At 44.1% G+C, this 57,671-nt stretch carries 49 protein-coding genes and 1 pseudogene (1 of these 50 running past the window's edge); 37 read left to right on the forward strand and 13 right to left on the reverse strand.

Going from position 1 to position 57,671, the window contains the following annotated elements; genetic code table 11:
* Positions 1 to 328 precede the first annotated feature (328 nt).
* From FC15_RS01200 to FC15_RS01315, 24 genes are all read left to right on the forward strand, one after another.
* Positions 329 to 1,201, forward strand: a complete 873-nt coding sequence (locus tag FC15_RS01200; protein ID WP_057823117.1) for an abortive infection family protein — start codon at positions 329 to 331, stop codon at positions 1,199 to 1,201.
* A 599-nt stretch (positions 1,202 to 1,800) separates the two neighbouring features.
* On the forward strand, positions 1,801 to 2,901 hold the full coding sequence (locus tag FC15_RS01205; RefSeq protein ID WP_057823119.1) for a baeRF6 domain-containing protein: 1,101 nt from the start codon (positions 1,801 to 1,803) through the stop codon (positions 2,899 to 2,901).
* A 483-nt stretch (positions 2,902 to 3,384) separates the two neighbouring features.
* Positions 3,385 to 4,311, forward strand: coding sequence for a hypothetical protein (locus tag FC15_RS01210; protein ID WP_057823121.1), 927 nt, complete (start codon positions 3,385 to 3,387; stop codon positions 4,309 to 4,311).
* 69 nt (positions 4,312 to 4,380) lie between these two features.
* The gene (locus FC15_RS01215; protein ID WP_057823123.1) at positions 4,381 to 5,253 is read left to right on the forward strand and encodes a MucBP domain-containing protein; all 873 of its coding nucleotides are present in this window, start codon (positions 4,381 to 4,383) and stop codon (positions 5,251 to 5,253) included.
* A gap of 32 nt (positions 5,254 to 5,285) precedes the next feature.
* Positions 5,286 to 5,765 (forward strand): hypothetical protein, encoded by a 480-nt coding sequence (locus FC15_RS01220; RefSeq protein ID WP_057823125.1) that lies wholly within the window; start codon positions 5,286 to 5,288, stop codon positions 5,763 to 5,765.
* A gap of 286 nt (positions 5,766 to 6,051) precedes the next feature.
* Entirely contained in the window at positions 6,052 to 7,722 is a 1,671-nt protein-coding gene (locus FC15_RS01225) for a malolactic enzyme (RefSeq protein WP_083479027.1), read from the forward strand.
* Between the two features lie 214 nt (positions 7,723 to 7,936).
* The gene (locus tag FC15_RS01230) at positions 7,937 to 8,737 is read left to right on the forward strand and encodes a TIGR00282 family metallophosphoesterase (RefSeq protein WP_057823127.1); all 801 of its coding nucleotides are present in this window, start codon (positions 7,937 to 7,939) and stop codon (positions 8,735 to 8,737) included.
* A gap of 14 nt (positions 8,738 to 8,751) precedes the next feature.
* Positions 8,752 to 11,343: a DNA mismatch repair protein MutS gene (gene mutS, locus FC15_RS01235; protein WP_057823129.1), complete on the forward strand. Its 2,592-nt coding sequence runs from the start codon at positions 8,752 to 8,754 to the stop codon at positions 11,341 to 11,343.
* A gap of 21 nt (positions 11,344 to 11,364) precedes the next feature.
* Entirely contained in the window at positions 11,365 to 13,428 is a 2,064-nt protein-coding gene (gene mutL / locus FC15_RS01240) for a DNA mismatch repair endonuclease MutL (RefSeq protein WP_057823131.1), read from the forward strand.
* Between the two features lie 108 nt (positions 13,429 to 13,536).
* Entirely contained in the window at positions 13,537 to 14,127 is a 591-nt protein-coding gene (ruvA, locus tag FC15_RS01245) for a Holliday junction branch migration protein RuvA (protein WP_057823133.1), read from the forward strand.
* A gap of 71 nt (positions 14,128 to 14,198) precedes the next feature.
* Positions 14,199 to 15,212 carry a Holliday junction branch migration DNA helicase RuvB gene (ruvB, locus tag FC15_RS01250; protein WP_057823135.1) on the forward strand — a complete coding sequence of 338 codons (1,014 nt, stop codon included), beginning with the start codon at positions 14,199 to 14,201 and terminating at the stop codon, positions 15,210 to 15,212.
* A 22-nt stretch (positions 15,213 to 15,234) separates the two neighbouring features.
* Positions 15,235 to 16,266 (forward strand): tRNA preQ1(34) S-adenosylmethionine ribosyltransferase-isomerase QueA, encoded by a 1,032-nt coding sequence (gene queA, locus FC15_RS01255; protein ID WP_057823137.1) that lies wholly within the window; start codon positions 15,235 to 15,237, stop codon positions 16,264 to 16,266.
* Positions 16,267 to 16,535: 269 nt separating this feature from the next.
* On the forward strand, positions 16,536 to 17,678 hold the full coding sequence (gene tgt, locus FC15_RS01260) for a tRNA guanosine(34) transglycosylase Tgt (RefSeq protein WP_057823139.1): 1,143 nt from the start codon (positions 16,536 to 16,538) through the stop codon (positions 17,676 to 17,678).
* A 76-nt stretch (positions 17,679 to 17,754) separates the two neighbouring features.
* Positions 17,755 to 18,168, forward strand: a complete 414-nt coding sequence (gene yajC / locus FC15_RS01265) for a preprotein translocase subunit YajC (RefSeq protein ID WP_083479028.1) — start codon at positions 17,755 to 17,757, stop codon at positions 18,166 to 18,168.
* A 257-nt stretch (positions 18,169 to 18,425) separates the two neighbouring features.
* Positions 18,426 to 21,032, forward strand: coding sequence for a bifunctional acetaldehyde-CoA/alcohol dehydrogenase (gene adhE / locus FC15_RS01270; protein ID WP_057823141.1), 2,607 nt, complete (start codon positions 18,426 to 18,428; stop codon positions 21,030 to 21,032).
* A 258-nt stretch (positions 21,033 to 21,290) separates the two neighbouring features.
* Positions 21,291 to 22,748, forward strand: a complete 1,458-nt coding sequence (gene zwf / locus FC15_RS01275; protein ID WP_057823143.1) for a glucose-6-phosphate dehydrogenase — start codon at positions 21,291 to 21,293, stop codon at positions 22,746 to 22,748.
* A 129-nt stretch (positions 22,749 to 22,877) separates the two neighbouring features.
* Positions 22,878 to 23,996 (forward strand): DNA polymerase IV, encoded by a 1,119-nt coding sequence (gene dinB, locus FC15_RS01280; protein ID WP_057823145.1) that lies wholly within the window; start codon positions 22,878 to 22,880, stop codon positions 23,994 to 23,996.
* Positions 23,997 to 24,304: 308 nt separating this feature from the next.
* Positions 24,305 to 25,996 (forward strand): arginine--tRNA ligase, encoded by a 1,692-nt coding sequence (gene argS, locus FC15_RS01285; protein WP_057823147.1) that lies wholly within the window; start codon positions 24,305 to 24,307, stop codon positions 25,994 to 25,996.
* 10 nt (positions 25,997 to 26,006) lie between these two features.
* Entirely contained in the window at positions 26,007 to 26,477 is a 471-nt protein-coding gene (locus tag FC15_RS01290; protein WP_057823149.1) for an arginine repressor, read from the forward strand.
* 17 nt (positions 26,478 to 26,494) lie between these two features.
* Complete coding sequence (locus FC15_RS01295) at positions 26,495 to 26,989, forward strand: PTS sugar transporter subunit IIA (RefSeq protein ID WP_057823151.1); 495 nt, start codon at positions 26,495 to 26,497, stop codon at positions 26,987 to 26,989.
* Between the two features lie 86 nt (positions 26,990 to 27,075).
* Entirely contained in the window at positions 27,076 to 28,461 is a 1,386-nt protein-coding gene (locus FC15_RS01300) for a class II fumarate hydratase (protein ID WP_057823154.1), read from the forward strand.
* 214 nt (positions 28,462 to 28,675) lie between these two features.
* The gene (locus FC15_RS01305) at positions 28,676 to 29,143 is read left to right on the forward strand and encodes an Rrf2 family transcriptional regulator (protein WP_057823156.1); all 468 of its coding nucleotides are present in this window, start codon (positions 28,676 to 28,678) and stop codon (positions 29,141 to 29,143) included.
* The gene (locus FC15_RS01310; RefSeq protein WP_057823158.1) at positions 29,140 to 30,111 is read left to right on the forward strand and encodes an ABC transporter ATP-binding protein; all 972 of its coding nucleotides are present in this window, start codon (positions 29,140 to 29,142) and stop codon (positions 30,109 to 30,111) included. The genes FC15_RS01305 and FC15_RS01310 overlap by 4 nt, the downstream gene beginning before the upstream one ends.
* A complete protein-coding gene (locus FC15_RS01315) occupies positions 30,111 to 31,643 on the forward strand; it encodes an ABC transporter permease/substrate-binding protein (protein WP_057823160.1) in 1,533 nt (510 codons plus the stop codon). The genes FC15_RS01310 and FC15_RS01315 overlap by 1 nt, the downstream gene beginning before the upstream one ends.
* 110 nt (positions 31,644 to 31,753) lie before the next feature.
* Here the strand turns inward: FC15_RS01315 and FC15_RS01320 are convergent, their stop codons facing one another.
* Positions 31,754 to 32,953, reverse strand: coding sequence for an NADPH-dependent oxidoreductase (locus tag FC15_RS01320; protein ID WP_057823162.1), 1,200 nt, complete (start codon positions 32,951 to 32,953; stop codon positions 31,754 to 31,756).
* Between the two features lie 30 nt (positions 32,954 to 32,983).
* Entirely contained in the window at positions 32,984 to 33,610 is a 627-nt protein-coding gene (locus FC15_RS01325; RefSeq protein WP_057823163.1) for an NADPH-dependent FMN reductase, read from the reverse strand.
* Between the two features lie 420 nt (positions 33,611 to 34,030).
* Between FC15_RS01325 and FC15_RS01330 the strand changes: the two genes are divergently transcribed.
* From FC15_RS01330 to FC15_RS01340, 3 genes are read left to right on the forward strand one after another with little or no spacing between them, the layout of a single operon-like run.
* Complete coding sequence (locus tag FC15_RS01330) at positions 34,031 to 34,480, forward strand: MarR family winged helix-turn-helix transcriptional regulator (RefSeq protein ID WP_057823165.1); 450 nt, start codon at positions 34,031 to 34,033, stop codon at positions 34,478 to 34,480.
* Positions 34,481 to 34,498: 18 nt separating this feature from the next.
* Entirely contained in the window at positions 34,499 to 36,214 is a 1,716-nt protein-coding gene (locus FC15_RS01335; RefSeq protein ID WP_057823167.1) for an ABC transporter ATP-binding protein, read from the forward strand.
* 1 nt (position 36,215) lies between these two features.
* The gene (locus FC15_RS01340; RefSeq protein WP_057823169.1) at positions 36,216 to 37,997 is read left to right on the forward strand and encodes an ABC transporter ATP-binding protein; all 1,782 of its coding nucleotides are present in this window, start codon (positions 36,216 to 36,218) and stop codon (positions 37,995 to 37,997) included.
* 349 nt (positions 37,998 to 38,346) lie between these two features.
* Here the strand turns inward: FC15_RS01340 and FC15_RS09435 are convergent, their stop codons facing one another.
* Entirely contained in the window at positions 38,347 to 38,574 is a 228-nt protein-coding gene (locus FC15_RS09435; protein ID WP_083479031.1) for an Rgg family transcriptional regulator, read from the reverse strand.
* Between the two features lie 49 nt (positions 38,575 to 38,623).
* The gene (locus FC15_RS01345) at positions 38,624 to 38,920 is read right to left on the reverse strand and encodes a helix-turn-helix domain-containing protein (protein ID WP_057823171.1); all 297 of its coding nucleotides are present in this window, start codon (positions 38,918 to 38,920) and stop codon (positions 38,624 to 38,626) included.
* A gap of 399 nt (positions 38,921 to 39,319) precedes the next feature.
* Between FC15_RS01345 and FC15_RS09290 the strand changes: the two are divergent.
* The 6 genes and pseudogenes from FC15_RS09290 to FC15_RS01380 all read left to right on the forward strand — a co-directional run bounded on the left by FC15_RS09290 (position 39,320) and on the right by FC15_RS01380 (position 44,945).
* Positions 39,320 to 40,241: pseudogene (locus FC15_RS09290) on the forward strand (AMP-binding protein).
* Positions 40,232 to 41,752, forward strand: coding sequence for a non-ribosomal peptide synthetase (locus tag FC15_RS09390; RefSeq protein WP_057823177.1), 1,521 nt, complete (start codon positions 40,232 to 40,234; stop codon positions 41,750 to 41,752). Before FC15_RS09290 ends, FC15_RS09390 begins: the two are co-directional and overlap by 10 nt.
* Before the next feature lie 109 nt (positions 41,753 to 41,861).
* Positions 41,862 to 42,128 (forward strand): hypothetical protein, encoded by a 267-nt coding sequence (locus FC15_RS01365; protein ID WP_057823179.1) that lies wholly within the window; start codon positions 41,862 to 41,864, stop codon positions 42,126 to 42,128.
* A gap of 350 nt (positions 42,129 to 42,478) precedes the next feature.
* Positions 42,479 to 43,201 carry an MFS transporter gene (locus tag FC15_RS01370; RefSeq protein WP_057823182.1) on the forward strand — a complete coding sequence of 241 codons (723 nt, stop codon included), beginning with the start codon at positions 42,479 to 42,481 and terminating at the stop codon, positions 43,199 to 43,201.
* Between the two features lie 150 nt (positions 43,202 to 43,351).
* Complete coding sequence (locus FC15_RS09085) at positions 43,352 to 43,492, forward strand: hypothetical protein (protein WP_157051234.1); 141 nt, start codon at positions 43,352 to 43,354, stop codon at positions 43,490 to 43,492.
* A gap of 193 nt (positions 43,493 to 43,685) precedes the next feature.
* Entirely contained in the window at positions 43,686 to 44,945 is a 1,260-nt protein-coding gene (locus FC15_RS01380; protein WP_057823186.1) for a methionine gamma-lyase family protein, read from the forward strand.
* Positions 44,946 to 45,052: 107 nt separating this feature from the next.
* Here FC15_RS01380 and FC15_RS01385 read toward each other — a convergent pair whose 3' ends face one another.
* Entirely contained in the window at positions 45,053 to 47,137 is a 2,085-nt protein-coding gene (locus FC15_RS01385) for an Orn/Lys/Arg family decarboxylase (RefSeq protein ID WP_371861344.1), read from the reverse strand.
* Positions 47,138 to 47,553: 416 nt separating this feature from the next.
* On the opposite strand from FC15_RS01385, the gene FC15_RS01390 reads away from it, so the two are divergent.
* Positions 47,554 to 48,999, forward strand: a complete 1,446-nt coding sequence (locus FC15_RS01390; RefSeq protein ID WP_057823188.1) for an APC family permease — start codon at positions 47,554 to 47,556, stop codon at positions 48,997 to 48,999.
* Positions 49,000 to 49,264: 265 nt separating this feature from the next.
* On the opposite strand, the gene FC15_RS01395 is transcribed toward FC15_RS01390, so the two are convergent.
* Genes FC15_RS01395 through FC15_RS01410 form a run of 4 tightly spaced genes read right to left on the reverse strand, consistent with a single transcriptional unit; the run spans position 49,265 to position 53,350 of the window.
* A complete protein-coding gene (locus FC15_RS01395; protein ID WP_057823190.1) occupies positions 49,265 to 50,560 on the reverse strand; it encodes an ABC transporter substrate-binding protein in 1,296 nt (431 codons plus the stop codon).
* Between the two features lie 8 nt (positions 50,561 to 50,568).
* Positions 50,569 to 51,390 carry a carbohydrate ABC transporter permease gene (locus tag FC15_RS01400; protein WP_057823192.1) on the reverse strand — a complete coding sequence of 274 codons (822 nt, stop codon included), beginning with the start codon at positions 51,388 to 51,390 and terminating at the stop codon, positions 50,569 to 50,571.
* A gap of 15 nt (positions 51,391 to 51,405) precedes the next feature.
* Positions 51,406 to 52,299: a carbohydrate ABC transporter permease gene (locus tag FC15_RS01405; protein WP_057823194.1), complete on the reverse strand. Its 894-nt coding sequence runs from the start codon at positions 52,297 to 52,299 to the stop codon at positions 51,406 to 51,408.
* Positions 52,289 to 53,350, reverse strand: a complete 1,062-nt coding sequence (locus FC15_RS01410; protein WP_057823196.1) for an ABC transporter ATP-binding protein — start codon at positions 53,348 to 53,350, stop codon at positions 52,289 to 52,291. Before FC15_RS01410 ends, FC15_RS01405 begins: the two co-directional genes overlap by 11 nt.
* A gap of 253 nt (positions 53,351 to 53,603) precedes the next feature.
* Between FC15_RS01410 and FC15_RS01415 the strand changes: the two genes are divergently transcribed.
* Both FC15_RS01415 and FC15_RS01420 read left to right on the forward strand, forming a co-directional pair.
* Entirely contained in the window at positions 53,604 to 54,110 is a 507-nt protein-coding gene (locus tag FC15_RS01415; RefSeq protein ID WP_057823199.1) for a hypothetical protein, read from the forward strand.
* A gap of 205 nt (positions 54,111 to 54,315) precedes the next feature.
* Positions 54,316 to 54,882 (forward strand): GNAT family N-acetyltransferase, encoded by a 567-nt coding sequence (locus FC15_RS01420; RefSeq protein WP_057823201.1) that lies wholly within the window; start codon positions 54,316 to 54,318, stop codon positions 54,880 to 54,882.
* A 300-nt stretch (positions 54,883 to 55,182) separates the two neighbouring features.
* Here the strand turns inward: FC15_RS01420 and FC15_RS01425 are convergent, their stop codons facing one another.
* Entirely contained in the window at positions 55,183 to 55,659 is a 477-nt protein-coding gene (locus tag FC15_RS01425) for an Rgg family transcriptional regulator (RefSeq protein WP_057823203.1), read from the reverse strand.
* A complete protein-coding gene (locus FC15_RS09220; RefSeq protein ID WP_057823205.1) occupies positions 55,646 to 55,885 on the reverse strand; it encodes a helix-turn-helix domain-containing protein in 240 nt (79 codons plus the stop codon). The genes FC15_RS01425 and FC15_RS09220 overlap by 14 nt, the downstream gene beginning before the upstream one ends.
* A 272-nt stretch (positions 55,886 to 56,157) precedes the next feature.
* Between FC15_RS09220 and FC15_RS01435 the strand changes: the two genes are divergently transcribed.
* On the forward strand, positions 56,158 to 56,811 hold the full coding sequence (locus FC15_RS01435; RefSeq protein WP_057823206.1) for a hypothetical protein: 654 nt from the start codon (positions 56,158 to 56,160) through the stop codon (positions 56,809 to 56,811).
* A gap of 157 nt (positions 56,812 to 56,968) precedes the next feature.
* On the opposite strand, the gene FC15_RS01440 is transcribed toward FC15_RS01435, so the two are convergent.
* The gene (locus FC15_RS01440; protein ID WP_057823209.1) at positions 56,969 to 57,493 is read right to left on the reverse strand and encodes a hypothetical protein; all 525 of its coding nucleotides are present in this window, start codon (positions 57,491 to 57,493) and stop codon (positions 56,969 to 56,971) included.
* 24 nt (positions 57,494 to 57,517) lie between these two features.
* A protein-coding gene (locus FC15_RS01445; protein ID WP_057823212.1) for a Cof-type HAD-IIB family hydrolase crosses the window boundary here: on the reverse strand, positions 57,518 to 57,671 show its final stretch. 713 nt of this gene lie beyond the right edge of the window; only the last 154 of its 867 coding nucleotides appear in the window; its start codon lies beyond the right edge, outside the window; it ends in the stop codon at positions 57,518 to 57,520.

Genomic DNA, 57,671 nt, shown 5'->3' on the forward strand with positions numbered 1-57,671 from the left:
TTAATTATGGCACAACTGTTCAGAAATTTATGTACCAAATACTAGGATAGGAGCACATTCTTGTTCGACAAATCTTATCTTTATTTGAGAGTCCATAAATATCAAGGTTAAACAAGGTAGACCAATTTTTGATCTATCTAGTAGTTAACACATCAATAATCAGAAATTTCTTGATACTTGGTGTACATCTCGCTCACACTGTATATGGATTTTTACTTTCCATATATAGATTCATATTGCTTAATACTTAACGATAGGCCCTAATACTGTGATTGTTCGAAGCTGAATGGGTATATCATTGATTGGCATAACACCATGGGGGAAAATAATGAGAAGTAGAAATGACTATACTGATTTTAGATATCGAGCCGATGCGTTTTTATCCGGTTCAATTCAAGAAAAATCTCACGATATGTTAATAGCATATAATCAAGAACGTTATGGTGATGCAATTTCAATGGCAAAGACAATGCTTGAATCAACTTGTGCATATGTTTTTCATGCAGCAACGGGTAAAGAGTTAGCAGTTGAATTTGGTAGGAAAGGCCATTCGGACTTCACAATTAACATGTATGATGGGGCTATCCATACCCTTGAACTTTTTGAAAATCAACTACCTAATTTTGAAAAGTCACGTCAAATAATTCGTGATGCGGCTAGCCTAATTGCATCTATCTCGGATTTAAGAAATGATTCATCTTCAAATCACGGAGGCCGAATTCGTAGTAACCCTCCCTCAGAGGTAGAAGCGTTGTTAGTTATGGAAATTAGTGAAGATCTTACCACAACGATGTTGGAACTTTTACATCGGTATAAATATCCGGACAAAGAAAATGTTGTGGGTAGTTTTATCACACCTGAGCCTAGTATGAAGCCGTATAGTTCGAATGCAAAATCTCGTCCAAATAGATACGTAATTGATGATGATGTTTGGAATATATCTTTTGAGTTGATTGACGGGATAATTGAATCTATTACGATAAATTTTAAAAAGTTCGAGTTGCAAACTGCTATTGATAGCGAATTCATTTGGAATCATGTGTCAGATTATCTACCGAATGATACCGAGTATGAACGACAAATTAGCGAAAATGAGTTTCAATACTATTCAAATGTGCACGATAAGTTTTATAGTATTTTAGTGCAGAAACTTAATATTGGAATGATCATTACAATATCTGCGTTTGAGGGTTCCTTGTAGTTGGCTTTAAACTATTGAAACTTTCAATTCCAATTAAAAAAGACAAACAATTAATCATCATTTGCCTTTATAGTTCAGTTGAACGAAAAGATTTAAGCCTCACGTGCGAATAATTGGTACCAATTTTGGTACCAATTTATCAAATTAATTCAATTTCATTCAAATTTTTTAAATTTATCTTTGTATAAACGTTGATTCTATAACTTTTTAATATACAGTAAAACCTAGGACCTTAAAGACAGGTCTTAAGAAAGCTCGTAAAACTTCACAATTCTCAAAACGTTAATATTCAGATATATCAACGTTTCAGGCACTTTCCGATTTTTGGAAAGCGTCTTTTTTTTGTACGCTTACGCACGAAAAAATGTACGAGATTTTGAATTGGCTGTTTTTAAAGTTCTTCGTCAATCGAAGTTGATAGAAATCTTGAAGCATTTATACCTTCATTGGAATAGATGCTCTTTTTTACTGCCTCTCGCTGTATGTCATAAACAATCATCTAATCATTTGATTATCGAACCGCAAAGTGGAAACCTTGTTCGGTACCATGATACGCTTGATATATATAAAGTGATAGGAATTTACTAAGGAGGTAGCATATGCAAACAACTCTGACTGATTTGAAGACGTTACTCGAAGAACTCGATAAGGGACCATTTATTTCGCTCTATTTTCCAGTTGATAAGAATCCGATGAATGACAAAAATCGTTTGGTCTTAAAACAATTGCAAAAAACGGCGGCTGAGCAGTTTGGTGCGAATTATTCGCAATTAGACTGGGAAAAGTTCAGTCAACGAATGTCTCAGCAACTCGAGATACTATTTGATGACAACAAAGAATTGCCAATGAGTTTTGGCGTGATTTTGAGTGAGACGCAACAAATTGTGCTACCGCTTAATATCGAAGTTGAGCCACAAGTTAGTGTCTGTGACTGGCCGAATTTACTACCACAAATTGTGGCACAACAGCGCATCGTTAATTTTGACCTGCTGGCACTCAACCAAGACTCGTTCAAGCTTTTTGAAGTCAATGCTGGCAGTGTTAAGGCGCTTGAATTGGCTGAAGATGCGCCAAGTGACCTACAGAAGGCCCTAGGAACTGAGAAAAGCGGTGGTGAGACCAATTTCCGCTCCTTTACAAATGGTCAAGGCGGTGGGGCCGGCTATCACGGCCATAACACCTTAGATGCCGAAAAGGAGATTGACCATCGCAACTATTACCAAGCAGTCGCTGATTATCTGAATCGTGTGATTGCTGAGCGTAAACGTGCCGTTGTGCTGTTTGCATTACCAGAAAATCAGAGCCTTTTCCGTGAAATCTGTAAAACTCCATACCTATCAGAAAATCTCAGTGTGCAAAAATCGCCGTTAAATCTTAGTTTGCAGGAATTGGCAACAGAGATTGACCCGCTCATTAAGGTGCAGTGGCAATCAGGATTGCTGAATATTCTAAAAGAACGCTATGATACGGCACGCAGTCAGCAATTAGCGCTAAGTGATCATTCAGAAATATTAGAGGCAGCTCGGTTTGGTAAAATCGATACGTTGATCATTAACCAGAATCAGATCGATCATGATTTATCGACGTGGTTGCTTGAATTGAGTGATCAAGTTCTGCGTTACCGGGGGAAAGTCAGAATTTTCCCAGAGGATGATTATCCAGGTGAAGAGCCTGTAGTGGCGATTCTTCGCTATTCCTAGTAAAGATCAAGAGATCATGCCGTCTCAGCTAGATAGTCTAGCGGACGGCATTTTTTGTTGGTCTTTGTCAAATCGTATTCGTGAAGAATTTTGTTTGCACATTTGTTTCGGCAACTGTGCTTTTTTAATTGTCAATTAATGAAATGCGCGTGAAGAATTTATTAGAGTTTCAAAAGTCATTGCTGTCCCGTTTTAGAACTTTTATTTTTCGTTTAATGGTTTCAGTTGGCCATTTGAATAACGATAAAGGCAGCCATTTATCGCATCTTGCGGTTTCATTTAAGCTTACTAACAAGGTTAGCTATCTCGATAACCTCAGCTCAAGCTAACGGTTTTGATCCGAATTCCGTGAGGATGCGTATTTGATTCAAACGTGTTGTTGCGGTCGATTCAGAGGATGACGGGTCGTTGTACTTTCAAATCACTTATGATAAGATTTGCGCAATGTTAATTGAGATTGTTCAATGATCCGGGGGGATTCTGTTGAAATCGACGAAGTTGGGTGAATTTATTAGTGTCGGGGTACTATTCTTGGGTCTGGTGTTTTCTGATCAGACCCTTTTGGCGTCGCCGCAACTTCCGCAAGTCGTGCAGGCGGCGAATGATGATTCTGTTCAGGTTCTGCCAGGCAATGGAGGGAACTTGCCACTGACAAATCAATTGCTGCTGATGACTAACAATCATGCGTTGATAAGTCTTACAAGTAATGCTGGGGCGCGTCTTCATCTCAGTAATAATGCGACCTTGCAGGATGTTATTGTCAAAAACGTGCAATCCACTGATACGATTACGGCAACTTATGGACAGGTGGGTTATTATCTAGGCAAACCAATTTCGGCCAAGATGGTCATTAGTGCCATCAAATTACACGGAGATGCCCACCGATTTCATGATGATCCTAGAGATGTTTCGTTTCGAATCTGGCACAGTATGAGTGATGGTGTTTCGCTAATTACTGCCGAACAATTAACCGTCAGTTATCAGTTTTTCGACTTGAAGACGCAACAGCCAATCGATATTCAAGATTCATTCTTAACGCTCTCTAGTCTGGACGGTCCCGTAACTCATTCGACAAAGGGGTTTGAATATGTTGCGTATCAAGGAAGTGGTCCGATTTACCGTGTCGAAAACTCAATTGTGCGTCAGATTAAAAATCCTTTAGATCATTCACAGCTAGTCATGGCTGGGCAACTTTCACAACCCAATGGCTGGCCTTATAATTCTTCTACAGCCGCGACTTTTGGCGTACACGGGCAGACAATCAGCTTTACCTATGGCAATGGTCGTTACATGGTCAATGATTACTGGTATACGCCAATGTTCATGCCGAGCACGATGACTTTTGGGTCGGCCACGCTTCATCAGCCGACATTGACCGTAAAGCGTCACGAGCAGGATATCGGCGGGTAATCGGTGCAAGGCGCGGATGTGATCACCTAAGATCTTGCGCAACCAGTTAATCAGCTTAACTTAGATCTGATGACGCCGTATCAAAAGTGGCAATCAACACTGACTTTGCCAGCAGGGGTCAATTATCAAACGGCCAAAATCATCAATGACACCGGCGTGGCGCTACCGAGTCGTGATTACCAGATCAATTTTGATAAAAAAACGCGAAAAATTAGTTATCAGTTGAAGGCACCAGTGGCGAAACCAACGGGGTACACGTACAATCCAAAAGCTGATGTTCAAACGAGTGGTGTGCTCAAGCATGAAACGGGGACGGCGACTTTTTACTTCGATCCGGATCCTTTTATCGTCCATACAAAGTATCTATTGGAAGACGGCCAGGTTCTAGATCAGTTATATGTTGAGGGGTTCTATGGTGATACATATACCACGGAAGCGAGTGATTACGATGATCTCTATACTGTTGATACCAGTCGTCTGCCTGAAAACGCGAACGGTGTGGTGACTGAAAAGCCGATTGAAGTCGTCTATTATTTCAAACGGACGACGGGTCAGTGGTTAGATATCGGTAATCAGGCCAGCTTGCTGGTTCGTAAGGATGATCCGCAGCGCGTCCGGTCGGTCTCACAGCAATATGCCAATGAGTCGGGTTTTACCATTCAGTATGACCTGGAGGCACCGCAAATTGCCATGACAGTGGGGACGGGTCACTCACAGGCACCAGATAAGAATATTGTGTTGGGTTACGGACAAGATTATGGATTAACTTTTTCGAATAGCGAAACTTATCGGATCCAGACAAGCTCAACCGGTGCCGTTCAAGTTGATCGTGAGCTTGGTCATCAGTTTAGTCAGACCAATTTTGATGCGAGTGGGTTGGTGACGGCTAAGATGGTGCAGACGAATTACCGACGAGCACTTTTTTACAACAGACTCAGATAGATTCACGCCCCACAAAGCACGATCAGAGTCGGTTGGAAACAGCAAAAACGACAACGAGTCAGGCTAGACCGCCATTGGTTCATAATCAGGTGGCTACGCTGGATCAGACGGTTGATCAACAGACCATTTATATTGGTGTCAGGACTCAGCTCAATCCTTCTTTCAACGAAGGGGTGCCGTTAGTTGCACCAACGACATTCGGTAGCGGGGTCGATCAGTCACCAGATAATCATTTGAGTGCAACCAATAATAATGTGATTCGCAGTATGAAAACCAAATTTAAACTAACCAAGCAGAGACGGCTCATCAAAGAAGCAACATGGAAAAATGGTGGAGAACACATCATGTTTGCCACAAAGAATGTTAATAAAGAAATTGAAGCGGTGCGAATGACAAGGGTTTTTACGTCGATACCTTTCAAGGTAACCATCGCTTTTCGTATACGATGGGTTCGGGCTATCAGTGGGACGCCGTCAAGAATAATCGAGAGTGAGATCGATTGTCGCCTCTAGATAAATTCGGATCGGCAAGTTGTGCGACCAGTTCAAAAGTCGCAGTGTGAGTTAAACGATTGATCATCTTGATTAGCTAGAAAACATGCCTTGACTTGGCAGTTTCACTTTAGTGTTGTTGACATCGGTTGACTGGCGGGCTTTACTGTTAGTCTAACCGCTTTACCACAACTAAGTCGTTTGACTATTCTGTTGATTAGCGTGTAGACTAATTTTATTCGCTATTTGCCTAAATTTTCGGCTATCTAATCAGCAACGCCAATCTCCTCAACGGTGACTCGAAGATATGCCAATTGAAAAGAGACAGAAGGAGCAAGTCAAGATGATAACACCACAAAATATTTTAAATGATCCGTTTTTGAACAAGGGGACTGCCTTCACCAGAGCGGAGCGCAAGGCACTCGGGTTGACTGGGTTAGTGCCCCCCGTTGTGCAAACGCTGGACCAACAAGTCGCCCAAAGCTATGACCAATTCCAATCGAAGTCAACCGATTTAGAGAAGCACTTATTCTTAATGGAAATTTTCAACACGAATCGCGTGCTTTTCTACAAATTGTTTAGCCAGCACACGGTGGAGTTCATGCCAATCGTTTATGATCCAACAATTGCTGAGACCATTGAGAATTACAGCGAGCTCTACATACAATCGCAAGGTGCGGCTTTCTTGTCGATCGATGAAGATGACGCCACCATTGCCGAGACCTTGCGTAACGCTGCTGGTGGTCGTCAGATTAAATTGATTGTCGTGACCGATGCAGAAGGTATTCTTGGAATCGGTGATTGGGGCACAAATGGTGTTGATATTGCCGTTGGTAAGTTGATGGTCTACACCGTCGCTGCTGGTATCGATCCAAGTTCTGTCTTGCCCGTGGTTTTAGACGCAGGCACTAATAATCAGACCCTTTTGGATGATCCACTTTATCTAGGCAATCGTCATCCCCGCGTCCGTGGTCATCGTTATGATGAATTTGTGGATCATTTTGTCGAATCCGCAGAAGCTTTATTCCCTGAATTGTATTTACATTGGGAAGATTTCGGCCGTAGCAATGCCGCAAATATCTTGAATCGTTATCAAGAGAAAATCACGACTTTTAATGATGACATTCAAGGCACTGGGATCATTGTGCTTGCTGGGATTCTTGGCGCGTTACAAATCTCTAAGCAAAAAATCACCGATCAAATCTACCTGTCATTTGGTGCCGGAACTGCAGGCGCCGGCATTGTTCAACGTATTTTTGCAGAAATGGTTGCGCAGGGATTGGCACCTGACGAAGCGCGTCAACATTTTTATCTTGTCGATAAACAGGGGCTCTTGTTTGCGGATGATCCTACTTTGACCCCGGAACAGCAGCTATTTGCGCGCGATCGTTCTGAATTCAGTCATGCCACTGAATTAACGAATTTAAAAGCCGTTGCTCAGGCGGTTCATCCGACGATTTTAGTAGGAACTTCGACGCAACCAGGGACGTTCACCGAAGAAATTGTCAAGGAAATGGCTGCTCATACTGCGCGCCCAATTATTTTCCCATTGTCTAATCCCACTAAACTCGCCGAGGCGAAAGCCGCAGATCTGATTGCTTGGACGGACGGTCGGGCATTGGTTGCCACGGGAATCCCTGCAGCAGATGTTGTTTATCGTGGCATTACTTTTCAAATTGGCCAAGCAAACAACGCACTGGTCTATCCCGGATTAGGGTTAGGGACGTTAGCCGCAACGGCGACACGCTTGAATAATGCGATGATCTCCGCGGCAGCTCATTCATTAGGAGGCATCGTTGACGCCAGCCAGCCAGGTGCTGCAGTCTTACCTCCCGTTTCGAAGCTGGCCGAGTTTTCACAGACCGTTGCTGAAGCCGTGGCTCAAAGCGCGGTGGCACAACAATTGAATCGAGAACCTATCGAGGATGTGTCGGCAGCAGTCACAAATCTGAAGTGGGTACCAGCGTACCAATCGTGAGGGGGATGACAATTCCGACCTTTGCGCGTCAATCGCAATCGTAACCGAAATATTTTTAATCCACGTGTTGTTTAGAAGATAAGTTCTGTAAAACCGTCATCGCCTGTTTGGAGGAGATGGCGGTTTTGACGTTGGGCCAAAAATGACTGTGATCTGACCCCTGAAATCTAGGTCTACTTATGATAAAATGAGGGTTAATGAAAAGGGGTAGGTCATGCGAATTGTTTTTATTGGTGATGTGATGGGGCCAATTGGTCAAGAGATGTTGACGGATTATTTACCGAAAATCAAGGCAAAGTTCCGGCCACAATTAACGATTGTGAACGGTGAAAATATTGCAAACGGAAAAGGAATCACGCGTGCGCTCTATAAGTTGATTCTGACTTCGGGTGCTGATGTTGTCACGATGGGCAACCATACGTTTGATAAGGATGAGCTCTACGACTTCATTGATGACGCGAATAAGTTGATACGACCCGCTAATTATCCTGCAAACTACACGCCAGGTAAGGGATTCGTCTTGATCAAAGTGAACCAGATCACCGTGGGCGTGATCAATCTGCAAGGGCGTGTTTTCTTAGACGCGATTGATGATCCGTTCGCAAAATTTGAAGAAATCTACGCTGAGATCAAGGATCAATGTCAATATATCTTTGTCGACTTTCATGCCGAAACCACCAGTGAGAAACTGGGCTTTGCTTGGTCCGTCGATGGTCGTGTTTCCGCTGTGGTCGGCACGCATACGCATGTGCAAACGAATGATGCCAGAATCTTGCCGGCAGGAACGGCTTATTTGACGGATGCCGGAATGACTGGCCCATACAACGAAATACTCGGGATGACTAAAGGAAAAGTCATCGAGCGTTTTCATACGCATCGTCCCGTTCGCTTCGAGACCCCAGCTCAAGGCCCGGGACAAATTAACGGCTGTGTCATTGATTTTAGTGAGCAGACGAATCAGGCCAAACACATTGAGCTGATCCATATTTCCCCAGATCATCCTTTCATAGATTAGGAGTCGGTCATTTTATGCCACAAACAACTAAAGATACACCAATGATGCAGCAATACTTGGCAATCAAGAAAGATTATCAAGATGCTTTTTTGTTTTATCGTATTGGTGATTTTTATGAACTTTTCAATGATGATGCCATTAAGGGCTCGCAATTACTCGAACTGACGCTGACTGCCCGCAATAAGAGCGCACAGGATCCAATCCCCATGTGTGGGGTGCCACATCATGCAGCGCAGAATTATATCGATATTTTAATTGAAAAAGGCTACAAGGTCGCAATCTGCGAACAAGTTGAGGATCCGAAGTTGGCCAAGGGCATGGTTAAGCGTGAGGTGATTCAGCTGATCACGCCTGGAACCATGATGGATCAGAACGCGAGCACGGCTAAACAGAATAATTATTTGACGGCGGTGACGAAATACCAGACGATTTTTGCCTTGGCTTATTCAGACCTAACGACGGGTGAAGTGCGCACGACGACTTTGAAGACGTTTGAAGAAGTCGTCAATGAGTTGCTCAACTTGAACACCAAGGAAGTTGTGGTGGATGACCAACTATCGTCAGAGGCGCATCAACGCATCGAAGCACTAGGCATCATGCTGTCTCAAAATAAGAAATTGAGTGATTCTAGTGAGTTCCATTTTGTTGCCCAGAAAACGACGCATCCGGGTGAATTAGCGGCTTTAAAGATTTTGATCAGCTATTTGTTGAGTACGCAGAAACGCTCGCTGAGTCATCTGCAACAGGCGGAGTCTTATGAGATCAACCAATATTTAAGAATGAATCATAGTGCAAAGGCGAATCTTGAGCTGTTCGAATCGTTGCGAACGGCTAAGCGCGAGGGGACACTGCTTTGGTTGCTGGATCGTACTAAGACGGCGATGGGTGGTCGCTTGCTCAAGCAATGGCTCAATCGACCATTGTTGAATGAACAACAGTTGAACCAGCGTCAAGAAGTCGTGGCAATCTTGATCGATCATTATTTTGAACGGGCAACGCTGCAACAAGCCCTCCAAAAGGTTTACGATCTTGAACGATTGGCTGGCCGAATTGCTTTTGGGAGCGCGAATGGACGCGACTTGATCCAGCTACTGAATTCGATCAGCCAGATTCCAACCATCAAGTCCGTGCTTGAAGAGTTGCCAGAACCAACGTTACAAAAAATGGGACAGGATCTCGATGAACTCGCGGATGTTCGTGAGTTGATTGGTGCAGCAATCGACGAAGAAACGCCGGTTTCGATTACCGATGGCAATGTGATCAAACCCGGATTCAATCAACAACTCGATCAGTATCGTTCCGCTATGACGGACGGTCAGAGTTGGCTGGCCGAAATGGCGGCTGAAGAGCGGAAGAAGACTGGAATCTCCACGTTGAAAGTCGGGTACAATCGCGTTTTTGGCTATTATATTGAAGTGACCAATGCCAATAAAAAGTTAGTGCCAACCGATCGTTATCAACGTAAACAGACGTTGACAAATGCAGAACGCTACATCACGCCTGAATTGAAAGATCGTGAAGCCTTGATTCTGCAGGCACGTGAGAAGTCAACCGAGCTTGAATACCAACTGTTTGTTGAAGTGCGGGATCAGGTTAAGGCGCAGACTGGCCGAATTCAAGATTTAGCAAAACAAATTGCAACGCTCGATGTTTTACAGGGATTTGCGGTGGTTAGTGAGGCTGGTCATTACGTTCGGCCACAATTGTCCACCCAATCACAGGACATTGAGGTCATCAATGGTCGCCATCCAGTCGTTGAGAAAGTTTTGCCCGCCAACGCCTATATTCCTAATTCGGTGATTATGAAGGCAGACACGAATATCCTTTTGATTACCGGTCCCAATATGTCGGGTAAAAGCACCTACATGCGTCAATTGGGATTGATCGTCGTGATGGCTCAGATTGGCTGTTTTGTTCCTGCTGAAAAAGCAACGTTGCCAATTTTTGACCAGATTTTCACACGGATCGGTGCTGCAGATGACTTGATCTCTGGCGAGAGTACTTTCATGGTTGAAATGAAAGAGGCTAATGACGCCCTGCTACACGGGACGCGTCATAGTCTACTCTTGTTCGACGAATTAGGTCGGGGAACGGCGACTTACGACGGGATTGCTTTGGCTGATGCGATTATTGAATACATTCATGACCATCTCGGTGCCAAGACGCTGTTTTCGACTCATTATCATGAATTAACGCAATTAGCTGATCGTTTGAAGCAATTGAAAAACGTCCATGTTGGTGCCACCGAAGAGAACGGCAAGTTGATTTTTCTCCATCAATTATTGCCTGGCCCTGCAGATAAATCTTATGGGATCCACGTTGCAAAATTGGCGGGTCTACCCAATCAAGTGACCCAGCACGCTGCACAAGTTCTGAATGTGTTGGAGGCGGATAGTAACGGGTTGGTGAACGAAACATTACCGTTAACAGAGCAATTACCTTTGTTTCAAATTGCGGAATCCCCCGAACCAGAAGCAGCAACACCCAACCAGTTGCCTGAACAAGTTCAAAGTTTAATCGACCAAGTGAAGGGCACGAATTTAATGAAGTTAACGCCACTGGAAGCGATGAATCTAATTAATCAGTGGCAAGAATCTCTAGACTAAGCGAGGAGGCGAGTTCAACGCATGGGAAAAATACATCAGTTATCAGAATTGCTGAGTAATCAGATTGCCGCTGGGGAAGTTATCGAACGGCCTGCTTCGGTCGTCAAAGAACTCGTTGAAAATGCGGTGGATGCTGGGGCGACTCAAATTCAGATTTTTCTGAAAGATGCCGGCTTAACTGAGATTCAAGTGATTGACAATGGCTCGGGATTTGCACCAGATGATCTCGAGATTGCTTTTTTAAGACACACGACCAGCAAGATTTCCTCACGTGAAGACTTGTTCCGCGTACATTCTTTAGGATTCCGCGGTGAAGCCTTAGCTAGTATTGCCGCCGTGGCCCATGTTGATCTGAAAACAAGTACCGGTGATCCTGAGAGCGGTCGTGAACTGAAGATTTCTGAGAATCAGTCGGAAATGGCAACAGCCGCTCATCCTAAAGGAAGCACGATGACGGTCAAAGATCTCTTCTACAACACGCCGGCTCGATTAAAGTATCTGAAGTCGATTTCGACGGAACTCTCACACGTTGCCGACATCGTGAACCGGATCGCACTGAGCTATCCAGCAATCGCGCTCACTTTAGTCAATGATGGACACCAGCTTCTGCAGACCGTTGGCAACGGCAAGTTGTTACAGACGATTGCCGGAATTTATGATTTAAAATTAGCAAAGGAACTCTTACCGATTCAGGGCGAGGATCTCGATTTTAAGGTTGCGGGTTATATTTCTCGTCCAGCGGTCACACGTGCGAGCAAGAATTACCTGTCACTACTGATCAACGGTCGTTATATCCGTAATTTCCAATTGAATAAGGCACTGATCGAAGGCTATGGGTCAAAACTAATGGTTGGCCGCTATCCAGTCGCGATTATCGATATAACGATGGATCCGTTGCTTGTGGATGTCAACGTCCACCCAACAAAACGCGAAGTACGCTTGAGTAAAGAACCAGAATTAATGGCATTATTGACGAAAATCGTCCGTGACACCTTGGCAGAGCAGAATCTGATCCCAGATGCGATGGAAAATTTAAAGAGTCATCAAACGACACAGCCAGTTCAGGTAGATCACGGTTATTCAGAAAATCAGAGCAATCAATTGCAATCGAAAGGTCAAAATCAACCGTTCAGATCGCCGTCTTCTCTCGATTTGGATGCCTTGAATCGTGATCTAGAGCAGGCGAGTGCGATGCAGCGACAATCTTATCGTTCAATGCCATCACGACAGGTCTCTGAACGTCCGTCGACTTATATGACCCCATCAGCTCACTCGTTTCAGGCGGAGCCAATCCCCGATGTGACAACTTCGGCGTCGGTTTTTTCGGATGAAAGCAAGTTGCAGCAATGGGATGCTTGGTTGGCATCGGATGATCATCCGCGTGCCTTTGATTCAGTGGACTCAAGGCAAGCTTTAGTCTCTGCCGGACAGACTGAATTAGAGACAGGCACGGATTCTGAGACAGCTGCAGGTCCACGCTTTCCAGAATTGCGTTACATTGGTCAGGTCCACGGTACTTTTCTAATTGCTGAGAGTCAAGATGGTTTCTACATCCTTGATCAACATGCGGCACAAGAACGCGTTAAGTATGAATATTATCGTGAAGAAATTGGTCGTGTCAGCGAAGATCAACAGAACTTGTTGGTGCCGATTGTATTGACGTATTCGGCTGCTGATTTTATTCAGATCAAGGCGCATTTGAATCTACTCGAAGAGGTTGGCATTCAGCTTGAACCCTTCGGTGATAATAGTTTTATCGTTCAGACACATCCGACTTGGTTCGAAGCCGGTCAGGAGCAAGCGACGATTGAAGAAATGATCGATTATTTCCTTGCCGATGGCCGAATCTCAGTCGCTAAATTCCGTGAAAAAACGGCGATCATGATGAGTTGCAAACGGTCGATCAAGGCCAATCATCACTTAGAGGACGAGCAAGCACGCCAATTATTGGTCGAGCTTTCCAAAGCGGAGAATCCATTCAACTGCCCACACGGTCGTCCGGTTCTGGTTCACTTTAGCGATCAAGAATTAGGCAAAATGTTCAAACGGATTCAGGATCCTCATCAACATTGGGATGGTGAATAGGCACTACTTTTGCGTGAATAGCGGCGCGTTTGAGTATCAGGTTGGGTCTATGATACAATAGCTGATTAGATAGTTTGACTAATTAAGGCTTGTCGAAAGAGGAACAACATGTATGAATATATGAACGGTATGGTGACGGTGGTCAAACCTACTTTCATCGTACTCGAAGTCAACGGAATTGGTTATAAGTTATTGGTGGGTAATCCTTACCAATATACTGTGGATCAGCCGGCGCTTATTTACGTCGAGCAGGTGATTCGTGACACCGAGCAAGTGCTCTACGGTTTCACAGACGAGGCTGAAAAAGCCCTATTCGATCAATTGACGAGTGTAGCAGGTATTGGTCCTAAGAGTGCTTTGGCAATTCTGGCGGCGAACGATCAAGATGGCTTGACAGTGGCGATTGCCAATGGCGATGTTAAATTCTTAACGAAGTTTCCCGGCGTCGGAAAGAAAACTGCCCAACAGATCATTCTTGATCTCAAAGACAAGATGGTTGTAACCGATGGCTTGAGTCATACGAACGCAATTGAACCGGCAGCCGTAACAGATCCTAATTTTGCAGATGGCTTGGCGGCTCTAGCTGCACTAGGCTATTCGACAAAGGAACTGGATCGAATTACGCCAAAATTGGAAAAACTGGACTTAGAAGGGCCAGACGGCTATGTTCGCGCTGGTTTGAATTTACTGCGTCATTAAGCTGATGTGCCAATCGGATTTAATTGATTTAGCGGCGTCAATCGAAAGACGAGAGATGGGAGGGGTGTACCATGACAGACGACGAACGAATTTTAAGCGACCAAACTATCGACGACGATGAAAAAGCCATCGAGAAATCGATGCGACCACATTTTCTGAAGGAATATATTGGTCAAGATAAGCTTAAGCGGGAATTGGAGATCTATATCAAAGCGGCGAAGCAACGCGAAGAAGCCATGGATCACGTGCTGTTGTTCGGACCACCTGGCTTAGGTAAAACGACGATGGCTTTCGTGATTGCAAATGAATTAGGTGTTCACATGCGAACCACTTCCGGACCCGCTATCGAAAAAGCTGGGGATCTATTGTCGGTTTTGAGCGAATTGCAGGTAGGTGATGTCTTGTTCATTGATGAGATCCACCGTTTACCACGAGCCGTTGAAGAAACGCTCTACTCTGCAATGGAAGATTTCTACGTCGATATTATCGTGGGACAAGGGCCGACCGCGCATCCGGTTCATTATCCATTACCACCATTCACGTTGATCGGTGCAACCACACGTGCAGGCCTATTGTCGGCGCCATTGCGTGATCGATTCGGAATCTTAGCGGCATTGAACTACTATGAGCAGCAGGATTTACAAGAGATCGTCTTGCGTTCGGCTGGGGTACTCAATACCAAAATCACGCCAGAAGCAGCCTTAGAAGTTGCCTTGCGGGCACGCGGAACACCTCGAGTGGCGAATCGCTTGTTGAAACGTGTTCGTGATTTTGCGGAAGTTTCTGACCAAGATGAGATCACGCAAGAACTCGCTAGCGAAGCCCTGACTCAACTCCGAGTTGACCGTTCTGGACTCGATCAAGTCGATCGACGCTTATTGACAATGATGATCAAGCTATACGATGGCGGTCCAGTTGGCCTAAAAACGATTGCAGTTAATATCGGTGAAGACGTTGAGACGGTTGAAACGATGTACGAACCGTTTTTGTTGCAAAAAGGATTCTTGAAACGCACGAGTCGCGGCCGAATGGTGACCAAACAAGCGTATGACCATCTCGGCTTACCCATGCCAGAACAAAAATAAAACATTAAAAGAGGCATACAGAATGTTAACCACAGAAGATTTTGATTATGATCTACCCCAAGAATTAATCGCCCAGACACCCATCGAGAAACGTGATAGCTCACGTTTATTAGTGTTAGATCACCAAACTGGCGAAATGCAGGATAAGCATTTCTACGATATAATTGATGAATTACATGCTGGTGACGCGGTTGTGATGAACAACAGTCGCGTCATGCCTGCACGTCTGTATGGCGTAAAAGCTGATACGGGTGGTCACGAAGAAGTCTTATTGTTACGCAACACAGTTGGCGACGAATGGGAAACTTTGATGAAACCTGCACGCCATGCCCATGTTGGAACCAAGGTTGTTTTTGGTGATGGCGAATTGACTGCGACCGTGACGAGAATCTTGGAGCACGGCGGCCGTATGATTAAATTCGATTATGATGGTATTTTTCTTGAGATCCTCGAACGCTTAGGTGAGACCCCATTGCCTCCATACATCAAGGAAAAATTGGATGACCCTGAACGTTATCAAACCGTTTATTCGAAAGAATTGGGTTCTGCTGCTGCGCCAACTGCTGGTTTGCACTGGACGAAGGAATTACTCGAGAAAGTCGAAGCGAAGGGGGTTAAATTAGTTTATTTGACGCTACATGTTGGCTTGGGAACCTTCCGCCCCGTTTCTGAAGATAATATTGAAGATCACAAGATGCACAGTGAGTTCTATCAATTCAGTCAAGAAGCCGCTGACACATTGAATGGGGTTCATCGTAATGGAGGCCGCATCGTCGCGACTGGGACCACATCAATCCGGACGATGGAAACCGTTGCAACGAAGTTTGACGGTGAACTGCAAGCCGATAGCGGTTGGACGGATATCTTCATCAAACCAGGTTATCAATGGAAAGCGGTCGATGCCTTCATTACCAACTTCCATTTACCAAAATCGACCTTAGTGATGCTGGTTGCTTCGTTTACGGGTCGCGAGACGATTCTCAATGCCTACGAACATGCCATCAAAGAACGTTATCGCTTCTTCAGTTTTGGTGACGCAATGTTTATCAAATAATTTAACTGGGAGCATGTTGGCAGTGAGCCGGCGTGCTTTTTGTCTGCAGTCGTCATTGATTTGAAACAGTGCTCAATCGGAAAGGCTAGGACAGATCAACACGACTTGGAAATCAATTCTCATAAGAACGCCTTAAGATATGATATAATATGATGGATTATGCGATTCATCTCAATTTCAATCGACACTGACACTTTGCGTTGTCGCGACACCTATTTATCCGGCGAGCGCACGGAACGACCAAATAACCTAAAGAAAGAAGATCATGCATGACTAGTCCAATTCAATACCGTTTGATCAAGAAAGAAAAACATACTGGCGCGCGTTTAGGTGAGCTGATTACCCCACACGGTACTTTTCCAACGCCAATGTTTATGCCTGTGGGCACACAAGCTTCTGTTAAATCGCTCGCACCAGAAGAACTCGACGAGATGGGCGCAGGCGTGATTCTAGCCAACACTTATCATCTTTGGCTACGTCCTGGTCAAGAGATCGTTAAGGAAGCTGGTGGCCTGCACAAATTCATGAACTGGCCTAAAGGCATTTTAACGGATTCTGGTGGCTTTCAAGTTTTCTCACTTGCTAAGATTCGTGATATCACTGAGGAGGGGGTGCATTTCCGCAGTCACTTGAGTGGTGAGAAGTTATTCCTGTCGCCTGAGAAAGCAATCGGTATCGAGAATGATCTTGGCCCTGATATCATGATGAGTTTCGACGAATGTCCACCTTATTATGAAAGTCATGACTATGTAAAGAAGTCAATCGAACGTACGACGCGTTGGGCTGAACGTGGCCTAAAAGCGCATCGTAATCCAGATACACAAGGCTTATTTGGTATTGTTCAAGGTGCTGGATTCAAAGATTTGCGGAAGCAGAGCGCCGCTGATTTGGTTTCGATGGATTTCCCTGGGTATTCAATCGGGGGGTTATCCGTTGGCGAATCTAAGCCCGAAATGAATGAAATGCTCGAATTTACGACGCCACTATTACCCGAAAACAAACCACGCTATTTGATGGGAGTTGGTTCCGCCGATTCCTTGATTGACGGAGTAATTCGCGGTGTGGACATGTTTGATTGCGTCTTGCCAACTCGAATTGCTCGTAATGGCACCTGCATGACTTCACATGGCCGTCTCGTCGTCAAGAACGCCATCTATGCGCATGATTTTCGTCCAATCGATGATCAATGCAATTGCTACACTTGCCGTAATTTCTCACGTGCTTATGTTCGTCATTTGATCAAGGCCGACGAAACGTTCGGTTTACGTTTAACATCATATCACAACTTATATTTCTTGTTGAACGTGATGAAACAAGTTCGCCAAGCCATCATGGACGACAATTTATTAGACTTCCGGGAAGCTTTTTTCGAGAGCTATGGCTTCAACAAGGAAAATGCCAAGAATTTCTAAAACCGACTGGAAGTTTTGTCCGGCTTTTGGTAAGGTATAGTTAGTTAAATCTACTTAAAAATGATGAGGTGTAAATTTGAGTAATCTATTATTAGCAGCAGCAGCCGGTGCAGGTGCCGGCGGAAGTTTTTCATTCTTGATCATTATTGTGATCATGTTTGGGGTCATGTACTTCACAATGATCCGCCCAGGTAAGAAACAACAGAACCAACGTCAACAAATGCTGAATGGCATGAAAAAAGGTGATGCTATCGTCACAATCGGTGGATTGCATGGTGTGATCGATACCATCAACGTTGAAGACGGCACAGTTGTCATCGACGCTGACGGCATCCTGTTAACTTTTAACCGCACGGCAATCCGCGACGTGAAACCCGGTGCTTCAGTGACAACCGCAGTACCAGAGGAGACAACAACGACTGTTGAAGAAACAACCGTTGGTGAAGAGCCATCAGTCGATGCTGATGACGATCAGGATTCTGATAAATAATTCAATTGAATCTTTGAAGTTGCACGAGACGAGCTGATTAATTGGCTCGTCTTTTTTTATGGGCATGAGTTGAATTGAAATTACAGTCGTGACGAAAAAAGTTTGCCGTAGGCACCTTGATATGACAACGTTTTCGCAGTACTGATAAATTTCCGTGAATTATTTCACGGAAAAGGGTTTACAAATGAATCAAAATAAGGTAATATAATTATTGTGAAATGGATAACGAAAATGTGAAATTTTGAGGAGGATCCACCATGTTAAAAACGGAACCTAAAACAAACGAAGTTGAAGTTATGATCAATGATTTAGTTGTCAAGGCAAATAAAGCGCTTAATGTTTTAGAGGGATTTAATCAAGAAAAGATTGATCACATTGTGCACCAAATGGCAATTGCGGGTTTAAATGACCATATGAAGCTAGCTAAAATGGCAGTTGAAGAGACTGGCCGTGGGGTTTATGAAGATAAAGCAGTCAAGAATATGTTTGCAACTGAAGAAATCTGGCATGCCATCAAAGACGACAAAACAGTCGGAATTATTGAACGCGATGAAGATCATAAATTAGTTAAAATTGCTGAGCCTCTGGGTGTTTTGGCGGGGGTAACGCCTGTAACTAATCCGACATCGACAACAATGTTCAAGGCATTGATCGCGATTAAGACACGTAATCCAATCATCTTTGCTTTCCACCCAGGTGCACAGAAAAGTTCTGCGGCGGCACTGGACTCATTGAGAGTGGCTGCTGAAGAGGCGGGGTTGCCTGCAGGTGCGTTAAGCTATGTACCAACACCAAGTATTGAAGCCACACAAAAACTGATGAACCATCCGGGTGTTGCATCTGTCTTAGCAACAGGTGGCCCTGGCATGGTGAAGTCGGCTTATTCAACTGGTAAGCCAGCCTTGGGTGTTGGTCCCGGAAACGTCCCTTCATACATCGAGGCATCTGCTAACATCAAGCAAGCCGTCAACGACGTGCTGTTATCGAAGTCATTCGATAACGGAATGGTTTGTGCATCCGAACAAGCAATTATTGTTGATCAGGAGATCTATAAGGAAGTTACCGACGAATTAAAGGCACAACACGCCTACATCGCGACGAAAGAAGAAGTTAAACGCCTTTCAGACGTCGTGATCGATAAGGAGAAACATGCCGTTAATGGCAAAATTGTTGGGCATTCAGCCGTTGAAATTGCTGGTTTAGCAGGCATCAAGGTACCAGAAGACACGGTAGTTTTGATTGCGCCAATTGACGGTGTCGGTGATGAATACCCATTGTCCCGTGAAAAATTATCACCAGTTTTGGCGATGTTAAAAGCAAAGAACCACGAAGATGGCTTTGCACTTTGCCAAGCGATGCTCGAATTAGGCGGTAAGGGTCATTCCGCAGCGATTCATACCACTGACGATGACTTGAGCATTGACTTCGGAATTGCTATGCATGCTTCACGTATCTTGGTGAACCAGCCATCAACCGTTGGTGGTATCGGCGACCTTTACAATAACATGTTGCCATCATTGACCTTGGGTTGCGGCTCTTACGGCCATAACTCGATTTCACATAACGTCGGTACTTTTGATTTATTAAATATCAAGACAGTCGCAATGCGCCGCAACAATATGCAGTGGGTAAAGTTGCCTTCAAAAATATATTTTGAAAAAAACTCAGTCAATTATCTTGAGAAGATGTCGGGACTAGAGCGGGTTTTTATCGTAGGTGATCAAGGCATGTCGAAACTAGGCTACGTCAAAAAAGTCGAAGAAACTTTGAATCGCCGTGAGACGCCAGTTGTCTACCAAACCTTCGTCGATGTTGAGTCTGATCCTTCGTCCAACACTGTTTATAAAGGCGCAGAAATGATGCGCTCGTTCAAGCCTGATACGATCATCGCAGTCGGTGGTGGTTCTGTCATGGATGCCGCAAAAGGAATGTGGTTATTCTACACCGCACCAGATGCATCATTCTGGGGTGCTAAGCAAAAATTCTTAGATATTCGTAAACGGACATACAAGTTCCCTAACTTAGACAAAGTGAAGTTGGTCTGCATTCCAACAACATCTGGGACTGGTTCCGAAGTAACCCCATTCGCAGTTATTACCGACAGTGATACCGGCATCAAGTATCCTTTGGCAGACTATGCGTTGACACCAAGTGTGGCTATTGTCGACAGCCAATTCATCGAAACCGTGCCAAAGACGGTTGTTGCTGACTCCGGACTCGATGTGTTATGTCACGCAATTGAGAGCTTCGTTTCAACGATGGCGTCACATTATACACGTGGTCTCAGCTTGCAAGCCGCCAAACTTGTTTTTGAAAACTTGAAGAAGAGCTGGGATGGTGATAAAGAGGCACGTGCAAACATGCATGATGCTTCGACGATGGCTGGTATGGCGTTTGCCAATGCTCTGTTGGGAATCAACCATTCAATTGCGCACAAACTCGGAGGTGAATATCATCTTCCTCACGGACGTATGATCACAATTACAATGCCACATGTTATCAAGTACAACTCACTCGTGCCAACGAAACGCCAAGTTTGGGCGAAGTATAACTACTTCCGTGCGGATGAAGATTATGCAGAAATTGCACGCTACATCGGCCTTAAGGGGAACACAACGGCAGAACTCGTCGACGCCTTGATCCAAGCAATTGTCGATTTAGCTGAGAGTGTAGGAATCAAGATGTCCTTGCGTGAACAAGGCATTACTAAGGCTCAAGTCACCGCTGCAGCAGGACGATTGGCTGAGTTAGCTTACGAGGATAACTGTACGATCACGAATCCAAAGGAACCATTGATTGCTGATATGAAACAGATTATTCTTGATGAATATGAAGGGCCAGTTTCAAGTTTCTCAACTAAATAATTGATGCAACATGAAAAGCCAGGTTGATTCCTGGTTTTTTTGTGTCATGTTTTGCGACGACACATGATAGCCATCTCTGAGTCAGGCAACGACTTTCCACGCAGTGGACTGACGGGTTCAGTGAACTGAAACATCAAGGTCGTAAACACGATTCACACGATAAATTTCACTCAATCAAGAGAAAACATTTAAGATTTAGACTAGAGTAGTGTAAACTAAATATGATGGATATTTATGAAGAAAAGGTTCGGTTAACTAATGGCTAAAGAAAATAATGTTTTATTCGTGATATTTGGCGGTTCTGGCGATTTAGCGCACCGCAAGCTTTATCCAGGACTCTTTCAACTATATTTAAAAGGTTCCCTTGATCAGCATTTTGCGGTGATTGGGACAGCGCGGCGCCCTTGGACGCACGATTATTTCCGTCAGGGGATCGTGAGTCAATTATCCAAGGGGACTGACGAACAAAAAGCAGCTTTTGTGAGCCACTTTTATTATCAATCCCACGATGTGAAGGATTCTGAACATTATGTGGCACTCAAAAAAATCATCGATCAACTGGATGAGAAATATCAGCTGAATGGTAATCGTATTTTCTATATGGCGATGGCACCGGATTTATTCGGAACGATTGCTCAACATTTGAAGTCCGAGAACCTATTAAGTGATCGAGGTTACGATCGGTTGATCATTGAGAAACCATTTGGGCATGATTATCCGTCTGCGCATGCGTTAAATCAGGCGATTATTGAGACATTTGATCCTGATCAGGTGTTCCGAATTGACCATTATTTGGGTAAGGAAATGATTCAAAATATTCCTTATCTCCGTTTTGGTAATCCGTTCTTGTCCGCAATCTGGAATAATAAGTTTATTGATAATATTCAAATCACATTAGCCGAATCATTGGGGGTCGAGGAACGTGCAGGCTATTACGAGACTGCCGGTGCCTTACGTGATATGGTTCAGAATCATATCATGCAGATAATTGCGATGCTGACGTTTCCTAAACCGGAACATTACACGGATCGTGAGATCAACCAGTCTAAAGCACAAGTCTTTGCAAGTCTGCCAGTTTATTCGGAGGCTGAGGTCGCTGAAAAGTTTGTTCGTGGGCAATATGGTGCTGGTTCAGATCAGCAACAGTTGGCTTATCGCGATGAGGATAAAACCGATCCGCAATCAAACGTGGAGACATTTGTTGCTGGTGAGATCGATTTAGACTTACCAGATTGGCAAGGTGTGCCATTCTATGTGCGTACCGGGAAACGTTTAGCAACGAAGAATACTCGCATTGATGTGGTCTTCAAGGCAGAAGAACATCCTTTGTTCACCGAACAAACGCCAACTTCACCGGTTTTGACCATTGAAGTTGAGCCTGAATCGGGCGTCTTGTTGCAGATCAATGGTAAGAAAATCGGAACGAGTAATTTCATCGAATCGCATCAATTGAGCGACTTACTCGACGATGACCAACAAGAGCTGGTGCCAGATGCTTATGAACGTCTATTACTCGAGGCAGTTTTGGGTAAGCAGGGCAACTTCGCGCAATGGGAAGGTATGGCTGGTTCATGGCACTTCGTCGATGCAATCCGTGCAGCTTGGGCAAAGGAATTTCAACCTGAGTTTCCAAACTACGAATCCGGTTCGATGGGACCAAAAGCAGCCACTGATTTGTTGGCTAAAACTGGGCGTCATTGGCTTTATCAAGGATAAGAAATTGATGAGACACTGGTAGGCAACATCCAGTGTATTGAATTGGTGCATTGAATAGATTAAGCTATGAATTTCAATCGACAGCTGTCGTTGTGGAATTCATAGCTTTTTTGGAGGAGGGAGGCTGTCGTGGCTGAATGGTTGGAAATTCCGTTACAATATCATACGGATCGCAAAATTGTGCATGTGGACATGGATGCCTTCTATGCCTCAGTCGAAATTCGTGAACATCCCGAACTCAAGTCGCGTGCGGTAGTGATTGCCAATGATCCCCGCGATAATCATGGTCATGGCGTCGTGACCACGGCAAATTACGTCGCGCGCCAGTATGGCGTTCATTCGGCGATGCCTGCAGCTCAAGCGCTCAAATTGATTCCTAAAGAGTTACTTATTTTCGTGCCGCCACATTTTGAGTTGTATCGTGTGGTCTCGGCGCAGATCCACGAGATTTTTCACCAAGTGACTGACGAGATCGAACCAATTTCACTCGATGAGGCGTTTCTCGATGTGACCCACAACAAGCTTCATGAGAAGAACACCATCAAGTTGGCCATGTGGATCCAACATCAAATTTTGAAAAAAACACGGCTCACTTGTTCGATTGGAATCTCTTATAATAAGTTTCTAGCAAAAGTGGCTTCTGATCACAATAAACCAGTGGGACGCACGATTATTCGGCCTGAGCAGGCGCACGATTTTCTGGCCGATTTGCCCATTAGTCAGTTCTTTGGTGTTGGCACGAAGACGCAAGAAAGTTTACACGAGCTCAATGTTTATACCGGCGGCGATCTCTTACGACTTTCACAGATGACGCTGATCAGACATTATAAGAAAATGGGTGTCGTGCTGTATAAACACGCGCGTGGCATCGATGATAGTCCAGTTCAAGGACAACGTGAACGGCGATCAATCGGTAAGGAGCGAACTTACAACCCGTCAATTGAAGCCGACGAACGCGTACAACGCGAACTGAAGCTCATCAGTCAACAGGTTGCTCAAGCACTGGCCAAGAAGCAGCTACATGGTCGAGTGGTGGTGCTAAAGATGCGTAATCAGTTGTTTCAGACAACCACGAAACGTCAATCCTTTGATCAATATTTGTCTGACGAAGCAACAATTTTTCAGGTTGCCTGGCAGCTTTGGCAAACTTATGGTGATCTCAGTCAAGGTATTCGACTACTTGGGATCACAGTGACCGACCTGGTACCGCGATCCTTTGAGAACGTCGACTTACCGCTCTTTGAATGAATGAGTTGACTCGAATCAGCGAGAGAATAACGCTTCCTAAGCAGTTGACGCCAGGATGATTAGAAAATATTTTAATGATAGCGATTTTTTAAACAGTTTGTGATGGTATTTCAGGATCAAAGACTGTATACTTAATGTATAAAATAAATAGCGATTAGATCATTCTTCGGTGATCAGGGAAATAAGACTTGTTACGCGATGCGAGGTTGATTTTGATGATCAACTTAATCGATTAGGACAAGCAAACTGCGGAATCTCCGTCTCTTCGATAGTAGGGACGGATTTTCTTTCGTAAAATGGAGGATAACATGGATATCAAAACAACCATCGTGAACACCCTGCATGCGGCTCTAGCAGATGAATTGGATCACGATCAGATCAATGAATTACTCGAAGTACCAAAATCATCAAAACTAGGCGACTATGCTTTTCCAACTTTCGTGCTAGCTAAGACTCGTCATCAGGCACCACAACAGATTGCACAAGCTCTAGTGGCAGAACTCGATCATGCGCCTTATGAAAAAATCGAGGCAAACGGCGCATACGTCAACTTTTTCTTAGACAAGGGTGAATTTGCCGAGGCGACTTTGGCAGATATCTTTAATGAAGGTGACCACTACGGCGACGCAACTCTTGGTGAGAACGGTAATGTGCCAATTGATATGTCCTCGCCTAACATTGCTAAGCCAATGTCGATGGGTCACTTGCGCTCGACTGTCATTGGGAATGCGTTGGCGAACATCTATGCCAAGATTGGTTATCATCCAATCAAAATCAATTATCTGGGTGACTGGGGCACTCAATTCGGCAAGTTGATCGTTGCTTATCATAAGTGGGGTAGCGAAGCAGAAATCAAAGCCGATCCAATCAGCAACTTGCTGAAGTATTATGTGCGTTTCCATGCAGAAGCCGAGAAGGATCCTGAGTTGGATGATGAAGGACGTGCTTGGTTCAAGAAGCTGGAAGATGGCGATCCAGAAGCGACACATTTATGGGAATGGTTCCGGAGATTATCGCTTGCTGAATTCCAGAAGATCTATGATCGTTTGGGAATTCAATTCGATTCGTTCAATGGAGAAGCTTATTATAACGACAAGATGGATCCAATCGTCGATGATTTGAAAGCCAAGAATTTGCTACAACCAAGTCGCGGGGCACAAATTGTTGATTTGACCGATGAGAATTTGACACCTGCTTTGATCAAACGTTCAGATGGCGCGACCCTTTACATCACCCGTGATTTGGCGGCAGCAACAGATCGTTACCATCAATTCCATTTTGCCAAGTCACTCTACGTCGTTGGTAACGAGCAAACGGAGCACTTCAAACAATTGAAAGCTGTCCTGAAGAAGATGGGCGATGATTGGGCAGATGATATTATTCACGTGCCATTCGGTTTGATCACGAAGGATGGCAAGAAGTTGTCGACACGTAAGGGTAATGTTGTCCTCTTGGAGAAAGTCTTAGATGAAGCCGTCGATCTGGCGAAACAACAGATTGCCGCTAAGAATCCAGACTTGCCGAATGCCGATCAAGTGGCACATCAAGTTGGGGTTGGCGCCGTTATTTTCCACGATCTCAAGAATGATCGTTTGGATAGCTTCGACTTTAGCTTGGCTGAGGTTGTGCGCTTCGAGGGTGAAACTGGGCCATACGTTCAATATTCCAATGCACGTGCACAAAGTATTCTACGTAAAGCTGGGCATCATGCCGATCGTCAGGGTAATTTGACCATTGATGATCCAGCGGCGTGGGATACCATTAAGTTTTTAGCCGAATTTCCTGCGACAGTTTTGCGTGCCGCACGCGAATATGAGCCTTCAGTTATTGCAAAATATGCGTTGCGTCTCTCGAAGACATTCAACAAGTACTATGCAAATTCAAAAATTCTTGTTGCAGACGATCAACTCAATGCCAGATTAGCATTAGTTGAAGCAACGAGCCAAGTCTTACAACAAGCGCTAGCATTATTAGGTGTGCAAGCACCAGAAGAGATGTAGGTGTATCATGATGAATAAAAAAGAACGTCATAGTATCCTAGAAAAGATTGTTCAAGAACATTTGGTGCATACCCAGGAAGAATTGCAAGGGTATCTACATGAATATGGCCTCAAGACGACTCAAGCCACGTTATCCCGCGATCTTCGTGAGTTGAAGATCACCAAGATGCGCGACGAATATGGCAAGTCGCGTTATCTTAAGTTATCGACTGAAACAACGGGGGATGCGCAAGCACGGTTGTTCTCCGCGCTAAAAACAGTCACAAAATCTGTTGATACCGTTGAATTTTTGGTGATCATCCACACGAGCCCAAGTTATGGAAATTTCTTGGCTGCAGCTTTGGATGATTTACGGCATACGCCGCCAACCGATATTCTTGGCACGATTGCCGGGCATGATACGGTGGTTGCAGTCTGCGAGAGTTCGGATCAAGCAACCACTGTCGCCAATTTTTTGAACGAACATTTACGTTTACTTTAGGCTGAGAGGTAATGAAGGTGCGTTGGTTTGGTTTAGGTGCTAAAAAGAATCTCAACGAAATGCCGATCTATGCGCCAGTTGATGGTGATGTGGTTGATTTGATCAAAGTGCCGGACCCAATTTTTTCACAGCGAACATTGGGTGATGGGTTTGCGATGGAACCGACAGATGGCATCATCTACTCACCAGTTTCTGGCGTGGTCACGATGATTGCCAGCACTCAGCACGCAATGGGTATTCGCATGGACAATGGCTTAGACGTGATGATTCATTTCGGCATCAATACGTATACGCTAAATGGTGAGCCATTTCATATTCGAGTCCAGCATGGTCAGACGATTAAAGCTGGTCGGCGGATCGCGACGGTGAGTATGAGTCGTATTCGCGCTGCAGATTTAAACGAAATGATCGTGGTCACTTTTTCAAATTCGGCAGAACGCGCTGCACATTTCGATATCCAGTATGGTCCCTTTTTGGGCGGACACCGAATTGGCCGCGTACACGCAGAATAAGATAATTGGTGAGAATGAAGTGCCGTCACTATCAGGGCACTTCTTTTTTTTGAAAATAAAATCGACTGAGTTGAAAGGAGTTTAACATGCGAATTGAACAGGATTCATTGGGTGAGGTTCAGATTCCGGATGAGGTTTGGTGGGGGCCACAAACCGAACGATCACGACACAACTTCACGACGGGCCCGTTAATGCCACTCTCCTTGATTCGTGCACTAATCCAAATCAAATGGGCCGCAGCGGCAGTCAATGCGCAAGAAGGGGTGATTAAGGCCGATATTGGCGAAGCAATCGTACGAGTCTGTCAGCAATTGACTTCGTTAACTGATGCGGAGCTACGTCAACACTTTCCCCTGCGTGTTTATCAGACCGGGTCCGGCACGCAGACCAATATGAATGTGAACGAAGTGATCGCACATTTGGCTAATGTCGATCGTCAGTCGTCCCAGCACCATCAACCCCCTGTTTTGCCAAATGATCACGTGAATGCCGGCCAGAGTTCTAACGATACGTTTCCAACGGCGATGCAGATAGTTGCCTATTCTGCACTGATGCGGACGATTGCGGCTGTTCAGAGTTTGAACGCAAGTCTAGCGACGTTAGAAAGACGTCATCAACGAACGGTTAAATTGGGACGAACACATTTACAGGACGCCACGCCGATCACGTTTGGCCAGGAGGTTTCCGGCTGGCGCGCAACCTTGAATGCTGACTTAACCGCGATCACGGCTACTCAACAGACCTTACTTGAGTTACCATTGGGGGGGACGGCAGTGGGGACAGGATTAAACACGACCCCACAGATCACCAACCAAGTGATTGCTCAGCTGGCTCAGCGACTTGAGACGCCGTTTAAGAATATGACCAATAAGTTTCATGGATTATCGGCACACACAGAACTCACGAATGCTCACGCCACATTGAAGACATTGGCGACCGACCTCTTAAAAATCGCCAACGACATTCGTTTTTTGGCGAGTGGTCCTCGTGGTGGATACGGCGAATTATCGATTCCTGCCAACGAACCTGGCAGTTCAATTATGCCTGGTAAAATCAACCCCACACAAGCCGAAGCGTTGACAATGATTGCCACACGCGTGATTGGCAACGACGTGACAATTGGCGTGGCCAATAGCCAAGGTAATTTTGAGATGAATGTCTACAAACCAGTGATCATTGCGACATTTCTTGAATCAGCGGATTTACTTGCAGGTGGCATCGCGCAATTCGATCTCCTGTTAGTACGAGGATTGACCGCCAATGAACAGGCGATGCGCGCAACCGTTGAGAATTCACTCATGATGGTGACCGCGCTCTCACCACATATTGGCTATGAAGCCAGCGCCGCGATTGCCCAAGCAGCTCTGCGTGAGCAGACCACGCTGAAAGCCGCAGCACTCGCTTCTGGCCGAGTGACCGAGGCACAATTCGAAGATTGGGTCGATCTGTTGAAGATGACGACGATTGAATAAATTGAATATTTTTTCTAAGACACGCCATCAATGATGGATGTGTTTTTTTAGCTGGAATTTAGAGCAGTGTCTTAGAAATCACGCCTTTCCTTCAAGCCGCATTAATTGCGTGACCTTCTTGAAAGTGATATCCTTTTGACACAAGTTACTTTATAAATAACAGTATGATTTTTTTAAGTGATGTGATCAAAATGGTCTAGAGAGGAGTCTTGTCTTGAAATATTCACATCGGTTGAGCGATGCCATTCATATTCTAGCGTTCGTCGTCATCTATGCAGACGATAATCTTTCTAGTCGTGCGATTGCGGCGAGTATTCAGTCTAATCCCAGTTTGATTCGGCGTTTGATGGCACGTTTGGTGAAGGCAGATTTATTGGTGAGTCGACCGGGGATGGTGGCGCCACATTTGAGTCGGCCGGCCGACCAGATCAGCTTGCTGGATATTTATCGCGCAGTTGACGATGAGCAGACGCTGTTGCATTTAGATTTGGATACCGATCCGCTGTGTGTGGTTGGTGGTAATATTCAGGGTGCGTTGGGCCCCGTCTACCAGGTGATTCAAACGGCCGCAGAACAGAAGATGTCGACGATCACATTGCAACAGATCATCGACGAAATCCAAAGGTTGGCGCATGAAAAAGGACAAGGGTCAGTGACAGAAGCGGGGGGAGACAAACGATGATCGAATTTGAACAGGTGACAAAAACCTATGGTCAGGAAAATGCCTTACAGAACTTAAACCTGACGATTAATGATGGCGAATTATTCGTCTTGGTGGGACCCTCGGGGAGTGGTAAAACGACGTTGCTCAAAATGATCAATCGACTGGTGGTTCCAACAGCAGGTCAAGTTAGGATTGATGATCAAAATGTGGCGGAAATGGATTTGGAAAATTTACGTCGTCATACGGGTTACGTCTTACAAGCCGGCGCACTATTTCCCAATATGACGGTTGAGCAAAACGCAGGCGTTCAGTTAGAGGCGCTTGGTTGGCAAGCGCCCAAACGACATCAGCGTATCGTTGAATTACTGAAGAAGGTTGACTTGGATCCAGAAACGTTCTTGACGCGTTATCCTAATGAGCTTTCTGGAGGTGAGGCACAACGCATCGGGATTGTCCGTGCGCTGGCCGCCAATCCCAAGTTGATTCTAATGGACGAGCCCTTTAGCGCATTGGATCCGATCTCGAAGCGACAGTTGCAAGAACTGATTCTACAATTACATCAAGAGTTGACGACAACCTTCGTCTTTGTGACGCATGATATGCGCGAGGCCATTCACTTGGCGGATCGATTGGCGGTCGTCCACGATGGTGAATTATTGCAGGTCGGTACAGCCACTCAAATTTTAGCCGAACCCGCGAATGAATTTGTCCACGATTTTTTCGACGACGATTCGATTCGACGTCAGTTCATGCAAGCTGTCTTAGACGCGGGACTTGGTCAAAGAGTGACGTCAAAATCTGCCAGCGCGTTAGCTTCAGGCGTGATTTTTTCCGGGCAAGTCGAGCAACTCGCTAAGAGCGACACAATTTTTGATTGGGCCAATCTGGTTCAGCAACAGCCACAACAGATCGTTCAAGTGGCTGGTCGTTTATTGAAGCCCGCTGATTTAATTGCTTACTTGGCACGAATTGGGGAGGCGAAATAATGCTAGCGTCATTGATCAACTACTTAGAAAACAATCGCCAGGAAATTTGGCTCTCGCTAGGTCAACATATCGAAATCTCAGCTATTGCAGCCGTGATCACGATTTTGATTGCGATTCCATTAGCGGTCGTGCTGCTGGATCATCGACGCGGTGGGGAATTCGTGCTGCAAGTTGCCAGCGTGATTCAGACGATTCCCAGCCTGGCAATCCTGGGCTTGCTGATCCCGTTTGTTGGTATTGGCACGGTTCCGGCAATCATTGCCTTGGTTTTATATGCAATCATGCCGGTGTTCTCAAATACTTATTCGGGGCTAACTAACATCGATCCCTTATTGTTAGAGGCCGCAGATGCGATGGGTGTTTCCAAGCGGTATAAGCTTTTCCGAATTCAAATTCCACTGGCAATGCCAATGATTCTGTCCGGTATTCGGATCGGAGTCGTGATGATCATTGGGACAGCCACACTAGCTGCGTTGATTGGCGGCGGTGGATTAGGGACCTATATTCTCTTAGGCATACAAAGCAACAATAACGATGCATTACTGATTGGGGCCGTCCTAGCCGCTATTTTAGCGCTGGTGGCGAGCTGGTTGATTCGGCGCTTGTCACACGTTTCTTTCAAGAAATTAGGTATCGGTGTCGCTGTCTTAGCTGTTATAGGTGCGGGCTTCTATGGCGTCCGTGCGTTAATTCATCCCCAGACAGAAACAATCACAATTGCTGGGAAAATGGGCGGTGAACCAGAGATCCTAATCAATATGTACAAGGATTTAATTGAGGCAGATCATCCAGAGCTCAAAGTCAACGTCAAGCGAAATTTCGGTGGGACGAGTTTTCTGTTCAAGGCACTCAAGAGTGATCAGATCCAGATCTATCCGGAATTCACGGGAACGGTGTTGCAATCCTTAGTTAAAACAGATCGAGGCGTCGATCATGATCCACAAACGGCTTATCAGACAGCCAAGAAGGCACTCGCCAATCAGTTCAGGATGACTTACTTGAAACCCATGGCTTATCAGAATGGTTATGCGATGGCGGTCACTGAAGCCACTGCGAAGAAGTATCAGTTAAAAGCTGTGGCAGACTTAGCGGCTCATCCAGAATTACTGGCGGGTTTCGATCCCGATTTTTACCAACAACCTGATGGCTATCCTGGGCTGAAAAAAGCCTATGGGTTGAATTTCAAGACAGTGCGCACAATGGAGCCTTCGTTGCGTTATGAGGCTTTGGCCGATGGTAAATTAGGCGTAACGGATGCGTATACGACTGATCCACAGGTGAAGAAGTATCGACTGGTCTTGTTGGAGGATACGAAGAAGTTTTTCCCTCCTTATCAGGGCGCGCCGGTAATGATGACCAGCTTCGCAGAGAAGCATCCAGGCGTCATCAAGAGTCTTAATAAGCTTGCCGGCAAAATTACCACGACTCAAATGCAAGAAATGAATTATCAAGTGACTGTTGAGCATCGTAAGGCTGCCAAGGTTGCGCGGGAATTCTTGATCAAAAGCAAGATTCTAGACCCATCAAAATAGTGTCGTGATTTCACACAAAATTAAAAGAGGACCAAGATAGGTTTTTCCTATCTTGATCCTCTTTCTTTTGAAATAATAAGTCATCTTATCTTGCTTGAGTTGACGACTAACTAATCCTTTTTTGAGGCACTAGAAATGGCATCAACTTGTGGTGCAATAGGCGGGGTCACTTTTTGTGAAGCACTTGAGACCGCATCGACTGAACCACCGGTAAGCTGCTGACCAGTTTTCTTGAGGTAGAAGTCAATAATTGGTTTGATGTCGAGAATATACTCATTAACGCCGGCATAGTGGCCTTCATCATCATGCATGGCCGCATAGTTGTGAACGACATATTTATCCAGGCCATGCGTTGGCACAGGCATCTGAACACGTTCAGTCTGACCAGAACGCAATGCTGCAATGACAGCTTGAACATGTTTGTAAGTGCGCGCAGGGTGGCAGTCGCCGATTGGATTGCCGACCTGACCTGGTTTTCTGTGGGCGAACATTTGCGCCGAGTCAGCATTGTGATTGTAGTATAAAAATTGATTATTCGCATCTACAAAAGTGATCTCAAGTGGGATTGATTTCAAGAGTGCATTGATTTGATCGACGGTCAGAATGCCACGATCAAGTTCAACGTAGGTCGCGCCTTTGACGGGCTTGACTTTTTCGATAGCCTGTTCGACCCAATCCTCGGCATGCATGTCAACATCTGGAATCGTTGTCGCAATTTGACCAGTGGCGTGGAGATCTTCTTCTGGTAAAGGTTCTGGCTCTTTAAGCTGTGAGGCGACGCCAATGAAGCGGACGAATTTATGCAAGGTTTCACCGAGGAACTGACGCGTTTTTTCATCGTTGAGGTTACCTAGTTCGTCAAATGCTTCTTTGGCGCGTCCAAGCAGAAATTCGTTGCCTGGCATCGTGATTGCTCCCACTCCCGGTGCGTCTAAAATTTGACGTAGATGGAGTTGAGCGCGCGAAGTGCCCTGGTCATAATAAGAGCAGCCAACGATCATCACCGGCTTATCTTGCAGGGGATGAATCTTGAACGAAAGCCATTCTAGGACACTTTTCAGTCCTGCTGGGACGGTGTGATTGTGTTCTGGAGTGGCAATGATGACGCCATCCGATTGAAAAATTTTTCGTTTCAAGTTTTGAATCAGAACGCTCTCAGTCAAATCTTGACTTTGATTAAACATGGGAATGTCTTTGATTTCAAAGATTTCCAAATCAAATAGATCTACATATTCTTTTTGAATATATTGTAAGAGATCACGATTGTATGAAAGATCGGCATTTGATCCGACAAGACCTAATAATTTCATTGTTAAAACTCCTTCGCAAGTAATTTTAGATTAATCTTGATGACTGTTATGAAGATCTTCCCACGAGAAATCGGCGGCTTGTTTCTGATTCTGGGCATGTGCGTGCTGTAATTGAGCAGTAATCGCGATGAAAATTAAGAAATTCGTGAAAAGACCCTCTAGCATTTCGACACTGTCAGGATCAATCAGTTGGTTCTTGTCATCGAAGGCGGTCAACGAGTTGGCTAATAAGAATTCCGAACTTGGCATGATTCGCGCACGCAACTCGGGAGCATCTAACATCTGCCGCAGTTGAGCCTGGGCTCGCGATGAACCGAGCACACCATAAGAAGCACCAGTAATCATCACGGGTTTGTCAACGAAGGGATAAATACCGTATGAAAGCCAATTTAACGCGTTGATCAATACCGCCGGTACCGCGTGATCATACTCTGGCGTGCTGATGATGACACCATCAGCAGCGTCGATCTTGGCTGCCAACTGTTGGACACATTCGGGGACTTTTTTATCTGCTGGCTTGTTAAACATTGGGAAGTCCTTGATCTCAACTAATTCGATTCGAGCCACTTGCTGGAAGTGATCTCGCATGAACTGTAATAACTGGCGATTGGTGGACTGATCTGAATTTGTGCCGACAATAGCAATTAAATTTTTCATTACTCGAGTCCTTTCAATTATCATGTTGATTTGGATAAATTAGTGCATTGCTTCAGGATAAGTGTTAGCGCTCACATGGATACATCTACAGCATACACTAGCCTAGATGAGGCGTCAATATGGTTCATTATTGTTGACTCTGCTCAACCTGAAAAGAGTGATTTCTTGCTGTGATTTAGGGAAAAACTGGGTGCAATTTGCTGAGTAGTGGCGTCAACGCATCAGTGACATGCGCACGTTGCACATTAAAAATGAGTGGTTGGTGTCTTCTAATTGATCGATCGTAAAAGTAACAAGAAAAGTCTGAAACTTTTGATGATTTTGAAGGACAATTCCTTGAAAACAAACAAGGCAGTTGATATACTTTCTTAGTCCCATTTCGGACGATACGAGAATAGACTAATTGAATGAGGGGTCCAATTGAAAAATGAAACGATTAAATCAGATTTAAAATTATTCTATGATCAGTGGCATGCCTATCAGCATGTTCAAGACGATTATGCACGTCGCAAGGGCGTTTCCAGCTCAACAATTGATGTATTAGCCATTCTGCAGACGATTCCTGAACACTGTACACAACGTTTCTTGGTGGCGCATACCTTGCTGCCCAAGCAGACAATTAATGCAGTGATCACGAGTTTGCTGAAGCAAGGTTATGTTGATTTGACACAGTCTCAGTCAGATCGACGCGTGAAAGAAATTCGGCTCACTGAGGCGGGCAGACACCATGTCTCAGAAATGATTGATCCGCTATTTGCAGCAGATTATCAAACGATGTCGGAGATGCCGGAAGACGAGCGGACGCTGATGTTAAAGAGTCTAGCCGCGTATACGCAGGCTTTTGCGGATCGGGTGGATCAATTGAATTAAAGTTTAGGGGAGGCACGAATGAAGTCATTAATGAATTTGATGAAAAAGTATCGCGGTGATGCCATGATTGCCATTATTGCGACACTCGTGATTGCTTTTGCCACACTTTGGCAACCACGTATCTTGCAAGAAATGATCACCGCCATCTTGGCCCGTGATCAACAGACAGTTTTAAATTTAGGGCTCCAATTAATCGGGTTAGCTGTTCTAGGCATCGTCGCCGGAATCATCAACACGATTTTCTCAGCGAAAGCCGCACAAGAAGTTTCCGCGGATATGCGGGAAAAAGGTTATCGCAAAATTCAAACGTTCTCATTTGGGAATATTGAGAAATTCTCCGCATCCAACTTGGTGATTCGTTTGACCAATGATATTAACCAGGTGCAGATGGTGATCATGAGCGTCTTACAACAGATCATTCGGATCCCCGTGTTGTTCTTAGGGGCTTTCATCCTCGCAATTCTGACGATGCCGAAATTCTGGTGGGTCATTGTAATCATGTTGGTCTTGATCGTCGCCGTCAGCATGTTCTCATTCACACGAATGGGCAAATACTTCGAGAAGTTGCAGACGACGCTTGAGAAAAACAATACCTTGGCTCGTGAAAACTTGATGGGGATGCGCGTCGTTAAATCATTTGTTCAAGAGCAGAATCAGATCAATAAATTTTCGAAATCATCAGATGAGATGACGGAAACAACGATTCGCATTGGTAATCTCTTCTCAATTCTGATGCCGGCCTTTTTCTTGATTGGTGACTTAGCAGTTGCCGGCTCGATTCTGCTTGTCGGCACGATGGTGACCGATGATCCTAGCATGATTGCGGCGATTCAAGCGTTCATCAGCTACTTGATGCAAATTTTATTCGCGGTGGTCATGGGTGGCTTCATGATGACAGGTGCCTCGCGTGCTTTCGTCTCATTGGGGCGTTTGCAAGAAATTTATGACACTGAACCTGACTTGACTTTCCCACATGTGGCAGAAACCCCATTGAGTGGGGACGTTGCGTTTAACCATGTCACGTTCACCTATCCAGGGGATGACCAACCTGTCCTGCGTGATATTTCGTTCACGGTGCAAGCCGGTGAAATGATTGGTATCGTCGGTGCGACCGGTTCAGGGAAGACGACGTTGGCTCAACTGATCCCTCGGTTATATGATCCTGATTCTGGCGAGGTGCTAGTTGGCAAGCGCGATATTCGCCAGGTGAATGAGAAGTCGTTACGCGAAGCAGTTTCGTTCATCTTGCAACGTTCGACGCTCTTTTCCGGGACAATCTCGCATAACTTGAGGCAGGGGAAAGAGGATGCCACGTTGGATGATATGCAATGGGCGGCCAACGTGGCCCAAGCCGCAGAGTTCATTGAGAAACTCGATGATCAATACGATGCCAAGGTTGAGGAGCGTTCAGCCAATTTCTCAGGTGGACAGAAGCAACGCTTGTCGATCACACGTGGCGTGATTAAAGCACCAGCAATCTTGATCATGGATGACTCGACCAGTGCGCTTGATGCCCGCTCAGAAAAATTAGTTCAAGAAGCGCTCGGCAAGGAATTAAAAGGCACAACGACGTTTATTATCGCGGAGAAAATATCGTCGATCATCAAGGCGGATCGAATTTTGGTCCTGGATCAAGGACGTTTGGTTGGTGAAGGTACTCACCATGAATTAGTCAACCAAAATGCCGTTTATCAAGAGATTTATCGGACGCAAAAGGCATTAGAGGAGGTGTAACGTGAAAGATCTTAAAGGCGCAGGGCAATTCTTTGCCCATTATTTAGGAAAATATTGGCGAAAATTAAGCTTGGTTATTTTGTTGACCATCATGAGCACGTATTTTCAAGTGAAGGCTCCTGTTTTCATGGGACATGCCTTCGAAGATTTGGCAAAATATTTACAACTTTATCTGAACCCCGCGACACGCGCAACGGCTTCAAAAGCAGATTTCAATCAGGCCATCATCAACCTCGTGATTTTTTACATTCTAATCTCGGTGTCGATGTTAATTAGCTCGCTACTGATCTCGCAAGTGGCAGGGCGTTCGACGGGGACGATGCGAATCGGCTTGTTTCGCAAGGTGCAACGCATGCAGATTAGCTATTTTGATACCCATTCCGATGGTGACATCTTAGCACGGTATACATCTGACTTGGATAATATTTTTAACGCAATGAATCAAGCGTTGTTTGAAGTCTTTAATAGTGTCATTCTCTTCGTCGGCATGCTGATCATGATGTTCAGGCAGAACGTGACCATGGCGTGGATGACGATTGCCACCACGCCGATTGCGGTCCTACTCGCGGCAATCGTGATTGTCAAGGCAGAGAAGTATGTCAATCACCAACAAGACGATGTTGGCAAGTTGAACGGCTACATTAATGAACAGATTACCGGGCAAAAGGTCATTATCACCAATGGCCTGCAGGAAGATTCAATCGCCGGTTTCGTCAAGCACAACGACCAAGTCAAAAAGACGACGTTTAAAGGGCAGGCCTGGTCAGGGGTCTTATATCCATTGATGCAAGGCATGTCATTGCTGAATACCGCTATCGTGATCTTCTTCGGCTCATGGTACGTTTTGAACAACAATATTAATCAAGCGGTTGGTTTGGGACTTGTTGTGATTTTCGTTCAGTATGCACAGCAGTATTATCAACCAATTAGTTCGTTGACGTCGCTTTACAACATGATCCAATTGGCAATCACAGGTGCACGCCGAATTAATGAAGTTCGCGAGCAACCTGATGAAATTGCGCCAACCAATGGCATTGCTTTTAACGGTATTCAGGAAAAAATTACGATTCAGGATGTTCATTTTAGCTATTTGCCAGACAAAGAAATCTTACATGGCGTGTCTATTGAAGTCGATCAAGGACAGATGGTTGCGCTAGTTGGACCCACTGGCTCGGGTAAGACGACCGTGATGAACCTGCTAAATCGATTCTATGATGTCGATTCTGGTGCAATTTTATTCGATGGTGTCGATATTCGCCAAATGGACCTCAATCAGCTACGAGATCACGTCGGTATCGTCTTGCAAGATCCACAATTATTCAGTGGGACAATTGCCGACAACATCAAGTTTGGTAAGCCGGACGCAACCGAAGCGGAATTATTCGATGCGGCACGTCAAGCAAATATTCATGATTTCATTATGAGTTTACCCGATCAATATCAAACACAGATCGATGATGATCATTCGCTGTTCTCGGCTGGGCAGAAGCAGCTCATGTCGATTGCACGAACGATTCTGACTGATCCGAAGCTCTTGATCCTCGATGAAGCCACGTCGAATGTGGACACAGTAACCGAAGCACAGATCCAGGCGGCGATGGACAATGTGATTGCTGGTCGAACCAGTTTCGTCATTGCCCATCGACTTAAAACAATTCTCAACGCAGATAAGATCGTCGTCCTCAGAGACGGTCAGGTGATCGAAGAAGGCAATCATCATCAACTTCTCGCTGAAAAAGGATTCTATTCGGAGCTTTATCATAATCAGATGATTTTCGAATAGTCAACAAAAAGCCCCACGGTTGTAGGGCTTTTTGTTTTGCCTTTGAAACTTTTTCAGTCTTAAGGGGCACAAAAGAGGCAAATTGAGCACGAGTTTAGTTTATCTATGAGTTGCGAATTGCGTTTGTAATCGTGTGATCATACATTTCTAATGTGGTGCCGGTCGCCTGAGGTCTCTCGCGCACATCAATAGTTCAATTTGCCCTGCGCATGTTGTCTTAAATCATGGGCATAAAACTCAAATAATTCGACGTTGCCTAATTCTTTCAACATTTCGACATAGTGCCAACACTGCTGACTGGAAGCGTTAGGATCTTTTAGAAAGGCGAGCAACGCCTCATCATACTTTTCTAAGAAAGAGGCGTATAAATCATTGGCCGCGATGGTTCGGCGAGTCTGTTCAAGACGGTGGTGTAAATTATTTGGACATCTTCCGGTGAAAGTGCGAATAAGGTGTTCGCAAATAATTCTAATTCATGATCTCCCCAAGTTTCCACTTGATATAAATAGTTCTTGATCATCGCAGAATCTTGGATCGAAATCGCCGTGTGATTTAATTTGGATCTAAAAAATATCACCGATAATGGCTAAGTGAAGATATTGAATATCTCAATCAGATTGAAAGCGCTATCTAAAATGTGCAATAAAAAGATCAATGCCATCAAGATCTTCTTGAATAAATAGGGATTTTAACTGGTCAAGCATTTGGTGACGCGTCTCCTTAATTTCACAAATATGGAAGAACCCGTCGATGGTCAAATGAATTTTTTTGAGTAATTGATCGAGTAATTGCACGCTGATATCTGTTTTTTTTCGCTCAAAACTAGATAGTCCCTGTTTACTCATGATTCCCGCAGCAACACTTTCCAGTGAAAGGTTTTTACTTTGTCTAATTTTCCGAAAAGCGGTTCCAAAATTTGTCATATCAAAGCTTCCTTAACTTGTGCCAAAAAAAACGAACAAATAGATGAATTTTGAAAATTGGTGTTATATTAAGATAACTTTAGGAAAATGGTGGTCAAAATGAGAAAACCGAATAATGATTTGATTCAGATTGTTGAAAGGTGTTTTGTGGTCAAGGTTAATGTGAACAATGTGGTCAGATCCGTGGTCAAGACCTCATTGCGACCAATCAGATAGCAGAACAACGAATCGATATAAGTTGATTATATCACAAGACCAAACGCAAAAAATATTTTGATTATTTTTCAGCAATTCCAGAACCAATTCAAAAACTAACTAGATAGTGAGATGAACAAAATGGCTAATTCAACACGATTAGATATTTATGGGACGTTCATGGCTAATGTTCATGAAAGGTCAATGGCTACGATTATTTCAACAGAGGATAAACAATACTCGTTTGTTGAAGTCGATCAACTTGTTAATTATCTTGCAGCTAGAATCGAGCAATTAGCGGGTTCGGAGAAACAACGTATTTTGTTGTCTTTAACGCACTCTTACAAAATTATTGTCGCGATTTTAGCTGTTCTAAAAACCGGTCACAGTTATGTCCCTTTGAGAAAAGAATACGGTGAAACTGAAATTAAGAGAATTGCGATGGAATGCGGGTCAACAATCGTCATCTCTGATCATCGAGAATTTTCAGAGTTGCAAACCGTTTTAATCGATGACTATTCCGATGCTAATCTGTCTGGTGACGAGCGGTGGCATCAGTATCGCCCATCTGAAGAAGTTTATATCCTTTATACGTCAGGGAGCACTGGTACGCCCAAAGGCTGTTCAGTTACCTATGGCAATTTGCAGTATATTCTACGAAATTTAAGAAAGATAGGTCGCTATACCCGAAACAGTGTGGTTGGATTCAGTACACCGTTCACGTTCGATGTTTCGGTGACCGAGATTTATGCTTTTTTTTGGTGCTTCAATAGTTGTTTGCAATCTTACCGATTTTGACGCGTTTAAAAAATTTCCTGAAATGATCCAGCGGTTTGGTGTGACACATTTAACGTTTTCCCCGTCAGGATTCAAGAACTTTTTCCGGGTCTACTCAAAAGATCAAATGGCACAATTGAATCGGAATCTGGACTGCGTCATGCTTGCAGGTGAAGTATTTGATAAGAAGATTTTTGATGAGTGGCGTGAGAACGGGCATCATTATCGTTTGCTCAATCTTTATGGGCCAACAGAAGCAACCGTCTATGCCACTGTTCATGAATTGATGCCCGGTGCAGTTTACGATTCAAGTATTCCAATCGGACAGTGTTTAGAGGATTGTGTTTAGAGGATTTTGGTGCAGTCATTGACGCGCCAGATGGACGAGGAATCGGCGAGTTACTCCTTTATGGCGCGGGTATTTCGCATGGTTATATCAATAATCAAGCAGCAAATGAGAAGTCTTTTTTTGAACGTGAGGGTAAGCGCTATTACCGAACGGGAGATCTCGTCAGTGAGCACAATGGATTGTTCTATTATCATGGCAGAAATGATCAACAAGTGCAGATCAATGGCATTAGAGTCGAGTTAGGCGAAATAGAGGCCAAGCTGACAGATCTGATTGGGGTTGACGAGGGGATTGTTGTCATGAACGATCAAATATTCACCGCAATTATTAAACGTAACGATCCCAATCTAACAGCCGAAACGGTGATTGGTCAATTGAAACGTAAATTGCCGAGATATATGATTCCTAACAAGATTTATTTTGTCGCTGAGTTTAGATTCAACGCGAGCAACAAGATTGATCGCAAAGCCATGATCAACGAGATCCATGAAACGACAACGACACGTGATTTGGAATCTCAGGCGAGGATCGAACCGGCTTCTGTATCGCCGTCAATTGGGCAGATCATCTTACAAATGATGAGCGAATGTTTGCAAGACAGATTTCAAATCGAGTTGCACGAGAATGATGATTTCTTTGCATTAGGCGGCGATTCTTTAGATACATTTGTGTTACTGACGAAGATTGAAAACGAATTTGCGATTGAACTGAAGGCAGATGCAATCTATGATTTGCGGACACCGAAGAAAATCGCGGCCTATCTCAGTCATTTACAACATTCAGAGCAGCCGGCGCAGGGAACTCAAGATTTGAGTCGCGACTACGAAAATATTATTTCGTTGACTACCCAAGTGAAGAAGCGGTTATATGATCAAGAGGAACAGCTGTTGAGAAAATTTCCAGCAATCTATCTTCAAAAGTTTTATTATCAAGGCCGTTTGTCGAGCACGATTAATTTTCAATATGAGATCGGTAATCTCGAGATTGAAACGGTCAATGACGCCTTGATTAAGTTGATCAGGTTGAACTCAATTCTACATGCGAAAATATCCAGCAGCGCAGATGGCTTGGTTTTCGAGGAATACGAGATCGATTCGAATCATACTTTCCCAACCTTAACGATGGCTCAAATTGATGATCATTTCATTGATTTCGTCTATGACAATTATGCTCAGGAATTGTTCTATGCTAGATATCAAGGTGGTTTTCTAGCGACATTTATTATCATCAAGCATCAGAATGGAATTCGGTTGGTTGGTCTACTCGATTACACGATAGCAGATGCCGCGAGCATTTCTCTGATCAAGATTAAGCTCGGCGATATCCTCAACAAACGAACGATTGGCGAATCGCCAGTCTATGAAGATTATTGCGCGTTGGTCCGAGCAAACAACCAAGATATCGGGGCTATCAGAAATAGTCGATATATTCAACAACTTGCTGCGAGTGAAATCGGTCATAAAAAGGCGTTTTTGAACTCACTTCCAGCAACTAGGGGGCTTCAAGATTGATGGCATCAACAATCAAGATAGCGTTCTGACCAGTCAATACATTTCCTTTGTGATTGGCCAACAGCTACTTGAGAAATTGCCTGATGCTCAGGTGGCTGTCAGAAATATTGTGAATTTACGAAAAATTCCTCATTATTCTTTTCGAGAGACCATTGGTGATCTGCATGTGAGTATTTTTTTCGTCTATCATCGTCATGCGACATTTTCAGAATTCAAGCAAGAGGCAGATTCGTTCGTTGATCTGTTTGCGAAGAAGATGTTTCGCCATTCATCATTGATTGAAGACGAGTCCTTGCAGCATGATCAAACAGTGCTCGAGATTAAGAAAATTGCACATGGGTCCGATCTCACGGTCGTTAATTATCTGGGCCTGTAAAACGATGAAGAGTTAGAATCATTCAAGCAGAACGTCTTTGAGATGCAAAGTAAATTGAATACCATAGATTCCCGAATTTATATCACCGCTATTGCCAATCGAGATCAATTATATATCTTCACGAATAGAGATATTTCTGATGGTAAGCAAGCGCTAATAGGTGATGCAAATGAAGAATGAAAAGGAAAATCAGGGTAGGGTCATCATTGCGACAATGATATCTAAGCTAGGGTCGATCATTTTTGATTATGCCAATAGTCGTTTCTTGATTAGTCATAGCACTCAGAGTGTCGCGCTCATGGCGTTATATCAAGGCTCAGAAAACTTTTTAGGTGTTATCGCCAATACTTTTGGGGGGTGCAATCTCAGATCGGCACAACCCTAAAAAATTAGTTATCTTAGCCGATTTTATCAATGGCTTGATGTGCTTGGGATTATCATTCTTGGTCTTGCAGAAAAGTTTAATTATTGCGATCTATATTGTTAACTTGATGATGACCATACTCTATGGATGCTCATCCCCAGCAACCAAATCGTTGATAAAACATTTGGTCAGAAAAGATAATCTGATCTCTTTCAATAGCTTAGTTGAAGTTTTCGGTCAAGTTGCACGAGTTGCAGGTCCGGCAATTGCCTTGGTCGTTGTCAACCAAGTAGGTATTCGCGGCTCTTTAATTATCAACGGCTGTTCTTATCTCCTAAGCGGTGTGATCAATCTTGGTCTCAAGCCATTTAATCAACTGTCATACAAAGAAGCCAAAAAGAAATCAATTCTTAGAAGTATTCTTGAGGGCTGGACCTACCTTTTTTCGGATGGCCACGTTTTATCCTTGGTCATCCTGTCTTCATTGACGAATATTTTCTTGGCTGGATATAACTTGTCGCTGCCATTTGCCGATTCCTTTTTCCATTTTTCAAACGGAAAAGCCTACGCAACGTTTTTGATTGCTGAAACAATCGGAGGTATTTTAGGCGCAGGGATCAGTAAATGGGCAAAGAAACTTAAGTCGGTCGGGGATATTAGTTTGTGGTTATTACTTTCTGGCGTTTTTTATTCATGTTGCCTTTATTAGGTCTTGTTTCGACGAATTTAATCGTTTTGTCGTCTCCAATCATGGCTTTTAATGCTTGTCTATCAATTTTTAACATTAAACTCTTTACATTTGTATGATGCTTATATTGGACGAGTTTTTAGTTCTATTTTCACATCAGCTATCTTTCTAATGCCACTGGGAACATGGCTCTTCTCTCAGATTATGAAGGTGAAGTCTGTGACGATTTTCTATGTGATTGGTGGCGGCATCATCATCATTTCATTAATCTATTTGATCGGCAGCAGGTTGCGAGCAACGAACAAGGAGTAGCACTCAAATGAAACCAATCACTAGTTTAAACTGACTCGCGAGGTTCAGCATTAACAGTTATTGCAAGTCTGAATGAATGCCAAGCTGTCAGAAATCATTTGCCCACCTTGATTTGTCCTTCTAAGCATTCTTGAGTATACTGAGAAGGTAGTTTTTATTTGTGAAATCAAAATATGATCAAAGGGGTCACATGATGAGTTGGAAAGATGGTATTGAGCCAAGTTTGGTGAAGGTCGTTGAAAAAGTCGATGCAAAAATCGCGCCACGCCTCGCCGAATTGGACGAACAAATTTTAGAAAATCAAGATAAGGTCCTAAAGTCATTTCAGCGTCACAATGTTGCCGAGAATCATTTGTATGGATCAACGGGTTACGGCCATAATGACGAAGGGCGCGATGTCCTCGAAGAGATTTACGCCGATGTGCTGGGTGGCGAGGATGCACTCGTTCGGCCACAATTTGTCTCAGGAACGCACGCAATTGGAACGGCATTATTAGGCCTCGTCCGTCCTGGCGATGATATTTTATACATCACCGGTGAACCATACGATACGTTGCAAGAGGTCCTGGGTCTTGCAGGGAACGGCATTGGTAGTCCGACCGAATACGGCATCGGGGTTGACTTTGTGCCACTATTAGCGGATGGTTCGGTTGACTTTGAAGGTGTGAAGGCTAAGATTACTGAAAAGACCAAGGTAGTTGCCATTCAACGTTCATGCGGTTATGCCACTCGTGATTCGTTCACGATTAGCAAAATTAAGGAAATGTGTGACGTTGTTCGCTCAGTTCGCCCGGATGTCTGGATCTTCGTTGACAATGCTTATGGCGAGTTTTCGGAGACAATCGAACCGCTGCAAGTTGGTGCCGATATCATGGCCGGCTCATTATTCAAGAATGCCGGCGGTGGCCTTGCAAAAACTGGTGGCTACATTGTTGGTCGCAAAGACTTGATCGAACGGGTCAGCTATCGTTTCACTGTTCCTGGTATTGGTGGCGAAGAAGGTGCCACATATGGCGCATTGATGGATATGTTTGAGGGTTTCTTCATCTCACCACAAACCACGGGTAATGCAATCAAGGGTGCGATTTTTGAAGCAGCACTCCTGGAAGAACTTGGTTTGGACGTCGCACCTAAATGGGACGCACCGAGAACGGATTTGATTCAGAAGGTTAACTTCGGGAATAAAGAAGACATGGTTCACTTCGCGCAAGCAATTCAAATGGCCTCACCAGTGGATTCATTTGTCGAACCGATTCCTGAAAAGATGGCGGGTTACGAGGATGAAGTCATCATGGCCGGTGGAACATTCGTTGCAGGTTCAACGGTCGAATTTTCCGGTGATGGCCCAATTCGTCCACCATACACGATTTATATGCAAGGTGGCTTAACATACGCCCACGTGAAGTTAGGAATCATCCAAGCCGCACAGTACACGTTTTATCGTCAAAAATAAATCTCAAGCTTGAGTCACAATGCAATTGGTACTAATCGAAAAAGCACTTCACTGATTTTGATTTCAGTTGAAGTGCTTTTTGTTTGGTTAACAATTTGTGGGTCATCTTATTTTTTGGCAATGACGTGTACGACTGGCGTGCCATTTTCATCCGCTGAAACGCCTTGAATTTCTGGTGTGAATCCTGGAAATTGCTTGATCGCGGAAAAGAGGGTCTCAAAATAGCTGATCGCGGTTGAATGCCAAGTTTCACCGGGAACAACAACAAAGATCCCTGGAGGGTAAGGCAACGCGCCTTCAACCGCAATTCGACCAATGGCATCAACTAACGGAACGATTTCATCTTGTCCTTTGACAAAAGCAAGGTCTGCTTGTGCGGGTGTCAAACGCGTTTCACGCTGACGCGAGCCAGTGAACAAGGCGCGTTGATTAGCAACTAACTGGTGATCCACGAAGAAATCGGAAATTTCTTGGCATAATTCGGGTAGCGTTAAATCGCGATAACGTTCACCAGTTTCTGCAACGAGTTTAGGTAAGACATCAACGACACGTTTGTTTTGTGAGTAATCGCTCTCGAAATCTTGTAAGACTTGGAAAAGTCGATGCCAATCTTGATCATTCGAACCAGGTGTTACCAAGAATAAGAGGGAGTTTGGATCTGCTTTTTCCGGAACGATGCCGTGATCAAGAAGGTACCGATCGACCACCCAACCACAGATACCGCGCTCGTGAGTCTTAGGTAGTGTGACTGTAACCTTGAATGGATCGAGATAAGCTTGATCTGGGAGTAAATCAGGGAAGCTGTGCCAATCTGCATTGGGAGTTAAGGACCACAGTGCTGGATCAGTGGTGATCTCAGACATTGAATGTTTCAGCAAGTCCGGCGAGTTAAACGTGTCAAATAATTGTAAAGATTGGACTTGTTGACGGAAACGAATCGATGCTGCCAACGCGTCTTGCCAGATGGCTTGCCCAAAACGACCTTGATTCAAGGCGACATTAACGGCAAGTGAGGCATAAACAGGATAAGAATAACTAGTCGTGACGTGCTTTAAATAGGCATGATTGAAGCGTGCGTGCGTGACGTAACGTGCTTGTCCCTTGATGTGAGCATCCTTTTTGTGAATCTGGGAGGTCTGAGCGAGCCCAGATTGTTGCTTATGGACGGATTGTGTCACAAGAATGCCGGGATCTTCTGGCGTCAAGGTCAACTGTAGGGGATCCATTGCTTTGGTTAACGGACTAAAAGGTTCGTAGCCACCCCAAGCCGCGTCGAAAAGCATATAATCCGTTAAATGACCGAATTTTTTCAAGAGCGTGGCCACATCTGGAACCAACCCATCGAAAGTTTCGAGCTCCATCACCGCCATTCGGAATGGGCGGGCATCGTTAGCTTTTTCTGGAGCGACTTTGGCGATCCACTGGCGTAAGTTTTCTTCAGTGATGTCATTGAGGTTGATGGGGCCAATCAAGCCGAGATCGTTGCGAAGTGTGTCTAAATAGATGGGAATCGCGCCATTAAGAACGAGCGCCCCATTGTAGAGGGACTTGTGGTTGTTACGATCGAAGAGGACGAGGTCACCAGGACTGAGTATGGCACTCGCGCATATATTATTACTGCCTGTCGTGCCGTTAGTGACAAAGTAAGTCTTATCGGCGTGCCAGATTTTTGCGGCAGCTTGCTCGGCAGAAAGCGGCGTGCCACCATGCGTTAACATATCACCAAGTTCAGTGACCACATCACTGGTATCGCTGCTAAAGAAAGTTTGACCATAGGCTTGCTTGAATAAATAGCCGGCCGGTGCGAGTTCGTCATACTCACCGGCGTGGTGCCCGGGTGTGGCGAAGCTGGTAGGATTACGATGACTAAAATCAAGTAAGTCGTTTAAAAATTCTGGAATTTGTTCATGCTCATATTTTTCAGCGGCTGCCTGAATTTTAGCAAGGTCAGCTTTCGTCAAACGACCTTGCTGAAGTTGCAGCGACTGCCAAGGTGCTTGAACGGCATCACCGCCGATGACAAAGGTAGGAACCGGCAGATGGCTGGCCTGAATACGTGTTTGGAGCTCGTGGTCTTGCGCCTCAATCACTAAGGCGTTGAATGCCGCAATTGGTTGATCATGAATCACAGTGAACACCTGTTCATTTAATTGCGTGAACAGCGTTGAAGTCATACCAAGTTGAAGTAACAGTGGACTCATTCCTTTCAGAAAATCATCAAAAATTATGATGAAATTTTATCAATCATCTATACATTCATTTCATTATAAGATAAAATGAAACTTATGCAATACGGGCGACGACAACTTAATTCGCGTTCATCGGTTAAACTGATGGGCGTACTTGCTAACATTGACCGCTATGTGAAGTCGATCAACTTCACAATGGGTTAAAATAGACGGAATTAAGTAATCGCAGTCTGACATCGAATATCATTATAGTTAGGGTGGTTAGTTGTGCGTCCATTTCGGAATAAAGAACCAGGTCAGGTCAGAACCGTCTATATGAACAGATAAATAATTTCTCTTAGTCCCATTAATTTGGATAACATCGGAGAAAAATTGTAAATTTTAGACTCGTTTTGAGATTTGATGGAGGTTTCTTTTTCATGGATGATTTAAATACCCAACCTAAGTATATGGCCTGGCCAGTCTTAGGCTTATTAGTTTTTGTGACCGTAATTGGTTTTGAAAATATTCTGTATCCATTTCAAAATCAAGGGCTATCGGTTGTTTTCTCGTGGATTTTCTTGTTACTCGCTTATATTATTCCCTACGCCTTGATCTCGGCGCAAATTGGGACGACCTTCACGCATGAAGGTGGCGGTTTGGCGACATGGGTGCGCCATACTTCTGGTGATACCTTGGGTTACTGGACAAGTTGGATGTATTGGTCCAGCACATTGCCTTATTTGATCGATGTCTCGAATTCGGTCATCGTTGCCTTCTCATGGTTGATTCTCGGTAATAACACCCTTGACAAGCATATGTCGAATGAATGGTTCGGTATCCTGACCTTCGCCGTGATTCTCGTCTTCATTATTCTTGAAAACTTATTTAGCCGTTCGCTCGAAGTCATGTCGTTGATCGGTGGCGCCGCAATGTTCTTGATGGGTGTCCTGTTCGTCTTCATGGCTGCAGCTGGTGTTGCAAAGGGATTCCCAATCGCGACACAGCCATTCAACTTGGCCGCATTTAAGCCACATTTCTCAATACATTATTTCTCGACGACTGGACTGCTGATTTTTGCCACGTCAGGTGCCGAATTAGGGGCGACCTACATTGGTCAGTTGCGTAATCCAAAGAAGCAATTTCCAAAGGCAATGTGGATGTTAGCCTTAATGACTGGTTTCTTGGTCATCTTCGGTTCCTTATCACTCGGTGTCTTCTTCAATGCCAACCACTTACCCGATGATTTAAAAATGAACGGTGCCTATTACGCCTTTCAGATGTTAGGCGAGCAGTGGGGTGTCGGCAAATTGTTCATGTATATGTTTGCTGGGACACAGCTGATCTTTATGTTAGCTCAGTTGGCAGTTCTGATTGATGCCTCTAGTCGGGTTCTTTCGGCCGATACCGCAATTCAGTACATGCCAAAATGGCTACTGCAGAAGAACAAACAAGGTCGGCCGATCCACAGCTATATCTTCACGGCCAGCCTTTGCTTATTCCTCTTATTGATGAGTAGCACCTTGCCGAATATTAATTCGGTCTTCAACTGGTTACTCAATCTGAACGGTATTGTTTCGCCATACAAGACGTGTTGGGTCTTCTTCGCCTTTCTAAGTTTACGATTGCAACAAGACAAGTTTGAATCTTCATACGTTTTCATCAAAAATAAAAAGGGTGCGTTGTTCGTTGGTGGCTGGTGTTTCTTGTTCACCTTTGTCTGCGCAACGATGGGCTTCATGCCCCAAGAAGCTGTCTTTGGCAGTGCTGCGTTTGACCACCAATTATTGATGAATGTCGTGTCAGTTATCGTCTTATTTGGTCTCGGTTTCGTGATGCCGTTACTCGCAAGATTCGAACTCAAGCATCATCACTCATTGTCATAGCTCATTATGAGGGCTGTTCTTAGCAATGAGTGCAAGTGACGATCAAAGCCTCTAGCCATTGGATTTTTCCAAGACTAGAGGCTTTTTTTGAATATGGGTGGGTTTAAATGCGACGTTTATTTTCCAAAAGCTCACGGGATAATTCAATCAAAGAGGGTATTTAAAAGGGTGAGGACAGTTGACTGTTCTCACCCTTTAAGGCATCTCAAAATTATGTTCTTTTATAGTGTTAGTGTTATTTGATCGATGAGGCTAGCTGTGATGATTATTTGTTATCTTTGATAATCTTCTCAGTTGTTGTCTGCAATGATGTTAAGGCTTTCTTGACAGGTTCGTTCTTTGTCAACATCGCATCAACAGTCTCTAACAACTTCGTCCGATATTCAGAGAAGCCAAGGAAGGCATTTGATTGGAAACCATCATCAAGTGAATCAACGGCAGCTTTGTTATAAGGGTTGTCTGTCAAATATTTCTTGAAGTCAGTGGTTTCAGTTGCAGACTTACGTAATGGCACGTAACCTGTTGATTTTGCCCACTTAGCAGTTTCTTTGGCAGACATTAAGTATTTCATGAATGCCCAAGCGCCTTTTTTCTGTTCTGCGCTTGCACTCTTAAACATGACAATGTCGTTGCCGGCAATTTCAGTGGCTTTTTTACCATTATAGCTTGGTAATGGCATTGTTCCCCAGTGAAGGGATTTAGGGGCTTGTGCGACCATCTGAGTAACACCAGCAGATGAACCAGCATAGAATGCTGACTTACCTTGGGTGAAGGCTTGTGTCCAGTAGAAATCTTCACCGGCCGTCTTGGCTGTCTTATTCTTGATCATATCCATGATGAAGTTAGCAGCTTCGAGTGTAGGTGCGGCGTCAAGATTTGCTTTAGGCGCCTTGGTGATCAAAGGATTGCCAGCTTGGCGAGCCAAGCCTTCGAATTCCATGTCCCAAGACTTGTCGAAGCCCATGCCATAGATGCCGTGTGCTTTAAGAACTTCGCCATCTTTAGCAATATCTTCCCAGGTCGTTGGCTTTTTCAAGTTATATTTGTCCAAGATATCTTGGTTGTAATACAGCACTCGAACAGATTTACTGAAAGGTACTGAGTAATACTTGCCTTGATACTTTGAACTGCTGAGGAATGAAGGATAAATATCTTTTAAGTCAGCGCTGGATAATTTGTTACTGCCTTTAAGCATGTAGTTGTCTAAAGGTTCAATCAGATTATTTTTGCTGTAGTCAGGAACAGTGGTATAAGTTGTCTGCGAAATAACAGGAAGACTATTTGACTTTGCGGCAGCCATGATTTTCTGCTGTAATGCGGTATAGTCACCTTGTGCCGTGCTGACGACCTTATATTTTGATTGTGAACTGTTGAAATCATTGATAATTTTCTTCAAAGCTTTTTGGTAAGGGCCATTCATCCCGTTCCAAAAACTGATCTTAACTGGTTCGTCTGACTTCGCTTTAGAATCACCTGAGGAATTTCCACAAGCAGCTAATGTCAAGGCTAAACCTAATGAAGCAACTGTTAACAATGCCCGTTGCCAACTTCTTTTTTTCATTGATCTATCTATCCTTTCAGTCCTGTTTTTGAGATGCCTGCAATAATGTACTTTTGAAGGAACACGTACAGAATTACCATAGGGATAATGACGAACGTCGATGCTGCCATGAGCAGTGCATAGTTAGTGCCGGCATCAGAAGTGAAGGCCTGCAATCCAACTGGCAATGTTCGTAGATTCTCAGTATTGGTGACGATCAGTGGCCACATAAATGCGTTCCATGAACCGATCACTTGCAATACGGTGACAGCCGTAATGGTTGATTTAGAGATGGGCACCAAGACATGCCAGAGGTAATGCCAATCGCTGGCGCCATCAATTTTAGCCGCATAATAAATTTGATCAGGGACGGATTGGAAAGTCTGCCGCAAGGTGAAAACGGTGAAGAAACTTGCCAACCAAGGAATAATCAAGGCACCATAAGTATTGACCAGATGGAGTTGTGAAAGCGTGACGAAATTTGGAATGATTAACATCTCGCCGGGAACCATCATGGTGCCAAGAAAGATAACGAAGAGAATGTTTTTGCCATAGAAATTCAGGCGGGAAAATGCGAAAGCAGCGAGAATACTAGTTAAAAGTTGTCCAGCGGTGGTAACTGTCGTCACGAAGACACTGTTGATGAAGTACCGCAAAAATGGGGCTTCTTTCAAAGCGTTAACGTAGTTGCTGAACATCAGATGTTTCGGAATCCAGATTGGTGGAATTTTGACTGTTTCAGGCTGTGTCTTCAATGAAGTTGAAAGCATCCATAAGAAAGGCATCAGCATAATGATCGCGCCAAGTACTAAGATGACGTAGCGCAAAATAATTGCGGTTTTTCGTTTCATTATTTGTGACACCTCCTAATAATGGACATGACGTTTGCTGTACCAGAGTTGGAACACGGTAACCAGCAAAATCATGAAGAACAACACGACACCACTGGCAGCAGCAATCCCGTATTTCCATTCTGTATAGAATTTTTGATACAAATAATAAACGATGGTCAGCGCTGACTTGCTTGGACCAGGTGTGCCATTGAACAGGGCGAAGATTTCATCGAAGACTTTGAAACTACCAATCACACCATTGACACTCACCAAGAAAGTAATTGGTGAGAGCAGTGGCACTGTCACATTGGTGAATTGATGCCAAGTATTTGCACCGTCGATTTTAGCCGCCTGATAGTAGCGTTCATTGATATTGTTGAGTCCAACAAGGAAGAGCACGATGTTGAATCCCAAGTTCTTCCAAACGCTCATGATGATCAGGGCGAGCATGGCATAGTGTGGGCTTTCCAGCCAAGAAATGGCATTGACACCGAAGAAACTCAAGAAATAATTCAGCAAACCATAATCACCGTTATAAATCCAGTGCCAAACTTGTGCGATTGCGACCGTACTCGTGACGAAAGGCAAGAAATAAACAGTTCGGAAGAGGCCAGAGAGCCATGTGATCCGATTCAAGAGCAAGGCAATCGCTAATGAGATAATGACGGTCAAAGGGACAACCCCGATAACGAAGATCAAGGTGTTTTTGACGGCAATGTGGAAGTCTGGATCTGAGAACAAAAATTTAAAATTGTCGAAGCCATACTGCGAAACAATATCACGAAAGAAATCGTATTTCGTATAAAAACTCATAATGAATGACTTCAGAATCGGATAGATATTGAAGGTGATCGTGATAATTAACATAGGTAGCAGGTAAAGTAAGGCTTTACCTGTTGATTTCAATGTCGGTTTTTCATTCAACATCTTGATCACCACCGAATATGCGCGTACCTTCTTGATCAAAGAGATAGAAACCAGATTTTTGTAAGTAGAGTGGTAATTCCTGACCTTCGGCGAGTTCTGCCTCAATCTCAGTCGTTAATAGTCGTTTGCCATGGAAGTCGAGTAGCGCGTTCTTTTCACGACCGAATTTTTCAAAGGTTTTGACTTTGGTGGTGATGGTTGCTAAGGTATCTGCGCCTGTATCGTGGTCTTGTAAGGCCTCGGGACGAATACCAACTTTTTTAGCTCGTTTCAGAATTTCAGCATCAACATGGTCAGTCAACTCATCATCGAAATCTTCAATATCGATGGTGTTGATGACCGGTTCGCCGATAAATTGAGCAATGAAGAGATTGCTTGGATTATCGTAAAGTGTTTCAGCGGAGCTAAACTGTTGGATCTTGCCACTATTTAGAACCATGATGTGGTCGGAAATGTGTAAAGCCTCATCCTGATCGTGGGTGACAAAGATGGTTGTGACGCCAGTTTCTTGTTGAATGCGGCGTATTTCCTGACGCATTTCGATTCGTAAACGGGCATCCAAGTTCGACAAAGGCTCATCAAGTAACAGCAGACTTGGTTCTTTAGCCAATGCACGTGCAATAGCGACACGCTGTTGCTGTCCACCAGATAAGGAACCGGGTTTCTTATCTAATTGATCATCGACATGAACGAGTTTTGCCAACTTAATGGCTTTTTCACGACGCTCAGCTTTAGGCACCTTCGCCATCTTCAGAGGAAACATGATGTTGTCCAACACTTTAAGGTGTGGGTAGAGGGCGTAGTTTTGAAAAACCATCCCGACTTTTCTTTGCAGTGCATCTTGTTTGGTGACATCTTCATCACCAAAGAAAATGTGTCCTGAGGTTGGTGCAAGTAAACCAGAAATCATCATTAATGTTGTCGATTTACCACAACCACTTGGCCCCAGAATGGAAACCAGTGTCCCTTCAGGAATTGTAAAATTCAAACGATGTAAAATCTCACGCGAACCATCATAGGAAAGTGAGACATCTTTGAAAGTAACTTCCAACAGTTTCGCCCCTTTTATCGGTTTTCGACCACAATATAACTACTTAGTCTAGAAATATCATACAACATTTTGTGTTCAATGTCTTGACCGGTTTTGACGGAAAAGCGTTTTTTTTGACGGATATTTTTTTCTAATTGTTCGGAAACATTATTGTTTATTAATTGGGATGAGGATTGAATGCTGAATCAAATTAGTTTGTGGTCTTATTTTGTGTATAAATTTATTCAGATACAGCTTAGGAGGTTGTGTTAGCATGACACAGTTAACGAAGATTTGTATTATGAACGCGCTGAAGAATGATTTGTCTATTTGCGAACGTTCGCATTATACGGCTACCCAGCTCTTGAATTCGGTCAATATCTCACGGTCAACGCTGTATTATCATTTTAATGGCGGGATTGAAGATGCACTAGTTTATACAGTTGATCATGAATTGATTCAACCATTGACGAAAGAGCAGATGGATTGGCGGCAATCAACAGTGTTTATCTTAGGTTACGTCGCAAATCACCAAATGTTAACGCGTAATGTTTACGCGCTTGCTGGAAATGCGCTTAGTTTAGCGATGGTGCGTCAACAACTCGTCAATGCGCTCGTCACTGGCAATCAAACGAATTATCAACCCGCGCAACTTCAATTGCTATGTGGCGCACTCGTTGCAGAAGTTCAATTTTGGTTGGCGAGTAATTTCCAAGAGGATGCGGATGAGATTTGTGCGCGCCTAACGACCTTTGATCAGCTTTTGTCCAAACTAGATTAAGTGTCATAAAATTGGACAGAACCCAGTATCTGTGAGTTGTGTAGGCAGCCTAACCCGGTATGATGAAGTTATCGATGTTGACGCTTTCTTAGCCCTAAATATTCATCGAAAGGGAGCGTGTGAATTATCGAAATCAACATGATTCATTGGGCGGTTTTTGACTCGGTTTGTTATAATAGACTCATGAATGTTTGGAGGTGAAAAGATGATCCGTCCTGCAAGAAAAGAAGATGCACCGGAAGTTATTCCAATCCTGATGCAGATTTTAAATGATATGGAGTTAGATGCCATCAAGACGTATGGTGCTGATCAAATTGCCGATTTGTTAATTGCGGCGTTTGCCAGCGATACTTATCGTTATGGCTACCTGCAGACGTTAGTGTATGCTGATGATCAGGATCGTGTTCAAGGGATTTGTGTGGGGTACCCCGCCAGTGCTGAAGTAACCATTGATGATGGGTTAAAGCCTTATTTGAAGGAAAAGCACTTGCCAGAAGATACCCAACTTTTCCATGATCAAGAAGCGTGGGCCAAGGAGTGGTACTTGGATTCACTTGCCGTTGCACCTGATGCGCAAGGGCAGGGGATCGGCGGTCAGTTGCTTGATTATTTGCCGACGTATTTACAACCCAAAGGTGAGACCAAAATTAGCTTGAATGTTGATTTTGGTAATCCTAAGGCGAAACAATTGTATCTCCATCATGGCTTTGAGCACGTTGGCGAGATTATGATTGGCGCTCATCACTATGAACATTTGGTGCGTGCCATCTAGCAGAATTGAGATTGGTTCGATCTACCGATTCAAGCTGAATCGATGTATTCAATCCATCAATTCATTAAGATAAAACGAAATCCACCTTCAAGTCGAGGTTAGACACGATTTGAAGGTGGATTTCGTTTTTTTGATGAGGTGAAATGACTAGAATTAGATTCGACATCGTTGTTGCAAATCGGTGGCGAGATCCATTGCCAATTCTGTCATGTCGATTGTTCGAAAAAGTGTGATGATCTGATGACAATTCGACAAATCAGGAGCTTGCCCCATTAAGAAAGCATTTAAAGCCTGATCATACTAAATAATGAGGTGAGCGAGGGCATCGTGGGAGTCGCGATGAACTTTAATGAATGCCAAATATTGCGGAATGATAGAATAAGCTTGTAAATTGAATAGGCGATGCACAATTTCGAAGGCGAGTCTGATTGTTGCGTTGACCACAATCTGCGGATACTGATTAAGACGATCTAAATGCTTCTGAACATATTTGGTCATAAAAATAAGGTCAGCTTTACTGAATAAATCGACGGTTAACGTAAATAGTTGTACATCATATAAGGTCCAATTGCTGTTCTTAAGGAGAAAACGCAAAACTTCATCGTGTAGTTCTGTCGGAATCTGCGTGTGCCTTAAATTGGCGAGCATCACTTGACCAATTGTATGTAATTGACGTCGCGTCAATTGATCGAGTTGCGCATATTGGGTCGGAATTTCGTCGAGGAGCGTTTGTAGACGTGCAGCATCACGGTTACGCTGAGCTTTAGTTAAACTCAAGCAGTAGTTGCTGATAGGAGCCATCATAGGCGTAATCATGGCAGAATTCTTGGACACTAACATGCATTCGTGCCAGCATGGCAACTAGGGCAGCGGAATTCATCGTTGACTGATCGCGTTCAAAAGATGAAACAGCTTGCTTGGTGACAATGTGATCCGCCACATCAGTTAACGACAGGTTTCTTTGGACGCGATAGTGATGAAAAACTTCTCCCATAGTTGGCATTTTGAAACACCTCGTCAATTTAATTTTACGAAACGTCATCGTTTGTTTGTAAGCGCTATACTAATTACTGAAGGAGGATAGCGTAAAAAAATCAAAGTTGGACTTTCGTGTATTTAATTACAATATCTATATTACCATGAAATGGGGTATCGGCGCGTCGTGTCCTGAATCATATTTAGTTATTTCTCGAGGGGGGATACAGACACGGTTGCGCACGTCCCATATCAATAGATCTCAGAGTTGATCAATCATCTACAGAAGAGGGTGTTTCGATGAAAGTCAAAAAGTTTGACCTTGTGATGATTGCTTTTCAACTGATGCTGGTTGCAATCTTGTTCTTCATCATCATGTCGTTGGTCAAGATTGTCAATGGACAAGCGACAATTGAAACGATTGTAAGCGGCGATCGCGAATATCACAACGTGCTTCTAGGAACGTTTATTCAAAGTGGGCAGATACAATCAGTTCAGACGACCATTCCTTTTTCATTGAACGTATTGGTTCCGGTGATACTTGGATCGTCCCTGATTAATGGGTTGGCAATCAATTTGTCGCTGATTTATGCGGCGCTAGAACTTCCGGTGGTGATTGCGGTAATCATCACGTTGATCGTTTTAAGGCGCATTCAGCATCATCAGATCTTCACATCACATAGTGCCCATTTGTTAAAGAAGGCAGGCGTGGTCGGACTGATTTTATCGCTCTCAATCACAATTTTGCTTCCAGCCATCGTTCATTCGGCTAGTCAAGGCCTAATCAATTTACCGATGGTTTTTCACATTGATTATGATATCTTAATCTGGTTTGCCTTCATGATTATTGGCGAGGTGATTGGGAGAGCGTCAAATCATCTTGCCATGCCTGAAAATGTTTCAGATGATGCACGCGAAGCGACGGCAATCAAAGCTGAATTGAGTCGCAACTAGTCTCGCGCTGATCGATGAACGAACAATCAATGATGCAACGTCATGAATAATGTAATGTTATTCAAAATCATAAACAAAAACAGAACCCATCTTCGATCGAGTCACTATCTCGAATCGAAGATGGGTTCTGTGTTTCAATGTGATGATCAAGTCACACTTAATCTGGTACAAAATTAGTTAGCCGGTTAAAACGAAAATTCACCTTGGTTTGATTATTCAAAGACCACTGATTTAAAGTTGCGGCAACCAACAAGCTAGGCAAAATATCTGTCTCGTTTTGAATCGTGAGTTGTAGACCGTCGAGCTTTTTTCTGAAGAGTGTTGGTTCGGCATTAAAGATAGTTCGCAATCCGTGTGTCGTTTGATAGGTGTTAGAGCCAATTGTGCCCATCACGGTCCAATTCAGATTGGAAACGTAGGCAAACTGGTGCCAGACACCGGTCAACTTACGGATCTGGCCAATCGGCTCATGATCAAGTTCCAATTGATAGACTTGAACGAAGTTGCTTTTAGTGAGCGAAATACGACCGAGATAGTCGCCGGTAATCGTCAATAGATTGAGGGTGCCTTGACCAAAGCTGAAGCGTCCGGTCAGAAGGAATTGGGGCTCATAATCTTTATTGAAAACAAACTGACTCTTGATGCCACTTTGATTCTGATTCAACAAATAATAAGTTATCATTGACCCACTTCACCACCCAATCAGTTAACGTTGAGAAAGTGCCCATTGAATTGCCTTTGCAACGCCATCATCTAAATTAGTGGCGGTTGTGAAGGTGGCAATTTCTTTAATCGCTGGAATTGCGTTACCCATCGCGACGCCAACGCCTGCTGCGCTGATCATCGAAAAGTCATTCAGA

Origin of the sequence: Lapidilactobacillus concavus DSM 17758, assembly GCF_001435835.1 — a bacterium.
Taxonomy (GTDB): domain Bacteria; phylum Bacillota; class Bacilli; order Lactobacillales; family Lactobacillaceae; genus Lapidilactobacillus; species Lapidilactobacillus concavus.

What these genes read in the sequence shown, in the direction of transcription:
- FC15_RS01200 (WP_057823117.1), top strand. Translation starts at nt 329, where the DNA reads ATGAGAAGTAGAAATGACTATACTGATTTTAGATATCGAGCCGATGCG.
- FC15_RS01205 (WP_057823119.1), top strand. Translation starts at nt 1,801, where the DNA reads ATGCAAACAACTCTGACTGATTTGAAGACGTTACTCGAAGAACTCGAT.
- FC15_RS01215 (WP_057823123.1), top strand. Translation starts at nt 4,381, where the DNA reads ATGACGCCGTATCAAAAGTGGCAATCAACACTGACTTTGCCAGCAGGG.
- FC15_RS01225 (WP_083479027.1), top strand. Translation starts at nt 6,052, where the DNA reads ATGCCAATTGAAAAGAGACAGAAGGAGCAAGTCAAGATGATAACACCA.
- FC15_RS01230 (WP_057823127.1), top strand. Translation starts at nt 7,937, where the DNA reads ATGCGAATTGTTTTTATTGGTGATGTGATGGGGCCAATTGGTCAAGAG.
- mutS (WP_057823129.1), top strand. Translation starts at nt 8,752, where the DNA reads ATGCCACAAACAACTAAAGATACACCAATGATGCAGCAATACTTGGCA.
- mutL (WP_057823131.1), top strand. Translation starts at nt 11,365, where the DNA reads ATGGGAAAAATACATCAGTTATCAGAATTGCTGAGTAATCAGATTGCC.
- ruvA (WP_057823133.1), top strand. Translation starts at nt 13,537, where the DNA reads ATGTATGAATATATGAACGGTATGGTGACGGTGGTCAAACCTACTTTC.
- ruvB (WP_057823135.1), top strand. Translation starts at nt 14,199, where the DNA reads ATGACAGACGACGAACGAATTTTAAGCGACCAAACTATCGACGACGAT.
- queA (WP_057823137.1), top strand. Translation starts at nt 15,235, where the DNA reads ATGTTAACCACAGAAGATTTTGATTATGATCTACCCCAAGAATTAATC.
- tgt (WP_057823139.1), top strand. Translation starts at nt 16,536, where the DNA reads ATGACTAGTCCAATTCAATACCGTTTGATCAAGAAAGAAAAACATACT.
- adhE (WP_057823141.1), top strand. Translation starts at nt 18,426, where the DNA reads ATGTTAAAAACGGAACCTAAAACAAACGAAGTTGAAGTTATGATCAAT.
- zwf (WP_057823143.1), top strand. Translation starts at nt 21,291, where the DNA reads ATGGCTAAAGAAAATAATGTTTTATTCGTGATATTTGGCGGTTCTGGC.
- argS (WP_057823147.1), top strand. Translation starts at nt 24,305, where the DNA reads ATGGATATCAAAACAACCATCGTGAACACCCTGCATGCGGCTCTAGCA.
- FC15_RS01290 (WP_057823149.1), top strand. Translation starts at nt 26,007, where the DNA reads ATGAATAAAAAAGAACGTCATAGTATCCTAGAAAAGATTGTTCAAGAA.
- FC15_RS01300 (WP_057823154.1), top strand. Translation starts at nt 27,076, where the DNA reads ATGCGAATTGAACAGGATTCATTGGGTGAGGTTCAGATTCCGGATGAG.
- FC15_RS01310 (WP_057823158.1), top strand. Translation starts at nt 29,140, where the DNA reads ATGATCGAATTTGAACAGGTGACAAAAACCTATGGTCAGGAAAATGCC.
- FC15_RS01315 (WP_057823160.1), top strand. Translation starts at nt 30,111, where the DNA reads ATGCTAGCGTCATTGATCAACTACTTAGAAAACAATCGCCAGGAAATT.
- FC15_RS01320 (WP_057823162.1), bottom strand. Translation starts at nt 32,953, where the DNA reads ATGAAATTATTAGGTCTTGTCGGATCAAATGCCGATCTTTCATACAAT.
- FC15_RS01325 (WP_057823163.1), bottom strand. Translation starts at nt 33,610, where the DNA reads ATGAAAAATTTAATTGCTATTGTCGGCACAAATTCAGATCAGTCCACC.
- FC15_RS01335 (WP_057823167.1), top strand. Translation starts at nt 34,499, where the DNA reads ATGAAGTCATTAATGAATTTGATGAAAAAGTATCGCGGTGATGCCATG.
- FC15_RS01345 (WP_057823171.1), bottom strand. Translation starts at nt 38,920, where the DNA reads ATGACAAATTTTGGAACCGCTTTTCGGAAAATTAGACAAAGTAAAAAC.
- FC15_RS09085 (WP_157051234.1), top strand. Translation starts at nt 43,352, where the DNA reads ATGCCACTGGGAACATGGCTCTTCTCTCAGATTATGAAGGTGAAGTCT.
- FC15_RS01380 (WP_057823186.1), top strand. Translation starts at nt 43,686, where the DNA reads ATGAGTTGGAAAGATGGTATTGAGCCAAGTTTGGTGAAGGTCGTTGAA.
- FC15_RS01390 (WP_057823188.1), top strand. Translation starts at nt 47,554, where the DNA reads ATGGATGATTTAAATACCCAACCTAAGTATATGGCCTGGCCAGTCTTA.
- FC15_RS01395 (WP_057823190.1), bottom strand. Translation starts at nt 50,560, where the DNA reads ATGAAAAAAAGAAGTTGGCAACGGGCATTGTTAACAGTTGCTTCATTA.
- FC15_RS01400 (WP_057823192.1), bottom strand. Translation starts at nt 51,390, where the DNA reads ATGAAACGAAAAACCGCAATTATTTTGCGCTACGTCATCTTAGTACTT.
- FC15_RS01405 (WP_057823194.1), bottom strand. Translation starts at nt 52,299, where the DNA reads ATGTTGAATGAAAAACCGACATTGAAATCAACAGGTAAAGCCTTACTT.
- FC15_RS01415 (WP_057823199.1), top strand. Translation starts at nt 53,604, where the DNA reads ATGACACAGTTAACGAAGATTTGTATTATGAACGCGCTGAAGAATGAT.
- FC15_RS01420 (WP_057823201.1), top strand. Translation starts at nt 54,316, where the DNA reads ATGATCCGTCCTGCAAGAAAAGAAGATGCACCGGAAGTTATTCCAATC.
- FC15_RS09220 (WP_057823205.1), bottom strand. Translation starts at nt 55,885, where the DNA reads ATGCCAACTATGGGAGAAGTTTTTCATCACTATCGCGTCCAAAGAAAC.
- FC15_RS01435 (WP_057823206.1), top strand. Translation starts at nt 56,158, where the DNA reads ATGAAAGTCAAAAAGTTTGACCTTGTGATGATTGCTTTTCAACTGATG.
- FC15_RS01440 (WP_057823209.1), bottom strand. Translation starts at nt 57,493, where the DNA reads ATGATAACTTATTATTTGTTGAATCAGAATCAAAGTGGCATCAAGAGT.